This is a genomic window from Acidimicrobiales bacterium (assembly GCA_025455885.1).
Lineage (GTDB): Bacteria > Actinomycetota > Acidimicrobiia > Acidimicrobiales > Acidimicrobilacustridaceae > Rhabdothermincola_A.
Genome location: JALOLR010000008.1, coordinates 171,094 through 227,034, shown reverse-complemented (window position 1 = coordinate 227,034; position 55,941 = coordinate 171,094). Strand labels below are relative to the sequence as shown.

Here is a 55,941-nt window from a genome sequence, read left to right as displayed (position 1 = left end):
CGCCGTCGACGCCAGCCTGGCCCTCGGTCCGCTGGACTTCACCAAGCTCGAGCTGTTCGGCACCACGTTCAGCCGGGACCAGAGCCTGTTCTTCCTGTTGTGGGCCGTCGTGGCGATCACCGCGCTGATCGCCAAGAACATGGTCCGCACGCGGCCCGGGCGGGCCATGCAGGCCATCCGCGACCGCGACGTGGCCGCCGAGGTCGTGGGCGTCTCGCTGCTGCGCTACAAGGTCGGGGCCTTCGCGGTGTCGAGCGCCATGGCCGCCGTGGCCGGTGCGTTCTACGGGGCGGCCATCCAGCGGTTCGTGTCGCCCGTCGAGTTCGGCGGCACCCTCGGGCTGGTCCTGTCGATCACGTTCGTGGCGGTCATCATCGTCGGCGGGATGGGCACGGTGTTCGGGTCCATCCTCGGTGCGCTGGTGGTGGGTGCTCTCCCGCGGGTCATCCAGAACTTCTCGGGGGACATCCCGTTCCTGTCCACCTCGCCCACCGACGACGGCATCGTGTCGGTGGCGTCGTTCAACAACATGCTGTTCGGGGCGCTCATCGTGGTGTTCCTGCTCGTCGAGCCGAGGGGCCTGGCCGCGCTCTGGTTGCGGGCCAAGGCGTGGCTCAAGTTCTGGCCGTTCTCCTATTGATGTCCGACTGATTCCCACTGATCCCATCCGGTCGCTCCGGCGGCCATCAACCGCTCGACCCCTCGGGGTCGGGCCCGATCCACCGACAACGAAGGGAAGCAACATGCGATATCGCCGCACCGTTCGCCTCGCGGCGGTGGCCATGGCCCTGGGGCTCGTGGCTGCCGGCTGCCGAGGCTCCGATGACGAGTCCAGCGGGACCACCAGCGATCCGGGCTCCACCCAGGAGGTGACGCCCGGCGTCGGCTTCGACGGGACCAACATCACCCTCGGGGTGCTGACCCCCCAGACCGGCGCGGCGGCCGTCCTCGGCAACCCGCTCACCAAGGGCAACGAGGTGTTCTGGTCGTCCTACAACGAGGCCGGTGGCGTGGCCGGCAAGTACCAGGTGAAGCTGAACATCCTCGACACCAAGTACGAGCCGCAGACCGCGGTGCAGCAGTACCAGGCGTCGAAGGCGTCGGTGGCCGCCTACCAGCAGGTGCTGGGCACCCCGACCGTCGACGCGCTGCTCCCGCAGCTCACCTCCGACAACGTGCTGGCCGGGCCGGCGTCGCTCGACGCCTTCTGGGTGCGCGAGACGAACCTCATGCCGATCGGCGGGCCGTACCAGGTCCAGGTGATCAACGGCATGGACTACGCCATCCGCACGCTCGACGCCAAGAACAAGAAGGTGTGCGCCCTCACCAAGGACGACCCCTACGGCGAGACCGGCCTCGAGGGCCTCGAGTACTCCGCGGAGGAGGAGGGCTACGAGATCGTGGCCGAGGCCACCTTCAAGACCGGTGAGACGAACTACACCGCGCCGATCAGCCAGCTGAAGAGCGCCGGGTGCGAGCTCACGCTCCTCGTGGCGCTGCCCAACGAGACCAGCCCGATCCTGTCCGAGGCCGTCGCCCAGGCGTTCGCCCCGCAGTGGCTGGCGGTGTCGCCGACCTGGGTGAGCGTCTTCGCCCAGTCCGGTCTGGCGCCCTACCTGCAGACGAACTTCACGCTGATCGCCGAGGGCCCCGCGTGGGGCGACACCTCGGTGCCGGGCATGGCGAAGATGATGGACGACATCGCCAAGTACGCCCCCGACCAGCAGCCCGACATCTACTTCCAGTTCGGGTACGCGCAGGCCTGGGCCATGGCCCAGATCCTCGAGCAGGCCGTGACCGACGGCGACCTCTCGCCGGCCGGCATCGTGGCGGCCGCCCAGAAGATCCCCGAGCTGACGTTCGAGGACCTGAGCGGCAACTACACCTACGGTCCGACCGCCGACCGGAACCCGCCGCGGACGTCGTCGGTGTTCTCGATCGATCCCGCCACTCCCGGCGGGCTCTCGCCCATCGAGACCAACTTCACGTCGTCGGCCGCGGAGTCGTTCACCTTCGCGGAGTAGCCCTCGACTGCGGGGTGGTCGGTCCTCGCCGGGCCGGCCACCCCGTCGTCGCGCCCCGGGGGCTCAGGCGGTGAGGTCCTCGGCGGCCTGGCGCACCTGCCAGTCGCGGTCCGACGCCGCCCGCTGGAGGGCGTCGTCGACCTCGGGGCCGTCGAAGGGGGCGAGGGCGATGACGGCCCGGCGGCGCACGGTCGCCTTGTCGTGGGTGGCCGCCAGGATGGCGGGGAGGCCGGCGGGATCGCCGATGGCGCCGAGGGCAGCGACAGCCGCTTCGCGGCAGAGGGCGTCGTCGTGGCCGGTGGCGAGGGCGGCCAGCCGGTCGACGGCACCGGGCGGGGTGCGCTCACCGCACGCGAAGGCCGCCGTCTCGACGACGGTGGCGTCGGGGTCGTCGAGCAGGGCGAGGACGGCGGCGTCGACCTCGGGGTCGCCGACGTGGTGGGCGGCCGCCTCCTCGACGGCCCGCCGGCGGACGGTGCTCACCGGGTCGATCAGTGCGGCGACGAGCTCGTCGACGTGGAGGTCGCCGGTGCGCACGAGCGCGCCGAGCGCCGTGGCGCGCACCGCGGGGTCGGGGTCGTGGAGGTACGAGCGGGCCGTGGCGCTGTCGCCGCGGTGGCCGGCCAGCGCGGCCCCCCGTCGGCGCGCCAGGTGGTCGGCTAGCGTCCGTGCGACCGGGGCGGCCCCGGCCGGCCCCGCCTGGTCGTGGGTGTCGGACATCGTCGTAGTGGACCACGAATGACCGAGACCCGCCCACCCACCAAGCGTCAGCGTCAGGCGGCCGAGACCAGGGAGCGGATGCTGACGGCGGCGGCCGACGTGTTCGCCGAGCTGGGCTACCGGGGGGCGACGGTGGGGGCCATCACCGACGCCGCCGGCACCGCCCACGGCACCTTCTACCTGTACTTCCGCAACAAGGACGAGGCGTTCAGCCAGGTGATCGAGGCGGTCACCGCCCAGATCCTGACCCGCCCCGAGGTCGGACCGGACGCGTCACGGCGGGAGCGCACCGAGGCGATGGTGCGCAGCTACATCGGTGCGCTCGGGAGGTACCCCGGGTTGTACCGGGCCCTGCTCGAGGGGATGTTGCAGAGCCCGGCCATCGAGGAGCTGTGGCTGGTGCTGCGCGAGACGTTCGTGCGGCGCATCGTGGACGGCATCGACCGGGTGGTGGCTCGTGGCGAGATGCGGCCGCTGCCTGACAGCCAGCAGGCCGCTCGGGCGCTGGTGTCGATGTGCGAGTGGCACGCGTTCGTGGCGCTGGGCCTCGGCCACCGGGTACCGACCGGCGAGGAGATCGAGACGGCGATCGACACCGTGACCGACCTCTGGAGCCGCGCCACCTGGGGCCCCGACTGACGGACGAGCGGGACGGGTGGTCTCACTGCTCGGAGGTTCGTCCCAGGTGGCTCGGGGAAGCGCCAGCGACCGAGCCACATCGCGTTCCGACGAGGCGGAGCCGAGGAGGACGCAGTGGGCACGGCGAGGGGAAGCGCCAGCGACCGAGACACACCGCGGCGCAGAGCGCCGCCATGATCACAGGGCGTTGTTGAGGACGATGACGCCGCCGATGACGAGGACGGTGATGACGACGGCGGTCACGACGCCGAGGACGGACAACAGGATGACGAGGCCGACCGCGGAGCGGGCGCGGCGCGAGGCGGTGGGGCGGATGGCGTCGATCACCGGCTCGAAGGACTCGTCAGCGCTCACGTGGGCTCCTCGGGGTGCTGCGTGCGGTCGTTCTCCGGTCGGTCCGTGGCAGGCTTGAGCGCCCCTCGCCCCCGTCCGGAGCAGTTGACCGTCATGGACACCGCAGAACCGACTGTACTGCCGCCGTACCCGCCGTCCGGGGGCGACGAGGGGCCTCCCGGTGCCCCACCGGACGAATCGGTCGGTCCGCAGCGGTGGTGGACGCGGCGGCGCGCCGTCGCCGCGGTGATCTCGCTGTCGCTGCTCACCGCGGCGGCGCTGATCGTGTTCCTGTGGAAGCTCGACTACTACACGCTGTCGCCGGGTTCGGCTCGTGAGACCGCGCCGTTCATCCAGATCGAGGGCGCGCCCACCTTCCCCGACCAGGAGGGGATGGTCGACTACCTGACGGTGTCGGTGAAGCAGGCCACCCCGGCCGACGCGTTCCTCGCCTGGATCGACCCGGCGATCGACATCGTCGACGCCGAGCTGGTCCTCGGCTCGCAGACCCCGTCGGAGAACCGGGAGCTGAACCTGCAGCTGATGGCCAGCTCGAAGGACTCCGCCACCTACCAGGCGCTGCAGCGGTTGGGCTATGAGATCCCCATCTCGGGCACGGGGGCGGTGATCGCCTCGGTGGCCGCCGACGTGCCCGCCGCCGCGGTGCTCGAGCGGGGCGACACCGTGGTGAGCGTCGACGGCCGGCCGGTGGCGGTGAGCCAGGACCTCAGTGGCCAGGTGGCCGCGCTGCCGCCCGGGGCGGTGATCGAGCTCGGGGTGCAGCCCTTCGAGGGGGGCGACACCCGCGTCGTGAGCGTCGAGCTCGTGGTCCGCCCGGACGACCCGACCCGGTCGATGATCGGCGTGTCGACCTTCACCCGTGATCTCACCTTCGACTTCCCGGTGCAGGTGACCATCGATTCGGGTCAGGTGGGCGGGCCGTCGGCGGGCCTGGCCTTCACGCTCGGCATCCTCGACGCGCTCACCCCCGAGAGCATCACCGGGGGGGCGCGGGTGGCCACCACCGGCACCATGGAGCTCGACGGGACGGTGGGGCCGGTGGGGGGCGTGCACCAGAAGGTGGTGGCGGCGTCACGGGAGGGCGTCGACCTGATGCTGGTCCCGTCCGCGGAGCTCGAGGAGGCCCGCCGCTACGGCGGCGACCTGCGCATCGAGCCGGTCGACGATCTCGACGACGCTCTCGCGGTGCTCGCCACGATGGGCGGTGGCGACGCCGTGCTCCCCGCACCCACCGAGGCCGTCCCCGTCGGTTGACGTGACCGACGGTCCTTCGGCGGGGCCGGGAGCAGTCCCCGGGCGGCGGCGTCGACCTCGGTACCATCCGCCCGTGGCCAAGGATCCGGTTTCGCCCGTCGACCCCGACGACGTCATCAAGCGTTCGTTCTCCACGGTGCGTCGTGGGGCGGACCCGCTCGAGGTGCAGCGCTATCTGCTGGAGCTGGCCAACCAGCTGCGGGCCGGCCGGGAGCGCGAGGCCGACCTGGCCGCCCAGCTCCGCGACGCCGAGCAGCGCGCCACCCCGGTCGACCAGCTCGACCCGAGCCGGTTGACGGCGCTGCTCGGTGAGGAGACCGCCCGGGTGCTCGACGCGGCCCGTTCGGCGGCGGCCGAGATCCGGGCCAACGCCGAGGAGAGCGTGGCCCGCATGCTGCGCGAGGCCCGGGATGAGGCCCAGGAGATGCGCAACGAGGCCGAGTCGGTGCTGGTGCGGCGCAGCGAGGAGGCCGAGGCCGAGGTGGCCCGCATCCGGGCGTCGGCCGACGGGGTGCGCGAGCAGGCCGAGCTCGATGCCGAGGGCATCCGGGCCCAGGCCACCGCCCGTCGCGAGGAGGCCGAGGCCGACGCCGACGCCATCCGGGCCGTGGCCGCCGGCGTGCTCGAGCAGGCGGGGGTCGACGCCGCCGCCGAGGTGGAGAAGGGTCGCCAGGAGGGTCGGGAGATGGTGGCCGAGGCGCAGCGGGTGCGTCAGCGGATGCTCGACGACCTCGCCCGCCGCCGCAAGCTGTTGCGCCAGCAGATCGAGCAGCTCCAGGCCGGACGTGACCGTCTGGCCGCGGCCTACGACGTGGTGCGCGAGACCCTCGACCAGGCCACCGAGGAGCTCGAGGTGTCCCTGCCGGAGGCGAAGCTGGCCGCCGAGTCGGCGGCGCTGCGCGCCACCGAGGACGACGAGGCGGTGTTCGCCGCCGAGGTCGAGGCCGCCGCCGCGCTCGCCCACGACGACGCCGAGCCCGGCGATGCCCCTGATGTCCCCGGCGACGAGGCCGCCGAGGGCCCGGTGGGCGACACGGCGGTCGAGGACGGGACGGAGGGGATCGAAGGGGAGGAGGCCGTCGACCTCGTCGACGAGGTCGACGAGGTCGACGAGGCCGCGGTCGAGCCCGACACCGACGTCCCCCCGTCCGCGTCGGGTCCCACGCGGCGGGCGCCCGACCCCCCCGACGGGCGCATGTCGAGCTCGGTGAAGGTCGTGCGGACCCCGAGCGCCGAGCGCACCGCGGCCATCTTCGCCCGGTTGCGCGACGACGACGAGGACGCCGAGGCCGCCGGGCCGGCCGACACCTCCGAGACCACCGGGGCCGCCGGGGTCGCCGCCGAGGAGGCCGTCGCCGCCGACGGCGGGGACGCGTCGACGGAGGCTCACGACGAGGCCGACGACGAGGCGACGGCGGGCGACGAGGTCCTCGCCGAGCTCGAGAAATCGCTGACCCGTAGGTTCAAGCGTGACCTGTCCGACGAGCAGAACGAGCTGCTCGACGCCGTCCGCCGCCAGAAGGGCACCCCGATGGCGGCCGGCACGCTCCCGCCGCTGCGTGACCAGGTCGAGCGGTACCGGGCCCTGGCCCTGCCGGTGCTGGCCGACGCCGCCGAGGCGGGCGCCGAGCGGGCCGCCGGTGCGGCCGCCGGTGCGGTCGACGCCCCGGTCGACGACCTGGCCACGGGTCTGGCCGAGGAGCTCGTCCTGGCGTTGCGCGAGCAGCTCGAGCGGTGCTTCGACGAGGCGGTCGGCGACCGTGACGACCTGGCCGACCGGATCCGGGCCACCTACCGCGAGAGCAAGGCCCAACACGTCGACCTGCCCGTCGCCGCGGCGGTGCTGGCGGCGGCGTCACGGGGCGCGGGCACCGGTCGGGTCGGATAGCCGCCCGGGGCGCCGGCCGAGCGGGCCCCGGAGCCCCGCTGACCGCTCCCTGAACCGGTGGCGCCGGGCGGTCCGCCCGTGGCCCGTCGCCCGGGATCGGGGCCCCCGATCGTCCGTCGACCGCGACACCCCGTAGGCTGCCCTCCGATGCGCGTCCCCACCGACATGCCGAACCGCCGCCGCCGGAGCACCTCGGGGCGGGGTCGGATCATCTTCGTCGTCGTCGTCCTGGTGTTCTTCGCCCTCGCCCTGTCGCTGCGCGGCATCGCCGGGTTCTGGACCGACTACCTGTGGTTCGACTCCCTCGACCTGACGTCGGTCTTCACCGGCATCCTCGGGGCGAAGATCGCGCTGGCCGCCATCTTCACCGTGGCCTTCTTCGTGTTGTGCTTCGCCAGCCTCACCGTGGCCGACCGGTTGGCGCCGAAGTTCCGGCCCCAGGGGCCCGAGGACGAGATGTTGAACCGCTACCACGACACCGTGGGCCGGCGGGGAGGCCTGTTGCGCGCCGGCGTGTCGCTGGTGCTGGCCCTCGTGGCCGGCGTGGGGATGTCGGCGGAGTGGAACCAGTGGTTGTTGTTCCGCAACGGCGGCGACTTCGGCGTCACCGACGCCACCTTCGACACCGACGTCGGCTTCTATGTCTTCAAGCTGCCCTTCTACTCCACCGTCGTGGGGTGGCTGTTCGCGTCGGGCGTCGTCATCCTCGTGGTGACGGTGGTGGCGCACTACCTGAACGGCGGCATCCGCCTCCAGGCCCCGGTCCAGCGGGTCACCCCGCAGGTGAAGGCGCACATCTCGGTGCTGCTCGGCCTGTTGGCGCTGGTGCGGGCGGTCGACTACTGGCTCCAGCGCTACGAGCTCACGACCTCCACCAGGGGCACGGTCGACGGGGCCACCTACACCGACGTCAACGCGCAGCTCCCGGCGATCTACCTGTTGATGTTCATCGCCGTGCTCAGCTTCTTCCTGTTCATCTACAACATCTGGCGGCGGGGCTGGGTGCTGCCGGTGGTGGCGGTGGGCCTGTGGGCGCTGGTGTCGGTGGTGGCGGGGGTCGCCTACCCGGCGTTCATCCAGCGCTTCACCGTCGAGCCGGCCGAGTCGAGCGTCGAGTCGCCGTACATCCGCAACAACATCGACGCCACCCGCCAGGCGCTCGGCCTCGACCAGGTGACCACCGAGGCCTTCGACTACACCCAGGACCAGGCGGCGGCGACCGACGCCATCAACGAGAACCCGGGCACCATCCGCAACATCCGCCTGCTCGACCCCCAGATCGTGCTGCCGACCTACCAGCGCCTCCAGAGCCAGGTGGCGTCGTACCAGTTCAACGACCTCGACGTCGACCGGTACCAGGTCCAGTCGCCCGACGGGTCCTTCGCCGAGACCCAGGTGGTGCTCGGTGCCCGCGACCTCAGCGTCGCCGGCATCCCCCAGCAGTCGTGGGAGGGCCGCCACCTGGCCTTCACCCACGGCTACGGCGTGGCGCTGGCCCCGGCCAATGCCACCACCCCGGAGGGGCGGCCGAGCTTCCTCATCCAGAACGTGCCGACGGAGTTCACGCCGCCCGACGGGATCAACGTCACGCTCGACCGGCCGCAGATGTACTACGGCGAGGCGTTGCCGGGCTACGCGATCACCAACGCCGACCGTGAGGAGATCGACTTCTCGATCGACGGCGAGACCCAGTCGACGGTGTACGACGGCAGCGGCGGGGTGGTCATGAGCTCGTGGCTGCGCAAGGCGGCGTTCGCGGCCCGCTTCGGCGACTGGAACCTGTTGATCTCGAACTTCGTGACCCCCGAGTCGCGCATCGTGTTCCAGCGCGACGTGAACGAGCGGGTGCGTGAGGTGGCGCCGTTCCTCAGCTTCGACGCCGACCCGTACCCGGTGATCACCAACGGGCGCATCGTCTACATCTTCGACGCCTACACCACCTCGGCTCGCTACCCGAACGCCCAGCAGGCCGACACCGGGAACATCCCCCAGGTGGGCGGTCTGGCCGACCAGCGCTTCAACTACGTGCGCAACTCGATCAAGGGCGTCGTCGACACCTACGACGGCACCGTCGACCTGTACGTGATCGACGACGGCGACCCGGTGGCGGCCGCCTACCAGAAGGCGTTCCCCGACCTGTTGAAGGACGGGGACGACTTCCCCCAGGAGCTCCGGGCGCACTGGCGCTTCCCCGAGGACCTGTTCCGGGTGCAGACCAACGCCTGGAGCCGCTACCACATCGAGGAGCCGGCGGCGTTCTACGAGCGCAACACCGCCTGGCTGGTCGCCCAGGACCCCGGGTCGGCTCCCACCGGGGTGACGGGCGGGACCACCCAGATCATCCCCGGGCAGGGCGTGGTGCGCACCCGGGAGTCGCGCATCGACCCGTACTACATGTTGTTGAAGCTGCCCGGCGAGGACCGCGAGAAGTTCGTGTCGCTGCGGCCGTTCGTCCCGTTCTCCGAGGACGACTCGAGACGGGTGCTGACCGCGTTCATGGTGGCCAGCAGCGATCCCGAGGACTACGGCAAGATCACGGTCTTCCAGATGCCCGACGGCACCAACATCGACGGGCCGTCGATCGCCAACGCCGCCATCCTCGCCGACCAGCAGGTGTCGGCGCGCATCTCGCTGCTGAACACCCAGGGTTCGGAGGTGCGTCTCGGGAACATGCTGTTGGTGCCCATCAACAGCTCGATCCTGTACGTGCGCCCGTTCTACGTGGCCTCGTCGGGCAACGCCCAGGTGCCCGAGCTGCGCGAGGTGATCGTGGTGTTCGGCTCCCGGGTCGTGATGCGCCCGACCCTGAACGAGGCGCTGAAGGTGCTGTTCCCGGGGGCGAACCCCGAGACGTTCGAGGAGAACCAGTCGGGGACGCCGACCACGCCCGAGACGCCGATCGATCCGACCGACCCGCTGGCCCCGCCCACGACGCCGACGCCGCCCGAGGGCGAGACCGTCGAGAGCCTGGTGGCGCAGGCGTCGGCGTTGTTGTCGAACGCCGAAAGCGAGCTGCGGGCCACCGGTGACCTGGGGGCCTATCAGGAGGCGGTGACCCAGGCCGCCGAGCTGTTGAGCCGGGCCCAGGAGCTCAGCGGCGCCACGGCGCCCCAGACCACGCCGCCGTCGCCGGTGCCACCGGACCCGACGACCACCGTCCCGGAGGCGACCACCACCGCGTTCGGGGCGACGGTCGGGGGCGACCGCATCCCGGCCGGCTTCCTCGCCTCGGGCTGACGCGACGGCGGTGGCGCGGGTGCGGCGACGGGCGGGGACGTGGGCCGTCGCCGCGGTGACGGTGACCGCGATGGGGTCGGTGGCGGCGTGCGGATCCTCCACCGACGGATCGACGCCGGCGTCGTCCGACACGAGCGCCGACTCGGCGGCGGCCACGGCGGTGGTGACGGCTGTCCCTCCGACCACGCCCGTCCCGCCGTCGCCTCCGCCGCCCGCCCCGGTTTTCGTGTTCGCCGACCCGGCCTCGGTGGACGGGTGGCGGGTCACGAACGACACGGTGATGGGCGGGGTGTCCGTCGGCGGGGTGGCGTGGGCCGACGGGCGATGGTCTTCGCCGGCGAGCTGTCCCTCGCCAACGACGGGGGGTTCGCGTCGGTGGTGAGCCCGGTGATCGCCGGCCCCGTGTGGGCGTCGCCTGACGGGGTGACCCTCGACGTGACCGGCGACGGGCGCACGTACACGGTGCAGGTGCGGTCGACGACGTCGGGCTTCTGGATCCAGCCGTTCCCGACGACGGCCGGCGTGACGGCGCGCCTGGTGCTCCCGTGGGCGGGGTTCGAGCCGGTCAGCCGGTTCCTCGACCCGATCCCCGCGCCGGGTCCCCTCGACCCGGCCGACGTGGAGGCGGTGGCGATCTACCTGGTCGACGGGCAGGAGGGCCCGTTCCAGCTGAGTGTCGCGGCGCTGGGCTGACGGAGGTCAGTCGACCTGTTCCAGGCGGAGGGGGCCGTGGACCGAGAGGCGGAAGCGGCCTCGACCGGTCTTGTCGATGCGGAACGGGGCGGAGCGTTCGTCGAGGCGGCGTTTGAGCAGGATGAGCCGGCTCTCGAAGTTGTCGCGGAACTCGGGGAGCTCGAGGGTGGGGTCGAGGCGGAGCTCGCGGTTCGTGAACTCGGTGCGCCCCTCTCGTCGGTGATGGCCGAGCAGGGCCCACAGCAGGCGGCCGGCGACGCCCTTGATCGGATACTCGCCGTCGAGGAAGGTGCTGCCGTCGACAGCGAAGAAGCGCACCACCGTCGCCCCGTCGGCGTCGGCGTCGGTGTCGGTGTCGGTGTCGGTGTCGGTGTCGGTGTCGGTGTCGGTGTCGGTGTCGGTGTCGGTATCGGTGTTGATGTCGGTGTCGGTCGTCGTCGTCGTCGGGATGTCGGCCCCGACGGCCGGGGCCTCGTCGTGCTCGGCGGTGTCGGCGTCGACGGCGGCGGCCACCACGCCGGCGACGAGGGAGAGCAGGGCCTCGTCGGCTTCATCGAAGGCGATCGACTCGGTGGACTCCACGGCCAGCACCCCGGTGAGCCGGCCGAGGGCGATGGCGGGGACGGCCAGGCGGCTCTGGCCGTCGGGCAGCCCGGGCAACGCGACCTCCCGTCCCGGGCCCGGCTCGCCGTGGTCCTCGAAAGACCGGCGCACGGTGGAGCCGTACTTGCGGAGCTGGCGGTAGTTGCCGACCCGCATCGGGGTCATGCGGGCGGCGGCCATGCCGATGATGCCCTCGCCGACCTCGACCTCCGAGCCGACGCCCTGGTCGTCGTAGCCGTGGCTGGCGATCGTGTAGAGGCGATGGCTGGTCTCGTCGATCAGCAGCAGCATCGAGTGCTCGTAGCCGAGCAGGGTGGCGAGGCCGTCGACGGTGGCCTGCACCAGGGTGTCGAGGTCCCCGGCGCGACCGAGGCGCCCGGTGAGCTCGGCCACCGCTTGGAGCCGGTCGGCCGACGCGGTCACGGGGCGGGTGGTCAGTGGCCCCCGGGTGGGGTCGGCGCGTCGACCTGGGGCGGCGAGGTCCTCGATGTCGAGCACCCGGTAGATGTCGGCGCCGCGCAGGCGGAAGATGCCTTCCATGCCGGTGATGGCGGCGAGGTTGTCGATGTCGTCGCGGAGGTGCTCGAACACCGGGCCTCGGCGCTCCGAGCGCTCGTGGACGAGCGTGAGGCGGAACTCGTCGTAGGTGAGCGGATCGATGAGCAGCACGCTGGCGCGGGGTCGTTCGGTGAGGTTGCGGTGGGTCTTGGAGAAGAACTGGTTGGACAGGGCGACGTGGTCGTCGTCGACCATCCGGACCCGGGACAGGTAGGTGACGTTGGGCATGCCGTCGGCGTCGGCGGTGGCGATGACTGCGGGGACGGCGCCCTCGAAGCAGCTCATGAGGTCGGCGAGGGTGAGCTCGCGCTCCGGGCTCACGGCGTGACCCCGTCGTCGAGCACGGCGCCCGCGGACGGCCCCGGGGTCTGGTCGTAGAGCTCGGTGATGTCGAGGACGGCGGCGGCGTAGCCGGCGGGGGTCAGGCGCCGCGTGAGGCTGGGGGGCATGCCGTCGGTGTCCTCGATGGCCTGGGTGAAGTCGTCGAGGAAGAGCTCGACCGTGTGCTGGTCGTCGGCGTCGGCGGGTCCGAGCGTGCGCAGGCGTCCTTTGAGCTGCACGGACCGCAGGGTGCGCACGTCGGCTCCGGTCACGGCGATCGCCGCCCCTTCGCGCAGGTGTCCCTCGGCCACGTCGATGGCGTCGACGACGAGTCGGACCGTCAGGGCGCAGTCGTGGCCGTGGACGTGGTCGGCGAGCACCCGCAGCCCCCAGCCGCGTAGGGCCACGGGGGTGGAGTCGGAGCTGTCGTCGGGGGTGGTGGTGCCGATGACGAGAGCGCAGCCCGATTCGAGCAGGGCCAGGTTCTCGTCGCTCAACACCGCTCCGCTCCTCGTCTCGTGCCCGATGAGCGAGTTCTTAGCATTCGCGTACGAGTCTTTCAGGAGCGCCGCTCGGCGGTGTCGTTCATCGTGGGACCCGACCGCGCCGCCGACCCTCTCGGTGGCCGAACACGGGAGGAAACCCGATGACCATCACCCAGACCCAGCCGATCGCGACGCCCGACGCCCGCCTCCGCGAGCGGGGCCCGATCGCGGTCGACCTGTACCGCGACATCCACAAGGGGATCCGCGCCGAGCTGTTCGCGGTCGACGCGGCCGCCGGCTCGCTCGACCCGGCCGACCGGCCGGGGTGGGTCGCCCTCGGCGGGCGGATGAACGCCCTCCTCGACCTGTTGGTCGACCACGCCGAGCACGAGGACACCCACATCCACCCCGTGCTGACCGACGTGCGGCCCGACCTGGCGGCGCAGATGGCCGAGGACCACGAGGCCATCGAGGCCCGCTTCGACGCTCTGCGCGACCTGGCGCTGCTCGTCGCATCGGTGCCGGTCCCCGAGGTCCGGCTCGTCGCCGACCGGCTCTACCTGCAGTTCGCGGAGCTGACCGGCGTCTACCTGCTGCACCAGGACGCCGAGGAGTGGGTGGTCATGCCGGCGCTGGAGCAGGCCATCGGGGTGCCGGCGACGGTGGCCATCAACGAGGCGATCGTGGGGTCGATCCCGCCGGAGAAGATGGCGGCGTCGCTGGCGGTGATGCTGCCGGCCATGAACGTCGACGATCGCGCCGAGCTGCTCGGCGGCATGCAGGCCGGTGCACCGCCGGAGGTGTTCGCCGGTGTGTGGGCCCTCGCCGGTCAGGTGCTGGCGCCGGGTGATCTGGAGGCGCTCGGGGCCCGGCTCGGGGTCTGAGCCGTCGTCCGCGGTCGGCTCGGGCGTCACTCCTCGACGAAGGAGTGCTCGCCCGAGCCGGCCAGGACGTGCTTGAGGATCTTGCCGCTGGGGTTGCGGGGCAGGGCCTCGGTGCGGATGTCGATGGACACCGGCACCTTGTACGAGGCGAGCGTCTCGGCGCAGAACGACCGGAGCTCGTCGGCGGTGACGGTGGCGCCGTCGCGCACCACGACCACGGCGCCGACCTCCTGGCCGAGCACGTCGTGGTCGATGCCGATGACGGCCGCCTCGGTGACGTCGGGGTGCTCGTCGAGGCGGTTCTCGACCTCGTAGGGGTAGATGTTCTCGCCGCCGCGGATGATGAGGTCGCGGCGGCGGGTGGCCATGTACAGCAGCCCGCCCTCCATGCGCCCGAAGTCGCCGGTGATGTACCAGCGCCCGGGGAGGAAGGCGTCGGCGTCGGCCTCGGGGTTGCGCCAGTAGCCGTTCATCAGCAGGGGGCTGCGCACGCAGATGTTGCCCTCCTCGCCGTCGGGGAGCTCGTCGCCGAGGGGGTCGGTGATCTTGACCTGCACGGTGGGCAGCGGCGGGCCGACGCACTCGGGTGACGCGGTGAGCATCCAGTTGGGGGCGTAGGAGACGAGCGAGCCGGTCTCGGTGGAGCCGTAGCCGGTGCTCATGGTGCCGGCGAGGTGGGGGAGCTTGGTGTCGACGCGGCGGATGATCTCGGGGGTGGTGGCCGAGCCGCCCATGCCGACCTGGACGAGCTGGGCGGGGTCGATCCTGTCGATGTGGGGGTGCTCGAGGAGGCGGATGACGTGGGTGCCGGTGCCGCCCCAGGTGTTGATGCCCTCCTTGACGGTGAGCTCGATGACCGCCTCGGGTTCGAAGCGCCCGAGGGGCCACACCGTGGTGGAGCCGGTCATGATGCCCGACACGGTGCCGCCGAGACCGGAGACGTGGAACAGCGGGAACACGGCCAGGCGCACCGGGGGCGGGCCGCTCGGCATCGCCCGGCCGCTGAGCATCAGGGCCCGGGCACCGATGAACGACTGGAGCATGCCGTAGGCGATGACGCTGCGGTGGCTGAGCACCGCCGCCTTGGGGCGCCCGGTGGTGCCGGACGTGAAGATGAGAATGGCCGGGTCGTCCTCGTCGATGCCGACGGTGGGGATCGTGGCGTCGGGGGAGTGGGCCAGCATCGTGTCGAGGTCGGTGTCGAGGTCGACCTGGGTGAGCCCGGGGGTGGGGCCGAGGCGTTCGGCCCGTTTGGCGTCGAGGAGCAGCACCTTCGGTTCGGTGAGGTCGAGGGCGTGGTGCATCTCGGCCTCGGTCCACCAGCCGTTCATGGCCACGGTGACCGCTCCCATCGAGAGGCATGCCCAGAACGTGACCAGCCACCCGGCGCTGTTGGGCCCGCAGACGGCGACGCGGTCGCCGGGGCCCACCCCGTGGACGTCGCGCAGGTAGGCGGCCACCGACGCCACCTGGCGCTCGGTGTCGGCGAAGGTGACCCGGCGGCCGTCGCCGAACACCCAGTTGTCGCGCTCCCCGTGGACGAGGGAGGCGACGAGCACGTCGCGCAGCGACCGGGGGCGATGGGCGAAGACCTCCATGGTCTCGCCCCGCACGTCCTCGGTGACGACCTCGAACGGCGAGCCGGGCCCGGTGAGGCGCTCGCCGGCGGCCAGGAACTCGGCGACCTGGGGCAGGGCGTGGGCGGGCGTGGTGGTGTCGGGCAACGTCGCCTCCGTGGGTGTCGAGGCCCCCCGGCCTCGTCCGGTGAGCGTAGTTTCGCGACCCGACGGCCGTTCGTCGTCGAGGATGCACTGCGAGGCCTTCAGGCGACGAGGTCGCGCCGCGGGCGAGATCGAGATGTCGTGCCGACGCTCACCGTGCCTTGCGGGCTGGGCTGGCGTCGGCGACCGGGTGCTACGTTCGGCCCGTGAGCCGGGTCTGGCCGCTGCGGGGGCGTGATCGACAGCGACAGCGCATCCTCGAGGGGCTGGAGGCGGATCGGGTCCAGCTGGTCGTCGGCGACGCGGGCATCGGCAAGACGAGGCTGGTGAGCGAGGTGGTCGCGGCGCTGGATGGTTCCGGCGTTCGCACCGGCCGGGTGGCGGGTGCCGCCGCCGCGGTGTCGCTCCCCTTCGCGCCCTTTCTGGGATTCCGCTCCGGGAACGAGGCGGCCCCGTCGGTCACGTCGGTCGTGGCCGCGCTGGTCGGCGATGCGTCGAACCGGAGCGGGACCGTGGCTCCACCGGTGCTCCAGGTCGACGATGTCCACCTCCTCGACGACGGATCGTCCTCGCTGCTCTGCCAGTTGGCCCTCGATGGTCGGGTGCGTCTGGCGCTCACCGTTCGTGCCGGGGAGTCCCTGCCGCGTGCCGTTGCGTCCCTCGCCAGGGATGTCGAGATCGATCGGATCGTGCTCGAACCGCTTCCCGTGGAGGTCTCCATCGACCTGCTCCAGGCCGCGCTCGACGGGCCGGTCGACGGCGCCACCGCCCGACGACTCGCGGTGTCGGCCGGCGGGAACCCGTTGGTGCTGCGAGAGCTCACCGAGGGAGCGATCGACGCCGGGATCCTGGTCCAGCGGATCGGCCTCTGGCGGCTCGAACGCGAGCTCGTGGTGGACCCGGCGCTCCTCGATCTCGTCGCGGCGCGGCTGGCGGCTCTCGATCAGCGTGCCCGGGACACGCTCGAGTTGCTGGCCCTCGCCGGGCCTCTCGGCCTGGCCGAGCTCGTCGAGCTCGACGCGCTCGCGCCGGTCGAGGATCTCGAGCGCGTCGGGTTGGTGACCGTTCGGGGCGAAGCCGCCGACCTGATCGTGGAGTGCGCGCACCCGATCCATTCCGAGGTGCTGGGTTCGCAGATGCCGAGGGTGGCCAGGCTGCGCCATTCCCGTCGATTGGCGGAGCTCGTCGAGCGCGGGTCGGATCAGCGCCCCGAGACGAAGACCCGGGCCACGTTGTGGCGCTTCGAGAGCGGTGACGACCTTTCCGCGGACCGCCTCCTGGCTTCGGCCGACTTCCTCCGCACCGGCGGTGATCTCGTCCGCTCGGCGCAGCTGGCCTTGGCGTCATGTGCTCGCGTCGTCACGCCCGAGGCGGTGCTCCTCGCCTCGTGGAGCTCGACAGGGTCGGGCGACCAGGCCACGGCGCGGGCTGTGCTGCGTCGGTACGCCCACGTCGCGGCGTCCGACCGTGACGTGGCCGCGCTGGCTCATCGCGAAGCCGAGCAGATCTGGTGGGCGGACGGAGGGGTCGACGAGGCGCGTGCCGTCCTGTCGTCGACGCGTGATCGTCTGGCCGGCAGTCCGTGGGCTGATCTCATGGTGGCCCAGCGAGGGGTGTTCGACTACCTCGCGGGCGAGGTGGCCGGGGTGGAGGCCGCCGTCGCGCCGCTGCTGGACCACGAGGAACCGGCGGTCCGCACCACCGCTGCCCTGGCGGTCGAGATGGCCCGATGCGAGACCGGTCGACCGTCGAGTGGCGCCGAGCTGGCCGAGGCTGCGCTGCTCGACGCCCTCGAGTCCCCGGTGCGCTTCATCGGGGATGCCGGCATCCACCTGGTCGCTCACACTGCGTGCCGGATCGCCGCCGGCCAGCTCGCGTCCGCCGACGAGCTGGCGGAGCTGCTGTACCAGTTGGCCCTCGGCGCACCCGCGCCGCAACCCCGTGGTTGGGCCTCGCTCATCCGGGGTCAGGTCCGGGTGGAGCAGGGTCGTTTCGACGACGCGATGGCCGATCTGACCGAGGCGGAGCTGATCTGGTCCGACCTCGATCTGCCGGGGATGGCCCGTCGGGCCGGGGCCCGCGTCGTGTTGGCGGCGGCATTCCGGGGCGACGCCTTCTCGACGATCGCGGCCATCGACCGTCTCGCCGACTACCGGGCTGATGGTTTCGAAGGACAGAACATCATCGTCGCTCGGGCCCTGGCCTGGGCCGAATCCCTCGTGGGTGCCTCGGGGATCGGTGATCGTCTCGCCGACCACGCCTGTCTGCCCGACGCCCTCGTGCGGGCGGCGACGGACCACCGGTGGTGCGAGGTCAGCGCCGGGGCCGTCGACCTCGTACGCCTCGGCTCCTCGGCCGAGGCGGAGGCGGCGATGGCCGGGGTTCCCCGCGGACTCGACCCGGTCGTGGAGCGTCGCCGCCGCCTGATCGAGGTTGCCGTCGCCGGAGACGGCGAGGCCATCGAGGCGGCCGCCGGCGAGGCGTCGGCCGAGGGCTGGGCGCCCATCGCCGCGGACTGGTTCGCGTTGGCGTGGTCCGCCCGCGAGGGCGCCGGGGCCGGCGACGCGGCGCAGAGATCCCTCACCGCCCTGCGCGCCGAGCTGCGGCGCTGCCAGGGGCTGGTGACCCCGTTGGTGCGGCCGGTCCTCGAGCGGTCGGCGCTGACGTCACGGGAGCGGGAGATCGCAGAGCTCGCGGGTCAGGGCTGGTCCAACCGGAAGATCTCGACCCATCTCGTGCTGTCGGAACGCACGGTCGAGAACCATCTCTACCGGGCGTTCTCCAAACTGGCCATCTCGTCGCGGGACCAGCTCGACGGGGCGCTCTGATCCGTGACCCCCTCGGGAGATTGGGTAGTGCTCACGCAGAGTTGAGTACCCACGTCCATTGCGTCCGTGCGGTTCGGTCTTCAGGCTCGTCTGCGTGGCGAAGATCGACGACCTTCTCGAGCGACTGGCGGTCGACGACGACTTCCGCCGTGCGGTGGAGCAGGACCCGGCAGCGGCGTTGGAGGCCTACGACCTGGGGGACGCCGACCTGGTGCGGGTCGATGCGGCGCTGCGGACACCGTCGGACGCGATGGACACGTTCTTCTCGCCGGTCCGATCGGATCCGGAGCGAGGTCTCCCCGACGCCGCCGATCGCGGTCCCTCGCCCGAGGGGGCGTCGTGAGCCGCCGTCGGATCGTGATGACCGGTGTGGCCCTCGCCCTCGCCGCGAGCGTGGCCGCGTGCGGGGGCGAGAGCGCCGACCAGGCTGACCCCGGTGGAACCCAGCCCGTTGCCGTGGATGCGGACTCGGGTTCCGGGGCCCTCGGCTCGGGCACCAGCGTGCCCGTGGGGACGACGGGTGGGTCCTCGGCCGGAGCAACCGAGGTCGACGTGTGCCGGTTGGTCCCGGCGGCCGACGTGCGGGCCCTCCTCGCGGACGCCGGGCCGCTCACCGCGATCTCCCGGCCCGAGCTGATCAAGGTCCCGCACTGCGAGTACGTCGCCGACGGTGCCGGCCAGCAGACGGTGATCTATCTGACCTACGCGGGTGACGAGGCCTCCTACGACATCCAGCGGGAGAACGCCGTCAGGACCTGGCCCGACACCGCCGACCTCCCGGGATTCGCGAAGGCCTACGGGTACGAGGCCAACAGCACAGTCGAGCTGATGGTGGGCTCCGACAGCTGGCGACTGATCGCCATGAACGATGTCCCGGGCGACACGACGCGCCCCGTGACCTCGGACGAGATGGTGGCGCTGGCCGCCCTCGTCGAGCAACGCCTGACCTGAGTTCCGACCCGTCCGAGTTCACGACACCACCGACCACTGGAGAGACCATCATGAACCGACTCTGCGTTCGCCTTCTTGGGATGTCGCTGGCCACCGCTCTCGCCGTCGCCGTCACGGCGTGCGGTGGGGGGAGCAGCAACGACACGTCCGACTCGGCCGGCCAGGCCGTGGAGGCTCCTGCGTCCGGGGCCGGCTCCTCCGCCGCCGGTGCGTCGGAGAGCTCCGATGGGAGCGACGGCATCCCGGAGGTCGACGTGTGCAAGGAGATCCCCGCCGCCGACGTCCAGGCGGTCATCACCGGGGCCGACCCGATCACCGCGACCCCGAACGACGTCGTCCCGGTCCCCAACTGTGACTACACGATCACCATCGCCGGACCGACGATCACGATGGAGCCCGCGATCGTGTCCATCACCTATCTCGGCGACCGTGCACTCTTCGAGTCCACCGAGCCGGTCCGGCGGGGACAGTACGACGACGTGTCCGAGGTGCCCGAGCTGGGCCAGGCCATCATCTACGACCAGGACGGCGTGCTGGATCTCGTCGTCGGCGATCAGGCGTGGAGTGTGCTGCAAGGTGTCGAGATCGATGCTGCAACCTCCCGCCTCGTGACCGGCGCCGAGCTGGTGGCCGTCGGTCAGCTCGTCGAGGAGCGCCTCGGCTGAGACCGCCGGAGCCACGGCTCGTGGCTTCGGCGACCGCGTGGTCGTCGCCGAGGGGAGTCGTGGCTTTCCCCGGCGACGGCCAGGACTGGCCGGCTGGCGTCGGGCTGGTCGCCGGGATCGTGCGTACAGTTCCGGACGTGACCGACTACCCCGATGAGGTCGACGTGGTGGTCGTCGGTGCGGGGCTCGGCGGGTTGTGCACCGCCGCCCACCTGGCGATGGCCGGCGAGCGGGTGGTGGTCGTCGACCGCCACTCGGTGGCGGGCGGCAACGGGACGGTGTTCACCCACGACGGCTACGAGTTCGACGTGGGCCTGCACTACATCGGCGACTGCGGGCCGGGCGGTTCCATCCCCCGGGTGCTGGGGTCGCTCGGCATCGAGCTCACCTACCGGGAGATGGACCCCGACGGGTTCGACACGTTCGTGTTCGACGACGGCACCCGCTTCGCGGTGCCGAAGGATGTGGACGCGTTCCGGGCGCGGCTGCACGAGACGTTCCCCGACGAGGGGGCGGGCATCGACGGCTACCTCGACGTGGTGGTGGGCATCGACGCCGAGCTGACCGGCCGGGGCCCTGGGCCGGTGGTGGTCGCGCACCTGTCGACCACGCTCGGCGAGGTGTTCGACGAGCTGGCGCTGTCACCCCGGTTGCGCACCGTGCTGTCGGGCCAGCACGGCACGTACGCGCTGCCCCCGTCGAGGGTGTCGTTGCTGTTGCACGCCGTGTTGGTGATGCACTACCTGAAGGGCGCGTACTACCCCGAGGGCGGGGGGCAGGTGATCGCCGACCGCCTGGCCGAGGTGGTGACCGCCCACGGGGGCACGATCCTGTTGCAGACCCCGGTGGAGGAGATCCTCGTCGAGCCCGGGCCGGACGGTCCGGCGGTGGCCGGGGTGCGCCTGCACGTGCCGTCGTCGAAGCGGGCGGCGGGGGTGCCGGAGGTGATCCGGGCCCCGGCGGTGGTGTCCAACGCCGACCTGAAGGCCACACTCACCCGCCTGGTGCCGCCGGGGGTGCTGCCCGACGAGGTGGTGGCCGCCGCCGAGGGCTACGAGATGACCCTGCCGTTGTTCGTCGTCTACCTGATCCTGGATCGTGACCTGGCCGACGAGATGCCCAACACCAACCTGTGGATGTTGGGCGACGACGTGGAGGCCGAGTACGAGCGGCTCTTCGCCGGGGAGCTGTCGGACCGACCGATGACCTACATCACCTCGGCGTCGTTGAAGGACCCGACCAACACCCGGTTGTGCGCGCCGGGCCAGACCAACGTGCAGGTGATGACGCTGGTGCCCGCCGACCACGCCTGGTGGGGTCTGCACGGCGGCGGCCCGGCGGCGGGGGAGCGGTACCGCACCAACGAGGCCTACCGGGCCCGCAAGCAGGAGGTGCGTGACCTGCTGATCGCCCGGGCGGAGCGGGTGATCCCGGGACTCGAGGCGTCGATCGTCCACGAGGAGTGCGCCACGCCGGTCACCCACGAGCGCTTCGTGCGCTCGACGGGCGGCACGTCGTACGGGATCGCGGCGACGCCGGAGCAGTTCGGGTTGAACCGGCCCGGGTACACGACGGCGTTGCCGGGGCTGTTCCTGGTGGGGGCCAGCACGACGACGGGCCACGGGATCGGCGGGGCGCTGGCCGGCGGTCCCCGGTGCGCCAAGGCGGTGCTCGGCGCCCGGCGCTGAGCGTCGGTCAGAAGCGCACGACGGCGAGGACGGCGTCTTCAAACACGGTGGTGGCGTGGCCGGGCGCCGAGGTGTCCTCGACGAGCACCACGTCGCCGGCCTGCCACTGGCGGGTCTCGCCGCCGGCGGTGGTCTCCCCCCGGCCGGACATCACGAGCATCCACTGGCGGGCCGGGGCGGGGTGGGCGGCGTCGCTCCACCCGGCTTCCATGCGGATGAACATCAGGTTGGGCACCCCGGTGTCGGTGGCGATGCCCATCGGTGGGCCGGGCGGGGCGAAGTCGCCCTGGTCGAAGTCGAGTTCGCCGTCGGGGGCGAAGGCCGAGCCGTCGGCGGCGTCGACGAGGTGGAGGTAGCGCATGGACGAGTCCGGCGCTCAGGCCACGACGCCGGTGGCGCGGTGCTCGGCGGTGCGGTCGGCCGGGCCGAGCACCTTCACGCCCGCCGATGGTCCCGTCGCCTCGTGTGGCGCGTCGGCTGTGGTCATGGAGGGCCCCCGTTCGTCGTGTCTCGTCATCCATGGTGCCATCGGGTGGACCCTCGCCGTCCCTTCCCGGCCCGGCCAGCCGGCCGTCGTGCGCCGGTGGTGGGCGGTGGCGCCCTGTCCGGGGGTCTCAGTCGAGGGCGGCGGCGGCGGCGACGGGGTCGATCTCGATGGTCACCGTGTTCTCCGGGTGGCACTCGAACGTGCCCGGCGTGGTGGGTTGGACCCGGGTGAACTCCCCGTCGGTGAACTGCACCACGAGCCCGCAGTCGGAGATGCCGCCCAGCGGTTTGGGCGCCAGCCACCCGTTGGCGTCGAAGGTGCCGAAGGAGGCGAGGGTGTCGAGCATCCTGGCCCGGGTGATGCCGTTGGGGCCGTCGCGTTCCACGATCCGGTCGATGGTCTGCTGGAAGAGCACCGCGGCCTGCCAGGCCTGCGCACCCCAGGCGTCGGGGTCGCCGACGTTGTCGAGGAAGGCGGCCAGCTCCGCGTTCTCGTCGCGCTCCTCGAACGGCAGGAACGGCAGCGCCACGTAGGTCCCGTCCATGGCGGCGCCCTGGGAGCGGAAGGTCTCCGTGTAGCAGGCCTGGGTGCAGGCCCAGATCTCCACGCCGCGGGCGCCCTGGGCGTCGTACTCGCGGCGCATGTTGATCATGGCCACGTCGTTGGAGCTGTTGAACACGGCGTTGGCGCCGCTGGTGGTGGTCTCCTGCACCCGGGGGGTGAACGCGGCCTGTTCGTCGCGACCGGAGACCTTGGGGGTCTCGACGACGTCGATCCCGGCCATGCGCTGCCCTTCGATGAGCGGCATGGCCGCCTGCACGGTGGTGGGCAGGTCGCCGGGCACCATGAAGAGCTCGCGCTGATCGGGGTCGAGGCCCTCGAGGAACTTCCAGTAGTTGAGGTTGGACTGGATGGGCCGCACGCCGGGTTGGATGGGGCACTGCTCGGCCTTGGCCTGCACCGTGTACATGGTGGGGGCGCACAGCTCGTTGGGGTCGGCGGTGAACGCGGCGAGGTCGGGGAGGCCGGTGACGGCGCCGGTCTGGTCGGGGCAGTCGGTGAGCGGGGTGACGTCGGGGTTGAACAGGGCGTTGTTGCCGACCATGGCCAGGCTGCTCTCGCAGGCCACGATGAGCCCGTTCTTGGCCTCCTCGGGGGTGAGCTTGGAGTCCCAGGTCGCGACGACCAGTCGGCGACAGGCGATGCCGCCGTTGGCGTTGATGTTGCGGGCGAAGGCCTCGACGGCGTCGATGTTGCCCTGGAACAGCCCGGGCGCCAGCGGGGAGCCGGTGTCGGCCATCACCGTGATGGTGATGGTGTCGGCCGTGACCCCTACCTCGGTGGCCTCGAGCTGCTGGCCCTCGCAGCGTTCGTCGGCGGCGGGCGCGGCGGTGGTCGCCGTCGTGTCGGCGGCCTCGTCACCGGTGCGGCTGCACGACGCGGCCAGCACGGCCAGCACGCCCAGCGCGGCGATGGCCACCAGCACTCGATGTCGCGTCATCGCGTTCCCCCCCGGGTCAGCAGCGACTGCGAGCCGGACGCTACTGCGTCGGCGGGTGGCGCGACCTGAGTGCGTGCGGTCGCTCGGGTCGAGGGGGGCACGCACCTCGACCAGGCCCCGCTCCCGTCCCGACCGGTCAGGGTGCGCGTCGTCGTCGAACGGCGGCCGCCGAGGATCCCGGCGTCGGCCGGCCGGACGGCGGGCTCACCAGTGGACGGCGACGTCGTAGCTGGCGATGGCCGGGTCTCGGGTGACGATGGTGAGGTCGTCGGTGCGGGCCTGGGCGACGAGCATCCGGTCGAACGGGTCGCGGTGGTGGTCGGGCAGCGCGGCGATCCCGGCGGTGTGGCGGAGTGTGACCGGAAGCTCGGTCAGGCGCAGGGCGCGCAGCATCTCGCGGTTGACGTCGGGGAACCGGAGCCGGCCTCGGGCTCGCTTGATGGAGATCTCCCAGCCGCTCACTGCGCTCACGTAGACGTCGTGGGTCGGGTCGGTGATGGCCGTGGCCGCCGGTTCCGAGAGCTGCCCGGGGTCGGTGGCCATCCAGATCAGGGTGTGGGTGTCGAGGAGCAGCTTCACGACGGGTCGAAGTCATTCTCGACGTCGTCGAGGGGTTCGTCGAAGTCGGCGCTCATCCAGTAGTCGGGCACGGCGAGGGCGCCGAGGGGCCGAGGTTCGGCCTCCCGGTCGATGGCCACCAGCCGGACCTCGGCCCGGCCCCGCCGGCCGATGGCGATGCTCTCGCCGGCGAGGACCTGTTCCAGAAGCTGGCTGAGGCTGGCCTTGGCCTCGGACACGTTCACGGTGCGCATGGCTTCAGACTACCGACCAGACCAGACCAGACCAGACCACATTCGTGCTTCGGTGCTGGCTTCGCGGGGCTGAGCGTCGGTCACACCGTGGTGGCCCACACCGCCCAGAGGGGGTCGCCCGGGGCGCTCCGTGGGGTGCGCAGCTCGGCGGTGGGTTCGGCGAAGCCGCCGCTGAGCTCGAAGTAGCGGCGCACGATGTCCACGCAGCCGTCGAGGCCGGCCAGCGCCCATCCCCGGATGACCTTGGTGGGGAAGCACCGGTTGGAGAAGGTGACCACGAACCGGCCGCCGGGGCGCAGCACCCGGGCCACCTCGGCGAACACCTCGACGGGGCGCACGAGGTAGTCGACGGACACGCAGCAGGTGGCGTCGTCGAAGGCGGCGTCGTCGAACGGGAGGCGGGGGTCGGCGTTGAGGTCGTGCACGACGCGGGCCGCCGCCTGGGGGTTGGCGGCCAGCTCGCGGTCGTTCATGCCGAGGACCACCAGACGGCGGGGGGCGGCGGAGAAGTGCGACACCCACGACGACATGAGGTCGAGGACCTCGCCGTCGACCCCGAGCTGGTCGTAGAGCGCCCCGACGGCGGCGACGGCGCCGGGGTCGATGTGGGTCACCAGGCGGTCGGGGACGTAGAACCGGTCGTCGGGGGTGGGGTCGTGGCGATCGAAGAACCACGGGGGGAAGTCGCCGTCGGGTGCCATCCGCCCACCTTCGCAGACCGCCGGCCTCCGGTCCCGGGCCGGCGGGGCAGGATGGGGACATGACTGCTCCGATGGGTTCCGCCTCACCCGATCCCGGCGACGAGGGGGCGCGGCGATGAGGGTCGTGCGCTGCTCCGAAGCCGGGGATGCGTCGGTCCTGTCGGTGGAGGCGGCGGAGGACCCCACGCCCGGGGCGGGTGAGGTGGTGGTGGCGGTGGCCTACGCCGGGGTGAACTTCGCCGACATCGCCATGCGGGTGGGGCTGGCCGGGGTGGCGTTCCCGTTCGTGCCGGGCCTGGAGGGCTCGGGGCGGGTGGTGGCGGTCGGGGCCGGGGTCGACGACGTCGCCGTCGGCGACCGGGTGGCGTGGTGCCCCACCGCGGCGGCCACCACGCTGGGGGCCTACGCCGAGTCGGTCGCGCTGCCGGTGGGCCAGGTGCTGCCGTTGCCCGACGACGTGTCGCTGCTCGACGCCGCCGCGCTGGCGTTGCAGGGCCTGACCGCCCACTACCTGGTCACCGAGCGGGCGCCCATCGGGCCGGGCACCACGGTGTTGGTGCACGCCGGGGCCGGGGGCACCGGCCGGCTGGTCGTGCAGTGGGCGGCGCACCTGGGGGCGACGGTGTTCGCCACCGTGTCGAGCGACGCCAAGGCGGCCAGCGCCCGGGCGGCGGGGGCGCACGAAGTGATCCGCTACGACGAGGGCGACTTCGCCGACGAGGTGCTGCGCCTCACCGCCGGGGCGGGGGTGGACTACATCGTCGACGGGGTGGCCGGCGGCACGTTCCGGGGCGACCTGCGGGCGTTGGCCGACCGGGGCACGGTGTGCGTGTTCGGGGTGGCCGGCGGGCTGCCCGAGGCGTTCTCGCCGATGGAGCTGTTCCCCCGGTCGCTGACGGTGACCAGCGGGTCGCTCACCAACTTCGTGCGCACCCGGGCCGAGGTGGTGGCCAAGGCCGACGACCTGTGGGCGGCGCGGCGTGAGGGGTGGCTGGTGCCGGTCGTCGAGCACCGGCTCCCGTTGGCCGAGGCCGGCGCCGCGCAGGCGGCGCTGGAGTCGCGGGCCACGATCGGCAAGGTGGTGCTCGAGGTGGCCGGGGGCGACTGAGACGGGTGCCGGTGCTCTTTGCGGTGCTCCGGAGTGTTCAGGCGAGCATCGAGCGCAGCATCCAGGCCGTCTTCTCGTGGATCTGGATGCGCTGGGTGAGCAGGTCGGCGGTGGACTGGTCACCGGCGGCTTCGGCGGCGGCGAACACCGTCCGGGCGGTGCGGACCACCGCTTCGTGGCCGGCGACGAGGTCGGCGAGCATCTCTTCGGCGGTCGGGACCCCGTCGGCCTCGGTGATCGAGGTCAGGGCGGCGAACTGGGCGTAGCTGCCCGGGGCGAACGCGCCGAGGGAGCGGATGCGCTCGGCGAGCAGGTCGACGGCCACCCAGAGCTCGTTGTACTGCTCCTCGAACATGAGGTGCAGGGTGTTGAACATCGGACCGGTGACGTTCCAGTGGTAGTTGTGGGTCTTGAGGTAGAGCGTGTAGGTGTCGGCGAGGACGCGGCCCAGGTCGGTGGAGATGGTGACTCGGTCGGCCTCGGGGATGCCGATGTCGATCATCGGGGCGGGCTTGGATTGCATGGGCTGCTCCTTCACTGCTGTTCGTGCCTGGACGGGCACGAGGACTCACGACTGTCGTGAGGGTTCCGGCCCTTTCGCCAACACCGCTCGGACCGGATTGTTCCCCGCAGGGCCCCTGCTGCGGGCCGGTTCGCCTGGTCGGCTCTTCGGGTCAGGTGGTGGGGTGGGCGAGCACGAGCAAACGGCGCGAAGGGTTTCGTCCGCGCACCACGACCGGGTGGGCGGTGCTCGGTGCAGCGGGTTGGCGGCGGCGGGGTGGTGCCGGTACATTCGTCCCCACGCCGCGGGGTGGAGCAGTCTGGTAGCTCGTCGGGCTCATAACCCGAAGGTCGCAGGTTCAAATCCTGCCCCCGCCACCAACGAAAATGCAGGTCAGGGCCCATCCGAGAGGATGGGCCTTCGCCGTTCCCGGGCCGACTTCTAACGGATCTTCTAACGGGTCTCCGGCCGGAGACGCCTGTTCGGTCCAACTAGATCGGGCAGCCCGGTCAGGATTGCGGATGGCGGTAGAGCGCAACGTTGAGTCGAGCGTCGCGGTGTCCTCCGAGGAAGGACTGCACGCCGAACTCACGTCGCAGGTACTGCGCTAGCTGCGCCTTCGGTGAGTTCTGTCCCGCATGACCCACGGATTGCCGAAACTCGAACGTCGCCGCTGATGTCAACAGGTCGGCGAGCTGGAGCCCGTCCGCCGCGTTGGAGCGCAGTCGGAGCACCTTCGTGATCGCGAGACGATTGAGTCGGTCGTTGACCGCCATGCACACGTCTCGTTCGAAGTGCACCGTGTCGGGGCTCGAGTATTCATCGGCGAGGACGGTGATCAGTTCACCCGGCCGAACGCTGGCAATGAGGAGCTGCGTGGCCAGGCGCTCGTACGCGATCCATGGTCCTCCGAAGCGAGCTACGGGGTCGCCCTGGGTGCGGTCCACCACGAAGCAGGAGAAGGTGAAGTCGTTCGCCACGATCAGGTCGACGACCTCCTTGTAGAGGGCCAACGACCTCGGCTTCATCTCGGCGAAGTGGATCTCGTTGTACCACCGTCGCCGGTCCCGCAACTTCATCAACGCTCGGAGCAGGACGTCTGGGTCACTCAGCTTGAGGCAGCCGACTGTGAAATGGCGGTCCTGGGCGATCGCTCCGCTCTCGTCGACGAAGGCAACCGCAGTCGGAGTCGTCTTCGGGAGGGTGGGCATGCCGCTGGCCATCGGGCAGATCAGGTCGTGGGCGTGATCTTCACGAGCCCGAACCCGATGAGCTCCTGGAGCAACTCGGCAGTCTTGGCAGCGATGCCATTCTCCTCGAACTCGATGTAGCCGATGCTCGAAAAGTTCGTCGGCAGGTCGATGCCCTGCTCTTTGAAGATGACGACTCGATCCTCGTACGCGAACGAGCAGGCACCGAGCTCATGGGCAACGTTCTCGCTCGGTCGCCAAATCTCCGCACCCTCGTCGTTCGTGAATCGCTGGTCCTTCGTGAAGATCAGGATGGCCGAGCCGCACTCGAGCATGATGTCGCGCACCTTGGCGGGGATAGGGCGGCCTAAGTTGGGCTCGCTAACGGCGACTTTGTAAGGGATCTGGAATCCCGCGAGGATTTTCTCCAGCTTCTCGAGCGGACCAGTGTTCTTTCCATGCCCCACGAAGATCGGCTTCGGGCGTGCTCTGGTGACGTCGGTCGGAGGCTCGCTACCAGGGCCCTCGTTCTCGACGTTTCCGACGGGCTCGTCCGTCTGTAAACCGTCCTCCGCGCTCTCGGCGTCATCTGCGCCGTCCACGCTTCCGGCGACCTCCGAGTCGGGCACCGCATCCATCAGGACGTGGGTCGACCCACTGATCTGGCGTAGCACGCCGATGAACTCGCCGGTCTCGACCACGAGCCCGGCAGCCTCCTCAGCACGATCGGCAGGCACGCCGAAGTCGGCGACGAGGATCTTCCTGAGCATGTCGGGGGACGGCAGCTTGTTGCCGTTGAAGCGCTCAAAGAATTCTCGATACAGCGGGATGGTTAGCGCTGCCTGTCGGAGGGCCGCCATCCGCTCTGGTCCTGACGACCGAGTGACTCGCTTCCCAAGAGGGGTCAGGCTGACTTCGGTGGCCTTCTCGGTCCCCTCGGTCAGGCCGTACATTCGCGACGAACTCAGCAGGTACTTGAAGTTCGAGCTGGCTGGCTTGATGCCGAGAGCGTCAGCCACGAGAAGCCGGTTCATCGGCGCTCCCGCGTTCTCGTCTGCGATCTTCTGGGAGATCACCAACGATTGCTGGAGGGAGTCCTTGGGGTAGTTGCGCGGTGCCGAGGCCATTTGGGGCTTCTCCGGTGAGACGTCGAGGACCAGAAGATTACACCCGTGTGATTCTCCTAGCAACGTTGCCGAGAGGATAAGTCAGATAGGTTCGCGGGTCCTCCTGCGTCCGAGAGGGCGCGGACCTGGGATTTTGTTGGCCTAGGAGAGGCGCGACAGGAATGCGCGAAGGAATCCGAATGACTGGGTCAAGCGCGGGTGGCCTTTCCGGGCCTACGAGCTCTCGCGAAGTCGCTTGGCTCCCTCGTCACGTCTATCCTAAGTAGGCGGCGCGAGGACCCCATGGGGTCCTTAGCTCCGCATCGATGTCGAGATGGCCGGCCCATTGGGCCGGCCATCTTCGCGCCTACGCCCCGTATACGGTGTCGCCGAACAGCCGGGCGGCGTCGGCTTGCATGCCGGGGAGGACGTGTTGGTAAACGGTCATGGTGAAGGCGGGGCTGCTGTGGCCGAGGCGTTCGCTGACGACCTTCACGGGTACGCCGGCCTTGAGCAGGATCGTGGCATGAGTGTGACGGAGGTCGTGGAGTCGGATCCTCGGCAATGACGACTTGGCGAGGTGCCGCTCAAAGCACTGGCTGACGTAGTCGGGGTGGATCGGTTCCCCGTCGGGTCGGGCGAACACGAAGGCGTCCATGGTCCATCGACGGCCGGTCAGCCGGTGCTCGGCGCGCTGCGTCTCCCGCCACCCTCGTAGGACCTCGATTGTTCGAGCGTCGAGGTCGACCATGCGGCGGCCAGTCTCGGTCTTCACGTCGCCGAGGCGCTTCTCGTAGGCGACGTTGGTGACCGCCTGATGGACCGAGAGCCGGGCGGCGTCGAGGTCGACATCTCGCCACTGGAGACCAAGCACCTCACCCCGGCGCATGCCGGTGTGGGCCGCGAGGTGGAACGCCACGCCGAGCGGGTGGCCCTCGATCTCGGTGAGGAACTGTCGGAGCTGCGCGGCGTCCCACACCGTCATCGACGAGCGTCGGCGGACCCGGGGCGCGTCGGCGATGCCAGCCACGTTGCGATGAACGCTGCCCTTCCGGCAGGCATCGGCGAGCGCCTTGTGCAGCATCCCGTGGATGTTCCGCACGGTCTTGGGGGCGAGCCCGCCGCCACCGCCGTTGAGCCGGCCCTCGGTGAGCAGGTCGGCGTAGAAGCCTTCGAGGTCCTCGGGGGTGAGGCGCTGTAGCGGGATCATCCCGATGCGGGGGAGCACGTGGGAGTTGATCGTCTGGCGGTACGAGGCGTAGGTGCTGTGGCCGACCTGGGTCTTGCGGACGGGGAGCCACCGCTCGACGAGGTAGTCGCCGAGGGTGATCCGCTCGGGGGAGCGGTAGTCGCCGTCGTGCATCCGCTTCACGAGCTCGGTGAGCACCCGCTCGGCTTCCTTGCGGGTGACGCCGCCCTGGTACCAGCGGCGACGTTCTTTGCCGGTGGCCGGGTCGGTGCCTTCGTAGACGACGGCGTAGTAGCGGTTGCCCTTCTTGGCGATGTGACCTCTCACGGCTCCTCCTGGCCTGCTGCCGCAGCCAGTCCGCACATGGGCGGGCTCTGGCCGAGGCGCCGATCCGAGCCAGCGCATGTCTGGTCGTGATCGGTTCGGGTTGGAGGAGCACGTCGCACCGCCACCGGCCCGTGCTCGAGGCCGTCCACTCGGGCGGTCAGACGATTGTGTCTCACCATCCCGGAACGATCCAGCGCCAAAGACGTGGGAGCGGACCTTGGTAGCCAAGCGACGCGACGCGAACGGCCGTCGGCAGTGGGGTCAGGGAGTGAGGGTCGTCGAGTGTGTCGACGGCCGTTGTCACGGTCACCAGGAGGCCCCCCCATGGAGATGCGCCAGCCGCTGCCCGACTTCCTCACGGTCGAGGAGGCCGCCCGTGTGCTCCGGATCGGCCGGACCGCGGCCTACGGACTGACCCGGCAGTGGCGAGCGACGGCCGGCGCCGAGGGTCTCCCGGTGGTCCGCTTCGGTCGTCAGCTCCGCGTGCCCCGCGCCGCGCTGGAGGTCTACGCCTGCGGTCCACTGACGGCGCCTCCAACCGGGCGCGAGGCGAAGAAGGTCCATACCTCCAAACCCCACTCGGTCGAGGCCGTCGCGTCGCGATCGTGGTGCAGTCCGATAGCTCGAACCGATCAGTTGCTGCTCTTCGAAGCCCTCTGATCAGATCTGGGAGTACCCGCGTGATTTCAAAGCGGAACTAGTGGTCGAGCCATCGGATCGGTTCGTAGGTGCGCTGCGAGGCTGCTCGGCTGGACGCCGATTCGCGCCGCAACCCAGAGACGGAAGATGAGCAGATTCAGGCGTTGCGTATCGGCCAGTTCGATGAGGCTCGGCTGAGGCCGATTGGCGTGCTTCACGCCGTTGTAGGTGGCCACCGATCGTTGGACCCAGTTGGCGCAATCCTCAGGTAGGACATCGGGTATCTGGGTGAAGATCCGTTCGAGCCTGGCCTCGTGGCTCTCAGCCTTCGCTGACCCGCGACTCACTCCGCTCTCAAGTGCGATGGCGTACCCCAGGGCCTCGAATCCGATGCCCGCCTGGGCCACGACAGTCTCTATTGGCGTTCTTCGCTGTTCGAGCAGGTCGGTGAGCGGGAGTACGCCTCGCTCGAAGTCTGACCGCACGCGAAGCCATCTCTTGAAGCCCCGCACGCCGATTTCGCTAAACCCGAAGAGGAAATGGGGCCTGGTGGTGCTGGTGTCTGCCTTGCGCAGCTCGTACGAGCGGACTTCAGCCCACCTTGGGCATACGACACGCCCTGACATGGTGCGTTCCGGGTCGCTTGCCCGATTCGCCCATTGCTGCCCGTAGCCGAGTGTCCTTCCAGCTGAGAGACACAAGAGCTGGCGAACTGCCTCGTGGTTTGCAATGTGCTCGCCCCAGCTGCGCGCCTTCGTCACAAGGGTTTCGATCTCAATTGCCTCCTTCAAGACTCGGGTGTCTGGCTCTGACCCCAGGCCGTATCGGAAGTTCGGCCGAAGTCGAAGGTTCAGGCTTCGATCGAGTGCGATCGGACCCGGGGATTCGAGGTGGAGGTCAAGGGAGCGAAGCCGGCTCTGATCGTCTCTGGTCGGGGCCTCAGTAATGCTCCTTAGGCCGATCCAGTCGCCAAGGCCAGGCATCTCGGACCGCAGGCCATTGATCTTTTCGTAGTTTTCGCGACCGCCCAGCAGAGCGAACCTCACGTCGACGACGCCCTCGCCAGATCCGGGAGCTGTGGCTCTCGTGCTGACTGCCCGACATCCGACCAGGGAGACGGGCCCATCAACGTCATGAAAGAGGAGGCCTGACGGTACGCCGGAAGTGTCAGCCTCGTCGGCGCGCCTGCTCTGCCCGATAGAATCGAACCACTTGCGGTAGGGGCTGTCTCCCCACCCGTCCGGCCACGGAATCGTGAGCCTGATGTTCGCTCCATTGTCGTGGAGGAGGACTGCGACCTCGGGCGTAGTCGGGTCTCCATCAACTAGCCAGCCGAGCCTCGGCGCTCCCGGATCAAGCTTGTTATCAGCCATACCCGCCGATCCCGCGTCGAGGTTCCCCCGTGCTCAGCGCCCTCACTCTCGCGCACTGGACTGACATTGCGTTTGAGCTCATGGTCGTCTCGCCGGAAGCCTCGCTCGCCCAGCCGCCTTCTGAGCTACACACTCACTCACACAGATCATCACCGGCGGTGTGCACCTGACTTTCGTCGCGTCCGTTTAGGATCTGGCTGATGTCGGAGGAGAGTTCGGAAGCCGATGCACCGGCCCCCCGCGGGCGACCGCGGAAGTGGTCCTCCGAGGCCGAGCGGAAACGTGCCTACCGGGCACGGAAGGCCGACGAGCTGGCCGAGCCCGAGCGACTTCGCTCGGAGCTGCGGGACGCCCGCTCCGAGATCCGGCGGCTCGAGAAGCAGTGCGCTCGGCTCGAGGCCGTGGTCGGCCGAGCGGAGCGACAGGCAGCCAAGGAGATCTTGGCCCGGGAGGAACTCGAGACCGAGATCGAGTTTCGAGACGGCACCATCGCCTTCTGGCAGCAACGGGCCCGGATCGCCGAGCGTCAGCTCTGGGAGATCAACCACCCCGACGGCGCATCTCGATAAGCGCAGGTGAGAAGACTGTCGGGACCGAAACCGGGACCACTTCCGGGACCGAGATGGGACCCCTACATCCTGGGGTGTCACTCGCCGGATTGTCCCCCGTGAGCAGGAAGCCTTGGCGCCCTCGTTCGTCGGCCCCGTGCCCTCACCCCCGTACCTGTGGGCTCGACCATCGTCTGGCCGGCCGCTGTCGCTGCAAGTAGCTACGGTGACGGTGGTCCGGATCCGCGGCGGAGGTTGGGACGACTTCCGCGGACCGATCGACGGTCTGAGCTGCTTGGGGGTTGGGAGGCATGTTCGGCGAGATCAATTGGTTCCCACGCTTCGGGGACATTCCGGGCGTCGCTTACGAGCCGATCGTTCCTGTGGATCGCTCAAAGCTCAAGCGTGCCTCGGAGCGCCCTGAGGTCTCGTCGTTCACGACCGACGGCCGGGTGGTCACCTATCTGACGTGGGGCGATGACGAGGAGAGCTCCTCGGCCTCGCCTTCTGCCGATCACTTCGTCGACGAGGAGCTCGACGGGCTCAAGACCGGCACGGTGCTCCGCAAACTCGCTGAGGCCCTCGAGCTTCCGGGCGTTGCCTCCGACTATCACTTCGCCCTACAGGCGTTCGTCGGTGTCGCGTGGAAGCGTCGTCGAGAGGAGCCTGAGGCTCTGGGCTTGCTCGAGCGCGTCGCCTGGCTCGACATTTCCTTCCTCGAAGCGTTTCCGTCAGCCTTCACCTACACGCGGATGGACGAGACCAGCTACTACCGCGTTAGCTCGATGCAGAATCTGCTCACGATCTACGAGTACGAAGGCGCTCTGCTCGAAGCGATCCAGGTGGCACGGATCGGCCTGAAACACGAGCAGTTCGAACCCAAGAAGCTCGACGAGCTCCTCGAACGCCAAGCCGCCCTCGAAGCAGAGTTCCGGGGCTGAGCGTGGGATTCGAGACCCTGGTCGAATCCGCGTCGTTCCTCGAATGGGCGTTCTTGAAATGGGTGCTCAACCCCGCCGCAGCCACGTCGCTCGCTGGCAGCGTGGTGGCTCAACAGCCGGTCGTGGCAGGGGAGCGCACCTACCGACTCGACTACGAGATCGCCGGTGCTCAGCTCGCGGTCGCCGTCGAGCTCGACGGGTTCGCCTACCACTCGAGCCGTGACGCCTTCACTTATGACCGGCTCCGCCAGAACGATCTCGCCGCACTCGGCCGGACCGTCGTTCGTTTCACCTACGACTCGATCCGCACCGACACGGCCCGCTGCGTGGCCCAACTCCAAGCTGTGCTGGCCCGCGACCCGCAACTCGCAGCGCACCTCGTAGCGAACCCGGTTGTCGCTGTCCCCGACGACATGGAGCCCGATCCGCTCTTCGCGCTCACCCGATCGCCAGCGGCCCCACCCGTTCCACCGTCCCCGTCGGGCTTCTTCGAAACCGCCCGCCACGCCATCAACCGAGACGCGCTCCGCCTGTGCCAGCGCGAGGCGTTCACGGCGTTGAGCAACTACTACGGCAGCGGAGGGCGCAACGCCGCCACCGTCATGTCAGTCGGCGCAGGCAAGACGGTCCTCGGGGTGCTCAGCGCAGTTGCCTTCACCACCACGCGGGCGCTGATCGTCACCCCTGCCTCCGTCATTCGTGGGACGTTCGACAAGGCGCTCGATCCGCAGGCGGTGGGCAACAGCCTCTACGGGCTGCCGTGCGGACCGCTGCTGCCCGGGCATCGCGCCCCGGTGACCCTGACCCTCGACCGGGCTGACGGATCAATCCGGGCCGTGACCCGCGAGCAACTTCTCGCCGCCGACATCATCGTCACGAACTTCCATTCCCTGGGAACCGGCGACGACCCAGATGATCTGCTCGCCAAGCTGGGACCCGACGACATCGACATGATCGTCATCGACGAGGCCCACATCGCTGCCTCGGAGTCGTACCAGCGCCTGTTTCGCAGGTTTCCGGACGGCAAGACCCTGCTCATGTCCGCATGCTTCCAGCGCGTCGACGGCAAACCCATCGACGCCGACGTCGTCTACCGATACCGGCTGATTGACTCGATCGTCGACGGCAACGCCAAGAACCTCCGGGTCCATCGTTTCGCCCCCGACCCGGCGGCCACCACTTACCAGGCGGTGTGGCCCGACGGCGCACGAGAGCAGATCATCGGCCGGGACTCTCTGCTCGAGGTGATCGGTAACGAGCGCAAGCTGGCAAACATCACCGCCAAGTCCGACGAGCCGATCCGTCAGGTGATGCGCCTCGTGCGCCAGCTTCTGGATAGCCAGGCCGAACTGCTTCATCCGGTGAAGCCTCGAGTCCTGTTCTCGGCGCTCGGTGCGCGTCACGCCGAGCAACTCGCGACGATCGCCGAAGAGCAGGGGATCCCGTGCGCCTCGCTTCACCACACCCAGTCCGAAGCCCACATCCGGCAGGTCCGCCAACGGTTCGAGTCCGACAACGGAGACCTTCAAGGCATCGTGCAGCTCAAGATGCTCGGCCAGGGCTATGACTTCCCCGCAATCGGCGTGGTCGTCCCGATGCGGCCCTACGGGAGTTTCAGCGAGTTCTACCAGTTCATCGGGAGAGGCATCCGGGTCATCCAACACCCGTCTCTCGTCGGCCGTGTGGCACCCGCAGACCAGTTTCTGGACGTCGTCTACCACGCCGAAATGGATCTCGACGCGCACGTCGAGACCATCTACTTAGAGAACGACATGGACCCGGTCACCCTCGACGAGCTTCCTGACGCAGGCGACTCGATCATTGCTGGTAGCGACGCCGACGTCGGAGCCGAGGACGTAGGGGCCCAGATGTACCCGGACGCCTTCGTGCTCTTCGAGCAGGGGACGATCGAAGAGCGTGTTATCCACGACCAGGACCGCGTCGAAGCCGTACGTGACGAACGAGAGAGGGCCGCTTTGATGCAGCGTTACGCCGAGTACGCCGCGACTACAGCCAGTCCGCTCACTTTCGAGCAGTTCGTCGATGTGGTGAGGGAGTTCCGTGAGTAGTCCCGGGTTCACCGCTGCTTTGCTCAAGGGGTCGCCCGCAGAGCTCCTCGCTGCTGAGGCGTCCGAGGACCAGGCCGCCCGTTTCGTCGACCTCGACGTGCTCCTTGCCGAGCTACTTGCGCTCTGCCTCTCTGGCCACCCGTTCGTGACCCTCGGCCGGGCCAGGGCCAAGGACCCCGCGGACACGGTGACGATCACCGGGCTCTCGGAGCGCTCGCGGGCTCTTGTCGACGAACGGTTCGATCTGAACCGCCAGGAGTCGAAGGGCGCGTGGTTCCTTCCCGAGGAGGCGACGCTCAAGGTCGGGGCCTGCAACCTGCCGTCGGCGTTGGTCGCCGGGCAGGCCTTCGCTGTGGCTGCAGCCCGGGCCACGACCGGCCGCGTGCGATTCAGAGGGAGCGCTGACGCGATGGCTGTGTGGGCGTTGGTCTCGCCGCTCGCCGCCGCCCTGATCGCTCCCGTTGAGATCCGCACGGCTAGCACCAAACGACCCAAGCCAGACCAGGTGCGCACCCAGTTGAACTCTGCCCGGGAGACTCTCGACTCGCTCGGATTCGATGTCGAGGAAGCGTTCGCTCCGTTCGGCTTCGGTGCGGGATGGGCCCGTCTCACCCACCCCGAGAAGATGGCCGCGGAACAGAGGCTCGCTCAGTCCCTCGCGTCGCAGGCCTCGTCGGACACCGCTCGGCTGTGGCGTGCCGGGGCCGTCCAGACCCTCGCCCGGGCCCACGCCAGGAAGGCCAAGTCCGGCCCGCCACTCGCAGAACAGGTGATGACCAAAGCACTCCAGCCGATACTCGTATGGGTCTTCGGTGGCGACTGGCTCGCCTTTCTCGATCACATCGGTGCACCGCCCAACCCGGGGGAGAAGCTTGCCGGCTCACTTCCCGAACCGCGCATCTATGCGCCGACCGCCGATCGGGCAGCCGCAGTGGCCGAGGACAAGGGGCTTCCCCTCGAAGAGGTACAACGCATGCTCGCCGCCTTGCACGGCGGCAGTTCCGCGCAGTCCCCGATCGAGGAACGGGTGGCGGCGATGCGCAACTGGTGGACAGAGTTCGACGAGATCCACGCCCGCCAGACTCCCGGGAGTCCGTCGCTCTGGGGGCTGGTTGATGAAGGCTGGTTCAGTCCCAACAACCAGAACGCACCCGTTCCCTATCGCTACCGGGATCTGCTCTCACCGGAGTTGATCGCCCGCATCGACCGGCTTTGGGGCGGCTGCGCGTTGGGCCGTTGGCCCGACAAGATCGTCACCGAGTTCTGGCCCCATCGCCTGATGGCCGACGCCTTCGGACCCGCAGTGGAGTTCTGGAACAACACAGCCCTCGCTGCGTGGTTCATCTCGGAAGGCCCTTCAGCCAGAACCTCCTTCGCTCGTCTGGACAACCATGAGCGGGAGTCGATCACCGCCCTCACCGATGCTGGATTTCCGATCGACCGGGCCTTCTTCGCTGAACTCAAGCGCCTCGATGAGATAATCCCTCCGCCGCAGGAAGTGGAGATCGCCGGAGCGACGCGCGAGCTCAGCCACGGCATCAGCATCACCATCGGGCACTCATCGACGAAGCTGCCCCGCGGAGGATTCGTCCAGGTTCGCGACGTGGTCACCGCGTACCGACGCGCGTGGGCCGCGGATTACCTGGACTCGTACCTGCGGCAGCGTTGGGAAGGTGAGCTGCGGGCTGTGGCAACCGAATACAGCCGGCGGATGGCGGCCCGGACGAAGCCCCCGACCTTCAAGCAGTTCGCGTCTTTCGGACTGGGCGCTGCGAACCACTGGTTCGGAGGCGATCTCGCCGCTCTCTACGCCGCACTTGGCGAGGTCGCGCCGGCGACGCCAGTGCGGGTGCAGATGCTCAAGAGCGAGCCTCACACGCTTCTCCTTGGGGTCTGGCAGGGGATGGGCGGTCGGGTGCTTCCCGAGGACGCGAGCTGGAAGGACCGAGACGCTTCCGAGCAGCAATGGGCCATACAGCGACTCACCCGTCAGAGTGGCGAGTTCATCCAGCGTTGGGAAGCCACCGGTGAACGCCCCGACATGAAGGAAGTGGGTGCGGGGGTCGAGTGGACTCACCTCGGCGGCGAGGCAGCCGGCTTCGACCGCTTCTGTGCGGTCGTCGAAACTCAGCTCGCCACGCCGATGGCTCCCTCTCCGCCGCCGCCGCCACCTCCGCCGCCGCAGACGGCTCCCTCTCCGCCGCCGCCACCTCCGCCGCCTGCCGCCGCGCCGTTGCCCCCGCCTCCGGAGGAGTCCACAGGAGCAAGGCGTCCTAGGCGCGGCTGGTTTGGCACGAGGGATCGGTGAGTCCGACCCATGCCAGGGCGTGGATCTTCTAACGGATCTTCTAACGGACGGCCCGACATGAACCGGAACCGACGCAGTTGGGTTCTCGGCGAGGACCCACGAAACCCCAGCTCAGGAGCATGATCTGGCACCACTCGACACCAGGCGACACAGTCGTGAGCCAACTCATAACCCGAAGGTCGCAGGTTCAAATCCTGCCCCCGCCACCAACGAAAATGCAGGTCAGGGCCCATCCGAGAGGATGGGCCTTCGCCGTTCTCGGGACGTGGTCAGTCAGACGGTGACGAGGCGAACTGGCGCGTCGAGCGTCGCCAGCAGGTGTTGGAGGTCGGTGGGGTCGGAGGTGACGAGGGCGACCGGGCCGTTCTGTGATCGGGCGGCGGCGACGAGCGCGACGGACGCATCGACGATGTCGGCCGTGCCGGCACGGCCACACAACAGCCCGGTCGCACGGTCCACGCTCTTTCCCCGAGGCCGGCCCGGTGCGAGAGGTGTGTCCGGTTCGAGTTGAACACTGTTAAACTTTCCCCATGGCACGTGCGGTCGGACAACACCATGGAGATGTCCCCGGTGCCCTCATCGAGGCTGCGCTCGGTCTGATCGAGGAGGGTACGGAGCCGAGCCTGCGAGCCGTGGCACGACGAGCCGACGTATCGCCGGCCGCGGCCTACCACCACTTCGCGGGGAAGGACGATCTGCTCACCGAGGTCGCGCATCAGGGCTTCGTGGCCCTCGCCGCCACTCAGGCCGACGTCGCCGGCGCGGACGCGGACCGTCTCGAAGCGATCACGGCGGCCTACGTGCGCTTCGGTTGGGCCCACCCGACCCACTACCGGCTGATGTTCGCGATGCCGCCCCACCAGCGGACCGGCACGACCGCCGCCGCCCTGCAGGAAGTCGCGCTGGGAACCTTCGCCACCCTTGCGGCATCCATCGCGGAAGCGAACCCGACGCTGAACGCCGAGGAGGCCGCCCGACGAGCGTTGATGACCTGGTCGCTCGCTCACGGCGTCGTCCAGATGGGCCCGTGGGAAGGACTGCCCAGCGGCCCCGCCGACGCCGACGCGCTGGCCGCGGCTGCCGGACGAGCGGCACGCGCGATCGCCCTGGACCCGGTGTAGCTCCGAGAGCCGCACCCCACCGAGATCAACAACGACAACGACCACCGCCGCCGCCACCACCACCACCACCACCACCACCACCACCACCACCACCGTGTGGACCATCACCGCCGAGGAGAACGCCATGCGTCGAATGATCACGCTCTCACTGTCACTGAACATCGCAGTGCTCGTCCCGATCTGCCTCGGACTTGCGCTCGACACCGGATGGGTCGCTCGTGCCTACGGCGAGTCGACCCAGGCTCGCGGCATCCTGCTGTCCATCTACCTGGCCATCGCCGTGCTCTCGCTGGTGCTTCTGATCCGGCCTAATCGTCGGATGACCGCCGCACTCCTCCTCGTCCAGGTCCTGTACAAGGTGACGACCCCGTTCACGGTCGGCACGCTCCAGAACCCGGTCGTCATCAGCAACCTCGCCATCACGGTGGTCCACATCGCCACACTCGTGCTCATCTTCCGCGAGAGCAGAACCGCTCCATCCCCTACTCGACTGGCCGCCTGACCAGTCGGCCCTCGACCGTGCTGACGTGGGCGCGACCGGTGGTGGCGTCAGGTTCGATCGCCGGGCGGGGTCACGGTCTCGTTCAGTTCCTCGGCTCGGCGGCGGAGGAAGGAGCGTTCGGATTCGTTGGTGCTGCACTCGATGGCGCGGTCCAGCGCGGCGGTGGCGTCGTCGAGGCGGTCGAGTTTCCCTCGTACCCAGGGTCGACGTGAAAGCCTGAGACGTTTACAAGACCACGCTGCTTCCACTTGAATCGCGCAGAGATCAGGCCGAGTGCATCAGAAGGGATCCGAACCGTTTCCTCAGTTAGAAGATTCGCAAACTGACCTGGCGGAATTCTGACTTGGTCGCTCGGCTCAACGCGTCGCTTGGTCTTGGAGTCCTCCCCCGTGACGTATACCTCTGAGCCGAGCCGGAGCTCGTACGAGCAGTTCTGGACGAACCTTGCTTCGTACGGATCAACGAGGCCTTCGGCCGGCAGCCGGAGCTTTAGGGTTTCGGTCGACCAGAACCCTGCCATTAGCCTCGCGCCGGCGTCACAGACGCGATCGAGTGACTAACTTGCAGCTCATCCACGGGCGAGGATGGGAGTCTCTCGTTGCAAACGGTCGACAACTTCACGCCGAAGATAGCTATGTCTGGCAGCCTCTTACTCTGGAAATCACTCCACGTACCAGTGTCAATTGCGTCCACAAACAGGCCTGCCAGCTTCGTGACGTGGAAGGTGTAGTGGCGGAGCTGGTCGATCTTCGACAGTCCAAACACGTCTGGGTGGAACTGTCGGTCGTGCATCATCTGGGCAACCTGCACCTCGTCCCAGTTCTGGGCGTCAGCAAGTGCGTTGACCCCGGCGAGCACGGGTGATTGGCGCTCATCTGCGAACCGCAGAAGGCTTGATGTCTCGACTTGTCGGAGTCGCTCGGCGTAGGCCCTGCGCAGCGAGAGCCCGGATGCGGAGGCGAGGCTTGCGGCCATGGTCCGCATCTCATCGGCGGCCATTGTGACCCCGTAGGTGGTGCCGGGCTCGTTGTGTTCGACGTGCTCACAGAAGGAAGCACAAGCAGCGGCTGCGCGAACGAGCGTTCGTACTGACCGCTCGAGCAGCTCGGGTGCCGCAGCCGGCTGCTCTCTTGGCCGGGGATCGTTCATGGCCACCTCCGTCGGACAAATTACATCGGTGTGATCCTAGCTCACAGCCGCGGGTGTCGCTGGCCGATCGGGATCAGGCTCCCGATCGGCTGCCCTAGGTGACCGTCGCCATGGGGAGCGGATGACCGAACCGACGCAAGCGCGCCCAGGCTACCCGCGGCAGCGCGCGTGAACTGGTGGCACGGGCGGTGCGCCACTTGACGGGTGTGTCAATCACGGCAGCTGAGATCAGCGACAACAGCCTCGTTGATTCCCCACTTCGGAGGGAACCAAGCGGACATAGGCGCGGCGGCCGGCCTGTATCGCTGCTTGATTCGCGAGCCAGGAGCGAAGGCCGAGAGGTCCGGGCGTGCCTGCCGTGTGTACTTGTCCACCTCGCAGAAGAGATTCTGCGCGTCGATGAGCTGGAGAGGCCGACCCCAGAGGTCGTGCCAGGCGAGGTTCCGTTTATCGAACGCGTCAACCTGCTGCTCGACGACCCATCGGATTACCTCCGCAGGGGAGTAGTCGCCAGCGTCGGTGAAGCACTTGCGGATACCCCGGAGCGCCCCTGGGCCGGCGACGACATAGTCCGCTTCAGAGAATGACAGGTGAGGGGTGTAGTTGAGGTCGATGAGAAACTGGTACGCGAGGAATGGGCCGATCGACTCATACGACCGCAGTACGTCGAAGGCTGCTGCCATCGAAGGTGCTGATCCGACTTTGTGGGGAGCCCTGTCGCTGACCATGTGGCGGAGAAGACCGAGATGGCGGCGGAACTTTGCTCCGGTTCCACTCCTTGGCGGAGGCATGATGTACGCAGCGTTGTAGATGGGGCGATGCGTCGGCACTTCAGCCAGCGCCCGGTCGAGATCTTCATTCAGTAGCGCCGCCACGCCGACCTCGCCGGTGGTGGCTTGCAAGTATTCCCACGTATCGATCCGGTTGAACACTTTGAATACGAGGACTCGGACGAAGGTATCGGCCCAATCCCGCGGCTCATCGTAGATCACGTTGTTGATCAGGTACTGGCTCACCCGATCGCTGGCTCGGTAGACGTTCGTGAAGCGATGAGCGGTGAGTACAGGGTCAGTGGTCAAGGCCGACCCAGTGAGGCCGTCGAGACGGTGCCGATAGACCTGTTGGCGTTCGGCAGCGAACTGCCAATACACGTCGTACCCAGGACCGGGTCGAGGCGGTCGTCGATGCGTGATGAACTGCATCAGACCCCCTCGGCGCGCTGGTCGGTCAGTGCCGCAGCTAGGCCGCCAACACAGAGCGACGCGATCTCCCCAGGGCGATGTGAGGCGCTAAGCAACATCCGGCGCTCTGCGGTGAGACCATCAGCCTGCAGATTCCATTCGGCGTCAGACGCGACGGTGTGAAGCGTCTCGAGTGCCGCTTGGACCGATGCGTCATCCTCGCCCTCGGGGAGGCCTGGTGGAAGCCAGTCGAACGGGCCAGCGCCAAGGCGCCGGGCAATCGCGGTTGTGGCGCCGCCGAATCCACCAGCCATATAGATCGGCTGCCGTCTTTCGATTGCAAAAATCGCCTCCTCCACCACTCCAGGCATCGCGCCGAGGAAGCCGCGTAGTTTGCCACCTACTAGGACCCGGCTGTGGGTGTTCTCGGCCATCTGCCGGCGTAGCCCCGAATAGGACGCAGCTCGTTCGACGTCCGACAGCGACTCCTCCGACTGTGACATACGGCGCCAGTCAGTGGGTTCGCCATGTTCGTCCAGTGTTGTGAGCGTCCCCCAGATTCCGAGCTGACGGTCGATCTCGTCCAGCTCCTCGCGACTCATCGGTAGGTGTTCAGGAAGAGGGACGAAGAGCCGGAGAGACTGTCGTGTCGCACCGAATCGCCGAACTTCGTTCATGACCTGCTGCGTGAAGCCAGACGGTCGCAGCCGGCCCCCGTAGGCGATAACTCCCCCCGCCAAGAGGATCGCGCGGGCGATCTCACCAACCGCTAGGTCGGCGTGCCTCGAGTCCAGGCCGAGCCTCGCGAGGTCAGCGCTATCGGAGACCGAGAGCCCGACGGTGATGCCGTCGAGCGCCTCGCGTGGGATGAGATCGGGGTCGTCGCTGGTCATGGACGTACTTGCCCCCCTCGGTTCGCGAAGGTGCGAGGGGTCAAGATCTCCACGAGCCCGATGAGGTCAGCGACTGCGAGCAGGTCGTTGACCGACTCCATTTCCGCGTGGCCGAGCGGGGGGTCGGGGTGGAGGACGAAGAGGCGGTCGTCTGGTATCGGCTTCTTCGCGATTGTGTGGAGCCACGCCGCGAGCGTTATGGGTTCGGGTGCGTTGGCGGGAAGCCAGTCGAAGCCGTAGCTGGCCAGTCGCGAGCGTTGGTGTTTCCAGAGTGAGCGCTTGAGTGCCTCGTCGGCCAACTTGTTCAGTGCCTTCTCGATCGCGCTGCGCTGCTCGTCGACATCAGTTCGATCACAGGACACCGAAGGGACGTGGTCCATGAGGAATGACCCTCGTTCCTCGCCGTCGCGAAGTGCCTGAAGGGTGACGATGGGCATGTCGGCGCGCTTAGCCGCGAGGACCTCCCGCTGACACCAGTCCCGGCTCGCGAACAGGTCGGTCCGCACGATTAGCAGGGCGCTAGTCGCTGCTGCGCTCGTGAGTTCTTCCTCCCATGTGACTCCAGGCTGCAGATCCTGCGCGTCGAAGAACGGGCGCAGGTGAGTCTGACCGATCACCGCCCGGACCAGGGACACGAGTTCGAGCACCCGATCTGGCTCCTCCTCCGGTGAGTTCCGTTTCGTATGGCTGATGAAGACCCGTAGCGGCTCGCCTGCCGAACCGTCCACGAAGCCGGTGATCGAGTGCGCGAGATCTCGGCAGAGCACAGCTCCATCAGTCGCCCCCGCGCTCGTGAGGAGCTGCTTGTCGCCGAATATCTCGGCGAGCCGGGACCCAGATGCCATGGCGGCGTCGTCGACCCCGAGCCCGAACACGGCAACGTCTGGGTTTGCCTGGGCTGCCGAGGCGAGCGTCTGAAGGTAGGAGTGCCACGGGCCATCGCCCTGCGCGGCTCGGGCCATGTGCGTCCCGAGCACCAGAACCACGACCGTGACAGCGGCAGACGAGAGGCCATTCGGCAGCGGCTCAACGAACGGCAGAGGGCGCGGGGCGGAGATGGGGTCATCCCATCCAGCGCTACGCGTGTAGACCTCGACCGCTCCGCCCACGAGACCAGCAAACGCTGTGCCGTGAAAGTGCTTCAGGAGCGTGTCGGCGATCTGTTTCCCTGATTCATCGCCAGGGTGCCAGAGGACGAAAACCTCAAGAACGGGCGGGATCAGCACGAGGTCATCCGCTCCGCACCACCCCGACTGTCACGCCCCCTTCGTAGCATGGGGGGACCGGGTTCAGCAGGAGGTCCGAGGCGGAGTGTCAGACATCCATAACGTGTTCATCAGCCACCGCCACGAGGACGACGCCCTCGTGACGGATCTCAAATCGCTGCTCGCTGGACGAAACGTTGTAATCAGGGATTCTTCAATCACGACTGAGAACCCCAATAAGGCGTCGAGCGAGGACTACATCAAGTCCGGGGTTCTAGCGCCCACCATCAACTGCGCGGGCAAGGTCATCGTCATCATCACACCTGACACCAAGAATCACGAATGGGTCGACTGGGAGATCGAGTACGCCGAGAAGCAGGGGAAGGAGATCATCGGAGTGTGGGCACCCGGCTCTGAGGGCTGCGAGGTGCCGGTGCCCCTCGAGCAGCACGCCGACTCCATCGTCTCCTGGGATGCCGACAAGATCGTGGACGCACTCGACGGGAAGCAACAGTGGGACCAGCCAGACGGCTCCCCGCGAGCGCCGCAAACCGTCAACCGGATCGGATGCTGACCGCCGTGCGTCTCTACAGCTACAAGGTTCGGTACGACATCGGGTTCGCGCCCAATCCGTTCCACGGAGTGTGCACGCTTGCCACGTGCAAGCCGCGGGTCCGCAACAGCGCCTCGCCCGCCGACTGGGTCGTCGGGGTTGGCGCCCGGACACGCGGGACCCACGGGCGATTGGTTTTTGCTATGCAGGTCGACGAGAAGGTGACGTTCGACGACTACTGGAATGACCCCCGGTTCAAGCGGAAGAGGCCAGATCGGCGCGGAAGCCTCAAGTACCGCTACGGCGACAACGTGTATCACCGGTCAGCGGCCGGCAACTGGCTTCAGGAGGATTGCCGTCACAGCCTTGAGGACGGGTCGCCGAATCCCGACCATGTAGAGCGAGATACCAGTGCCAACAGTGTTCTCGTCGCTACCCGATTCACCTATTGGGGTGGGCAAGGGCCCCAACTTCCGCCAGAGATGCGGAACTGGGGTGGGGTCGACTTGGGAGAGCCGGGCCGGGATCACTCGTATAAGCCCTACACCCCCGACATGATCAAGGCCTTCGTCGTGTGGGTCGACCAGTTGCCAGCCGGCTACCAGTTTCCCCCCGTCGACTGGAAGTAGCTGCAGATGTAGATGCAGAAGATGACGGAGCCCGCGCCATGTCGGGGAAGGAATGCGACGGCGAGTTGGCCCAGTCGATCTCGTACCCGGCCGCCTCCCCGATGGGGCCTGCTGCACGGCTGGGTGATCGCACTGCCAACAGGTCACCCTGAGCCGGCCTTGGGTGACCTCGTGCGGCGCCTACTTCCTGATGCCATGGCGATGACGGCGCTGCGTGTCTTCTCAGCCCGCCGACTGGAACTGTTCGTAGCGCTCCTCGAGACGTTCCGTGTCGGGTTGGTCAGCGACTCTTGGCGGGAGCGAGATCACGTTGCCGTGGAGATCCTGAAGGCCATGGCGCAGCATCGGTCCGTCGACCTCGTCGAGGATGTCATGACGGATCTCGACGACATGGTCGGGGCGGATGCCCAGGATGTTCGAGTCGAACGCGGCGTGATGGATCTTGCAGAGCGCCAGCCCGTTCGGCACCACCGGCTCACCGCGAGGGTGGCGATCGCTGAGGATGTGGGCGGCGTCGAGGAGCTCGGTGTGGCGGAGGTGGCAGATCGTGCACTTCTTGGCGTAGGCGGTGAGCACCCGCTGCCGGAAGCCGGCCTGATGGACGCGGGTCAGGCCCATCCGAGTGACGTACTGCCGCCGAGCGTTGACCGAAGTGTCGGCTGCGATGCCGGGGGCGAGCGCATCGACGTCTTCGCAGGCCATGAGGAAGGTGAGATTGGTCGGGTCATCGGCGGCGATGACCATCGGCCAGAGCGGGGCGTACCAGCCCTTCTCGACTCCTCGGAAGTAGAGGAGGGGTCGGCCCTCCTGCATCAACTGTCGAAGTCCGGCGTTGTCTCGGTGGGTTGGGTCTGTCTGGAAGTACTTGTAGCGCAGGAAGCCGTCGTCGCCGGCCACGTCGCCGTAGGGATCGCTCGGGCTGGTGGTGATCGAGATGGGCAGCGATCGGCCTCGGGGCGTCCAGATGCCGCGTTGGCCTATCAGCGTGACGCGCTGGCCGATGAAGTCAAACCCTTCGGAGAGCACCCTCCATGGCAGGACATCGCCATAGCGAGCGCTCAGTTCCTCCACATAGGCGAAGGCAGCCCACCGCATCAGCCAGTCTTCGTCCGGTTCCGTCATGCCGCCCTCCTGTGAGCTCGACGCTAGGCGGGTAACCGGGCGGTTGGGGTGCCACACGAGCTCCGTGCTTGGGCATCCCGGCTAGCGCGATGGCTGGACGGCATCTCGCGCGATGGACGTGGTGCTCGTCACGCCGGGGGAAGGCGTTGGGCGAGGAGACGTGCGATCTGGTTGACCTGTGCGGCATCGAGGTCGCCCGGCTCGAGGATGCGCTTTGTGAGGGCCTTTGGCCAGATGACGGTCACGCCGTCGAAGTCGAAGGGTTTGTTGGATAGGCCCCGGGGCGAGTCGAGGAAGCACAGGGTCGGCCTGATGGGTGCCGACGGATACCGATCCCCCAGGGCAGCGCGCACGTCCTCCGCCTGCTTCTGCACTCCCTCGATCAGCTTGGTCTGGTCTTGTCGGCCCACGTACAGACGGAGGTCCTTGCGGAAGAGCCCTCCGACGTCTCGACGCTCCACCTTCTTGTCGGCGTAGAGCTTGGCGTCGATGACCCATACCCCGTTCGGGCACACGACGAGATGGTCGATGTTCGCCCGGGTCCGCGGACGACGCCGATCGTGCAAAACGACTGTGTCCTCGCCGGCGAGCCCATCGAGCCGCACTCCCAGCCTTCGCTCGCCAGTTGCCCCCGTCTTCCACGCCGTCGTCGTCTGTGGCTCCTCAGTGACGCGTAGGCGGAAACCGCCAGTCCTCGGATGCCGAGTCCGGATCGCCTCCTCGCGCGCCGCGACTCGCTTGTCGTACTCCGCCTGTGCCGAGCCGCCAGCCTTGCTACCGAGGGGGAGCGGCGGCGGGGGTTCCGGCGGCACGGTGACGGGTGGAGGTTCGGTCGTCAACGTGACGTCGGTATGGCATGCCTCGCAGGTCGCCGCCTTCCCGTCGCTGTCCCACCAGGCCTGAGTTCCCGGCAGGAGCGCAGCACCACAGGTGCGACAGGTCGCCCGGTATCGAAGTCGCAGTTGCCGTTCCGTCAACGGCTGCGCCTATCTCTCGTTGACCCGGGCCCACCCGGGCCCAACGTGCCTTTGCTGTGTCGGCCGACACCGAGATCGAGTCGGCCGCGTTGGGCGCTGTTCATCGTGGGCTGGCGGTCAGCTGCCGTCGTAGGGTCACCGTCAGTGGATCGGCACGAATGGCTCGAGCGTGTAGCGGCGATCAAGCAGTGGGCGCATGACGGGCGGCGCGCGCCGCACAAGCCGCTGCTCCTGCTCGCTGCCATCGGTGAACTCCAGCGGACCGGGTCGAGCGCGCTTCGGTTCGCTGACGCCGAGGAGCGCCTCAAGCGGCTGCTCACCGAGTTCGGACCGCCCGGCACGGGAGCGACGCCGCAGTACCCGTTCGTCCGCCTCCAGAACGACGGGCTCTGGCAGGTCGACACCGAAGACGGGTCGACGGCGACGGAGAACCTCGGTCAGCTCCGCTCGAGCGGCGCAACCGGCCGGCTCGCTCCGGACTTCGAGGCGGCCCTCGTCGCCGACTCTGCCCTCGGGTCGCTGGTGGCGCGGCTCCTGCTCGACCGGGAGTGGGAGGACTCGCTGCACGAGGACATCTGCGCCGCCGTCGGCCTCGACCTCGACGCACTGGAGATCGACGCCGTCCGCCAACGGGTCACCGAGCTCGACCCCGCCCGCCCGAGGCGTGACCCGGCGTTTCGCCAGTCGGTCCTCGTCGCCTACGAGTACCGCTGCGCCATGTGCGGCTACGACGGGCTGCTCGGCGGGGAGGCGGTGGCGCTGGAGGCGGCCCACGTGCGGTGGTGGTCCCACCAGGGGCCCGACACCGTCGACAACGGGCTGTGCCTGTGCAGCCTTCACCACAAGCTGCTCGACCGCGGGGTGATCGGCGTGTCCGACTCCTACGAGGTGACCGTGTCCCGCCAGTTCGTCGCCCGCTCCGAGGCCGGTAAGCGCTTCGTCCTCGACCTCGTCGGCCGACCGCTGGGCGAACCACAAGCGGGGGAGTCGCTCCCCGAACGGGCCCACGTCGCCTGGCACACCGACCAGGTCTTCAAAGGCCCGACTCGCCTCGCGGCTGGCTGAGGCCGAGCTCCCGCCTTCACAGGCGATGCCCAGCAGCGACGGCACGTCGGTCTCGGTTCCTTCGAAGTCGAGGTGGAGACCCCGGTGCACCTCGAGAGGCGTCGGGACCGGCGGGCGGGTCGTGGTGGTGGGCATGGGGTGCTCCTCGCTGGGTCGTGACCGCCGTCGATCGGCCGTCGCCCTTCCAGCAATGCGCCAGCTTGCCGGCACCTGTCAACCGCCCACCGGGGTTCCCCTACGGGGAAGAAAATCCTGGGAACACGCGGCCTGTCGGAGCATCGGAATTCCATCCGATGGCGACCGGGTGGGCGCTTCGTCGGCCCGTTGCTGGCCAGCTCGCCTGCCCGCGCAGGCTGGCACGCAAGGTCTAGGGACGTTCGAAGCTGAACGAGCGCACCGGAGGCGACGGGAATGCTTCGGGACAGAGCTCGACGCGGCGGAGCGATCGGGCTCACGCTGGCGGCGGTCATGGTCGCGTTGGGCACTGCGACGCCTTCGAGCGCCGCGGTGCTCGAGCCGCGGGTGTTCGTGCCCGTCGGCGCTGGCGTGTACCAGACCTACGTCGTACCCGACGGGGTCTACTTGCTGCAGGTGATCCTCCAGGGCGGCCAGGGCGGCCGCGGAGGCGGTGGCAGCTCTTGGGGAGTCGGCGGGGCGGGAGGTCGCGGTGCGCAGGTCGTCGTGGGGGTGGCGGTGGTCCCCGGTGAGACGCTGGCCGTTCTCGTGGGATCACAGGGCTCCCCCGCTTCGATTCTCGACATGCCAGCTGACGGTGGCGGCGGGGGCGCCATGAGCGTGATCTCCCGCGGCGGGACACCGTTGGCCATCGCCGGTGGCGGTGGGGGCGGCGGAGGCGGCGGGGCCACGGAACTCAGCAACACCGTCGGCGGCCGCGGCGGCAACAGTGGCCACGACGGCTACAAGTCCGAGCCGGGCGGGTCGGGGCACGGAGGCTTGACAGGGCCGCTCCAGTTGGGCGGCGCCGCCGGATCCTGCGAATACCCAGACGTCCCCGACCAGGACACCTGTGCCACGCCGGGAGGGCCGGGCGTCGGCACGTCCGGGGGCGCCGGCGGTGCGGGCGAGCGCGAATACCTCCCGCAACAGGACGACCCCTGTGACGGCTCCGCCGGTGGCGACGGTGGACAGGGCGCGCTCGGCGGTGGTGGTGGAGGCGGCGGCGGCTGCGGAGGCGCCTTTTCCCTGTTCGGCGTGGGTGGCGGGGGCGCGGGCGGGACGAGTTCCCTCTTCGGCAACGCCGGGCTGATCTTCGAGGGGGCCAACTCCGGCGACGGCCAAGTGATCGTCAGCCCACTCCCGGGGTCGGCCCCACCGGGGGACGGTCAGCCACCAGGCACTGAGCCGACCACGACCGCGCCGCCGGAATCCGTCGCACGCATCGAAGAAACCACCCCCGTGGCCGCTCCCGTCACCGTCGTGCCCCAGCTCACCGGCTGACTCGACCCCCGATCAGTGGAGGGAATGAGAGCGGGTGGCGCCGGCGCCTGGCCCCTCACGCCGAGCCGTCACGAACCGAACGTCATGCGGGCCGCGCGGGAATGCCGCGTGTTCGGGTCTGCCGCGACTCTGGGTGACGGTGCCAGCCGCCCCCGAAGCGCCCCATAGGCCGCGGGCCGAACCACGCATCGCGAACGTGCCGACCGCCCTTCTTGGGCTGGTGAGCTCGATGTGATCCGTCCCCGATCGGCCGACGAGCGAACGCCGTAGGCGGAGGCCGCCTTCCCGTCATGCAGGAGGGAGGCGCTCGGCAAGTCGACGTGCGATCTGGTTGACCTGTTCGGCCTCGAGGTCGCCGGGCTCGATGATCTGCTTGACGAGGGCCTTCGGCCAGATGACCGTCACGCCATACAAGTCGAAGGGTTTGTTGGATAGGCCCCGGGCCGAGTCCCTGTCGTCGGTCGCCCTCGTGGGTCAGCGGCCGACGGCCGCCTCGAGTTCGGCCTTGTTCATCTTGGAACGGCCCTTGATGTTCTTGTCCCGGGCTTCGTTGTAGAGCTGGTCTCGGGTCCGTCCGCCGGCTCCCCGATGCGAACGAAGACCACCCCGCCGGCCCGCAGAGATGTCATCGGTGGACGTGCGACTCGATTCCTTCGCTTCGCCCGCGCGCGCTCGTTCTTTGTTAACAGTCCGGGCGGCGATCTCCTCGGCCGTGTCCTCACCCTCGCCGCGCTCGAGCAGCCCCTCCTTGATGTGGTCGTACTGGCGCTCACGCTTCTCACTCCATGATCTGGGCATATCGAGCTCCTCGCTTCGTTCAGCTGTCGAGTAGTTGGCATGCTCAGCCGGTCAGGGTTCGCCGTCCGCGCCTGCACCTTCGCTGAGCGACGGATATCGGTCTGCGGCAAGCCTCGCCGCGAGGTGGGCGGCGTTCACGGCGGCAGTCCGGGTGGTCTGAGCGGTCTTGTCGGGGAACGGCTCCTTGTTCTTCAGGTCGACGCCCTGCATGGCCTCACCGACCCAGTACGTCATGCCGTTCGCGGGGATCGTGAACCCCACGTCGTTGAGCCCCTGGAAGAGCTCAGCGCCAACATGATGCGCGCCGTCCTCGTTGCCGACGACCGCGACGATCGCCACCTTGTCGACGGGTCGCATTTGCTCTCGGTCATCGACGTCGCTCAGCAGACCGTCGAGGCGTTCGAGAACCCGTTGCGCAGTGCTCGCGGGGTGACCCAGCCAGATCGGCGTCGCCAGCACGAATATCTCGGCATCGAGGATGCCCTCGAGTAGAGCGGGCCATTGGTCTCCCTCACCCTCGTCGGAGGTGACACCAGGCCGGACATGGTGGTCAACGACCCGTTCGCGAGCCAGATCGATCTCGAGCGTGGCGAACTCGACGGCGAGGCGATCGAGAAGGACATCTGTGCTCGACTCCGAAGGCGACGGCTTCAGGGTGCAGTTGAGCGCGAAGGCACGCATGAAGCCTCCCTACCCGTCCATCACGGCAACAGAAGCCGGATTCATGCGGCGGGGCGACCCCTGTCGCCACCATCCATCCGTCGGCTGTCCTGTGAGGCGACACCGCCAAGGGCCCAGCGCTCCGCGACGACCCATGACCGCCCTACGTCGCGCGATCACCCCTGCCGCTGGACCTCGGCATCGCCTTGGCTTCCCCGGGGTAGAGGTTCTTGGACGCACCGCCGAGCCCCGCGGAGGTGACCGTGCCCGACGACCAAGACCGAGCCGAGGCCCTCGACGACGAAGGGAGCCTTCCCCGCTCGAAAGACACACGCCGTCGACGTGCTCGACCAGACCGCCGAAAGCGACCCGGGTGACGCAGTGACAGGCCGCTCCGAAGTCGACGACGACGAGCCAGGCCTTGACCTCGACGGCATCGAGGCCACCTCGGACCCCTTCGATGACCCGTTCCACGTCGAAGAACCGGCCCCCGAGGTCGCCGCCATGCACCTTGAGGAGACCACCCTATGACCGCATTCGGCTACACGTTGTCCAGCGAAGAGCATCCGCCCCGCGACCTCATGGCCATGGCCCGGCGCGCCGAAGAGGCCGGGTTCGACTTTCTTTCGATCTCCGATCACTTCCACCCGTGGGTCACCGCCCAAGGCCACAGCCCGTTCGTGTGGAGCGTCCTCGGCGCCATCGCGGCATCCACCGAACGCATCGAAGTCGGCATCGGTGTGACGTGTCCGACCACGCGGATCCACCCCGCGATCATCGCCCAAGCCGCCGCGACCACATCGCTGCTGATGCCTGGCCGGTTCTTCCTCGGGGTCGGCACCGGCGAAGCGCTCAACGAGCACATCCTCGGGCACCGCTGGCCCCGACCCGAAGTGCGCCGAATGATGCTGCGCGAAGCCCTCGACGTGATCCGTGCCCTCTGGACCGGCGACACCGTCGACCACCACGGCGACTTCTACGACGTCGACAACGCAAGGTTGTTCGACCCTCCCGACAGCGCCCCGCCGGTCATCGTCTCCGGGTTCGGCGAAGCCGCCATCGAGCTCGCCGCCGAAATCGGCGACGGGTACTGGGGTCACAGCCCCGAACGCGACGCGGTCAACGCGTTCGAGTCCGCGGGCGGCACCGGCCCGCGCTACGCGCAGCTCAACGTCTGCTGGGCCGACGACGAGGCCGCCGCCCGCAAGACGGTCCACCAGTACCGCGACGCCGGCTACGACCACCTCTACTTCCACCAGATCGGACCCGACCAGCACGGCTTCCTCGACTTCTGGACCAACACCCTCCAACCCGCCCTCGCCGACCTCGACAACCCCTGACCCAAAGGAGCCAGCAATGCCCACCGCACGAGAAATCATGACCCCCGACCCCACGTTCTGCGCCGACGACGTCACCGCCGCCGACGCCGCCCGCCAGATGGCCGACGACGGCATCGGCGCCGTCCCGGTCTGCAGCACCGAAGGCCGCCTCGCCGGTGTCATCACCGACCGCGACCTCGCCGTCCAGGTCATCGCCGCCGGGCTCGACCCCCAGACCACCAGGATCAGCGACCTGCTCGACGGCTCCGAAGTCGTGACCATCGGCGCCGACGACAGTGCCGAGGAAGCCATCCGCACCATGAAGGACCACGCCGTGCGACGCCTCCCTGTCATCGACGGCACCCGCCTCGTGGGAATGGTCAGCCAAGCCGACATCGCCCGGGCCATGCCCGACGCCAGGATCGGCGACCTCGTCGACGCCATCTCCAGCGCCCCGGCCAACGGATGATGGCCGCCAACCAGACCGGGGCCATCCTCACCCGCACCAACCCCGACTGCGGCTGCCGGCTCCGCATCGAACAACCCTGCCCCCACGGCGACACCTACACCTGCGCCTGCGGACACCCCCTCGAACCCCTCGCCCAGAGCCCCCTCGCCGACGCGCCCGCCTGAACCCCATGAGCGCTAGCGGCCACCGCGGCAAAGTGCACGTCGGGTGCTCCGGCTGGTCGTACCCCGAATGGCGCGGGCTCGTCTACCCCGCCGAGCTCCCCGCCCCCCGATGGCTCGCCACCTACGCAACCAGGTTCGACACCGTCGAGATCAACTCCACCTTCTACCGATTGCCTGCCCAGACCACCGTCGACCGGTGGGCGGCCGACGCTCCACCCGGATTCACCTTCGCGGTCAAGGTCGGACAGTTCGGCAGCCACCGCAAGAAGCTCACCGACCCCGCGACGTGGCTCGCCAACCACCTCGACCGGGTCCGCCGCCTCGGCGCCCATCTCGGACCCAACCTGGTGCAGCTCCCGCCGCGCTGGAAGCGCAACGCGAACCGCCTCGGCGAGTTCCTTCACGCCTGCCCGCCCGACATCAGATGGGCGGTCGAGTTCCGGGACGCCAGCTGGCTCCACGACGACATCCTCAACCTCCTTGCCCGCCATCACGCCGCGCTCTGCGTCCACGACCTGCTCCCAGACCATCCCTGGGAGCTGACCACCACCTGGACCTACGTCCGCTTCCACGGGCCCGACGCCCTCAGCCACCCCTACCGCGGCAGCTACCCAACCAGCCAACTGCGACACGCCGCCGAGCGACTCGATCACTGGCGCAGCAGCGGGGTCGACATCCATGCGTACTTCAACAACGACCACGCGGCTCGCGCCGTGGTCGACGCAACCCGGCTCCGCGAGCTACTCGAGCCGCCGCGGGCGCGCCGTTCGAACCCGCCCAAACGACCACCAGCATCCCGTGACACGGGAGACCAGACGATCCCTCAACCTGGGTAGGGGAAGTGCGCCCGCCCGCGACTGGAGCCGACCGCCATGGATACTCAGACACCACATGCGAAGACGGACAACCAGGAGGAGAGGCAAGTCGATGCCGCTCGATCAGCGCACGCCATCAGATTGGCGCGGTTGAGCGACGAGCAGCGCTCGTACCTCCGGTTCGGGGCGATGATCGTCACCTCGATGGTGGTCATGTTCGTCATCATGTACCTCAACACCTACGAGTTCTCCCACGTGCAGTGGAGCGAGACCCGGTTCTTCATGACGTGGGTGATGGGCGCGGCGATGGCGATCGTGATGCTGACGTTCATGCTCGGCATGCACAACAACAAGCGGGCGAACACGGCGATCTACCTCGGCAGTGTCATCGTGTTCGCCGGGGCGTTGTGGCTCGTCCGCAGCCAGGCGACCGTGGATGACACCTCCTACATGCGCGCCATGACGCCCCACCACTCGATCGCCATCCTCACCAGCGAGCGGGCAAACCTCGAAGACGTCCGGGTCCAGGAGTTGGCTGATGAGATCGCGGAGGCACAGCGGCGGGAAATCGCAGAGATGGAGTGGTTGATCGCCGACATCGAGGAGAACGGTGTCGCGTCTACCGAGAAGGAGGCGGGCGAGCGGCCAGTACCGGAGCTCGGTGCCGAGCCCTGATCCCCGGAACGACGGACTCGTCGGCTCAGCCTGTCCACGTTGCGATGATCGTCGCAGCCACTCGACCTGAAAGGAAAGCTCCATGTCTGGCATCGCCATCATCACCGAAGCGTGTATCGACACCAAGGACCGAGCCTGTGTCGATGTCTGCCCCGTTCAGTGCATCTACGAGTTCAACGCCGTCGACGGCGTCCTCTTCTCCGAGGACGAGGCCGGCAGCGGAGAGATCGCGAACACTCACCTACCCGATCCCGACCACGTTTCCGTCTTCGCCGACGGTCTGCTCTACGTCAACACCGAGGAATGCACTTCGTGCACAGCCTGCTACCAGCCCGACGTCTGCCCGGTTGGGGCCATCTACTCCGAAGAGCGCGTGCCCGACGGCAGCCCGGATGCCAAGTACAACGCCGAGGATCCCAACAAGGGCCATGACCACCGGTACTTCATCCAGCTCAGCCGCGACGTGTTCGCCGACTGATCGCGCCACTGGCGCCTCGTGCCCCCTGGCTGGCCGCGCCGGCCCTTCCAGCAGCGAGCCCCTCGTCTGCGCTCTCGGCGCAGTGGCCGATTCTGTCCACAGGCTCGGGCGTCGGACGCTCCCCAGGTCCCGGCTGGATTGACGACCCCTTCTCAGGGGATGGCCGTGGTGGGGCTGGCCTACATGCTGGGGGCGTTGCCTGGGCCGACGCCAGTCAAACCGAGGCCAAACACACCGGGCCGAACCGTCCCGGATAGGCGTGGATTCGCTCGAGCTGGGTGATTCTCGAACAGCGCGCCAACCAGCGCATTCGCCCCGCCTTCGTCACCCACCCGGACGAACTCGTCGGGCGTGTCACTCCTCGGTGATCTCCGGCGAGTTGGCCCTCCCGCGC

General features: G+C 69.0%; 57 protein-coding genes and 1 tRNA gene (1 of these 58 only partly in view). 33 read left to right on the top strand and 25 right to left on the bottom strand.

The genetic code is table 11. From position 1 onward, the window contains the following. Positions 1 to 640 carry the 3' portion of a branched-chain amino acid ABC transporter permease gene (locus MUE36_08835; GenBank protein ID MCU0311035.1) on the top strand. 479 nt of this gene lie to the left of the window's left edge, so 640 of the gene's 1,119 nt are visible here — the last part of the coding sequence; the start codon falls outside the window, past its left edge; it ends in the stop codon at positions 638 to 640. A gap of 103 nt (positions 641 to 743) precedes the next feature. After that, the gene (locus tag MUE36_08830; GenBank protein MCU0311034.1) at positions 744 to 2,024 is read left to right on the top strand and encodes an ABC transporter substrate-binding protein; all 1,281 of its coding nucleotides are present in this window, start codon (positions 744 to 746) and stop codon (positions 2,022 to 2,024) included. A gap of 63 nt (positions 2,025 to 2,087) precedes the next feature. Here MUE36_08830 and MUE36_08825 read toward each other — a convergent pair whose 3' ends face one another. Next, positions 2,088 to 2,744 (bottom strand): HEAT repeat domain-containing protein, encoded by a 657-nt coding sequence (locus tag MUE36_08825; protein MCU0311033.1) that lies wholly within the window; start codon positions 2,742 to 2,744, stop codon positions 2,088 to 2,090. An 18-nt stretch (positions 2,745 to 2,762) separates the two neighbouring features. Here MUE36_08825 and MUE36_08820 point away from each other — a divergent pair, with 18 nt between their 5' ends. Then, a complete protein-coding gene (locus MUE36_08820) occupies positions 2,763 to 3,383 on the top strand; it encodes a TetR/AcrR family transcriptional regulator (GenBank protein MCU0311032.1) in 621 nt (206 codons plus the stop codon). A 177-nt stretch (positions 3,384 to 3,560) separates the two neighbouring features. Here the strand turns inward: MUE36_08820 and MUE36_08815 are convergent, their stop codons facing one another. Next, complete coding sequence (locus MUE36_08815; protein MCU0311031.1) at positions 3,561 to 3,737, bottom strand: hypothetical protein; 177 nt, start codon at positions 3,735 to 3,737, stop codon at positions 3,561 to 3,563. Between the two features lie 225 nt (positions 3,738 to 3,962). On the opposite strand from MUE36_08815, the gene MUE36_08810 reads away from it, so the two are divergent. The 4 genes from MUE36_08810 to MUE36_08795 all read left to right on the top strand — a co-directional run bounded on the left by MUE36_08810 (position 3,963) and on the right by MUE36_08795 (position 10,809). After that, the gene (locus MUE36_08810) at positions 3,963 to 4,991 is read left to right on the top strand and encodes a PDZ domain-containing protein (GenBank protein MCU0311030.1); all 1,029 of its coding nucleotides are present in this window, start codon (positions 3,963 to 3,965) and stop codon (positions 4,989 to 4,991) included. 73 nt (positions 4,992 to 5,064) lie between these two features. Next, positions 5,065 to 6,879 (top strand): DivIVA domain-containing protein, encoded by a 1,815-nt coding sequence (locus tag MUE36_08805; protein ID MCU0311029.1) that lies wholly within the window; start codon positions 5,065 to 5,067, stop codon positions 6,877 to 6,879. A 147-nt stretch (positions 6,880 to 7,026) separates the two neighbouring features. Beyond that, complete coding sequence (locus MUE36_08800; GenBank protein MCU0311028.1) at positions 7,027 to 10,116, top strand: UPF0182 family protein; 3,090 nt, start codon at positions 7,027 to 7,029, stop codon at positions 10,114 to 10,116. Positions 10,117 to 10,425: 309 nt separating this feature from the next. Continuing rightward, on the top strand, positions 10,426 to 10,809 hold the full coding sequence (locus MUE36_08795) for a CIA30 family protein (protein MCU0311027.1): 384 nt from the start codon (positions 10,426 to 10,428) through the stop codon (positions 10,807 to 10,809). 6 nt (positions 10,810 to 10,815) lie between these two features. Here MUE36_08795 and MUE36_08790 read toward each other — a convergent pair whose 3' ends face one another. Together MUE36_08790 and MUE36_08785 are read right to left on the bottom strand one after the other, a co-directional pair. After that, complete coding sequence (locus tag MUE36_08790) at positions 10,816 to 12,291, bottom strand: GAF domain-containing protein (GenBank protein MCU0311026.1); 1,476 nt, start codon at positions 12,289 to 12,291, stop codon at positions 10,816 to 10,818. Then, positions 12,288 to 12,791 (bottom strand): hypothetical protein, encoded by a 504-nt coding sequence (locus tag MUE36_08785; GenBank protein MCU0311025.1) that lies wholly within the window; start codon positions 12,789 to 12,791, stop codon positions 12,288 to 12,290. Before MUE36_08785 ends, MUE36_08790 begins: the two co-directional genes overlap by 4 nt. A 146-nt stretch (positions 12,792 to 12,937) precedes the next feature. Here MUE36_08785 and MUE36_08780 point away from each other — a divergent pair, with 146 nt between their 5' ends. Continuing rightward, positions 12,938 to 13,660: a hemerythrin domain-containing protein gene (locus tag MUE36_08780; protein MCU0311024.1), complete on the top strand. Its 723-nt coding sequence runs from the start codon at positions 12,938 to 12,940 to the stop codon at positions 13,658 to 13,660. 26 nt (positions 13,661 to 13,686) lie between these two features. Here the strand turns inward: MUE36_08780 and MUE36_08775 are convergent, their stop codons facing one another. Then, complete coding sequence (locus tag MUE36_08775; protein MCU0311023.1) at positions 13,687 to 15,384, bottom strand: acyl--CoA ligase; 1,698 nt, start codon at positions 15,382 to 15,384, stop codon at positions 13,687 to 13,689. A 203-nt stretch (positions 15,385 to 15,587) separates the two neighbouring features. On the opposite strand from MUE36_08775, the gene MUE36_08770 reads away from it, so the two are divergent. The 5 genes from MUE36_08770 to MUE36_08750 all read left to right on the top strand — a co-directional run bounded on the left by MUE36_08770 (position 15,588) and on the right by MUE36_08750 (position 21,513). Continuing rightward, a complete protein-coding gene (locus tag MUE36_08770) occupies positions 15,588 to 18,209 on the top strand; it encodes a LuxR C-terminal-related transcriptional regulator (protein MCU0311022.1) in 2,622 nt (873 codons plus the stop codon). A 94-nt stretch (positions 18,210 to 18,303) separates the two neighbouring features. Next, positions 18,304 to 18,552 (top strand): hypothetical protein, encoded by a 249-nt coding sequence (locus MUE36_08765; GenBank protein MCU0311021.1) that lies wholly within the window; start codon positions 18,304 to 18,306, stop codon positions 18,550 to 18,552. Continuing rightward, positions 18,549 to 19,160 carry a hypothetical protein gene (locus MUE36_08760; protein ID MCU0311020.1) on the top strand — a complete coding sequence of 204 codons (612 nt, stop codon included), beginning with the start codon at positions 18,549 to 18,551 and terminating at the stop codon, positions 19,158 to 19,160. Before MUE36_08765 ends, MUE36_08760 begins: the two co-directional genes overlap by 4 nt. Before the next feature lie 80 nt (positions 19,161 to 19,240). Then, positions 19,241 to 19,825 (top strand): hypothetical protein, encoded by a 585-nt coding sequence (locus MUE36_08755; GenBank protein ID MCU0311019.1) that lies wholly within the window; start codon positions 19,241 to 19,243, stop codon positions 19,823 to 19,825. 137 nt (positions 19,826 to 19,962) lie between these two features. Continuing rightward, positions 19,963 to 21,513 (top strand): NAD(P)/FAD-dependent oxidoreductase, encoded by a 1,551-nt coding sequence (locus MUE36_08750; GenBank protein MCU0311018.1) that lies wholly within the window; start codon positions 19,963 to 19,965, stop codon positions 21,511 to 21,513. A 7-nt stretch (positions 21,514 to 21,520) separates the two neighbouring features. Here MUE36_08750 and MUE36_08745 read toward each other — a convergent pair whose 3' ends face one another. The 5 genes from MUE36_08745 to MUE36_08725 all read right to left on the bottom strand — a co-directional run bounded on the left by MUE36_08745 (position 21,521) and on the right by MUE36_08725 (position 25,014). Then, entirely contained in the window at positions 21,521 to 21,874 is a 354-nt protein-coding gene (locus tag MUE36_08745) for a hypothetical protein (protein ID MCU0311017.1), read from the bottom strand. Between the two features lie 253 nt (positions 21,875 to 22,127). Then, a complete protein-coding gene (locus tag MUE36_08740) occupies positions 22,128 to 23,501 on the bottom strand; it encodes an ABC transporter substrate-binding protein (GenBank protein MCU0311016.1) in 1,374 nt (457 codons plus the stop codon). A 204-nt stretch (positions 23,502 to 23,705) separates the two neighbouring features. Then, entirely contained in the window at positions 23,706 to 24,080 is a 375-nt protein-coding gene (locus tag MUE36_08735) for a type II toxin-antitoxin system VapC family toxin (GenBank protein MCU0311015.1), read from the bottom strand. Then, positions 24,077 to 24,313: a type II toxin-antitoxin system Phd/YefM family antitoxin gene (locus MUE36_08730; GenBank protein ID MCU0311014.1), complete on the bottom strand. Its 237-nt coding sequence runs from the start codon at positions 24,311 to 24,313 to the stop codon at positions 24,077 to 24,079. Before MUE36_08730 ends, MUE36_08735 begins: the two co-directional genes overlap by 4 nt. An 80-nt stretch (positions 24,314 to 24,393) precedes the next feature. Continuing rightward, positions 24,394 to 25,014 (bottom strand): methyltransferase domain-containing protein, encoded by a 621-nt coding sequence (locus MUE36_08725; protein ID MCU0311013.1) that lies wholly within the window; start codon positions 25,012 to 25,014, stop codon positions 24,394 to 24,396. A 115-nt stretch (positions 25,015 to 25,129) separates the two neighbouring features. Between MUE36_08725 and MUE36_08720 the strand changes: the two genes are divergently transcribed. Beyond that, positions 25,130 to 26,122, top strand: coding sequence for a zinc-binding dehydrogenase (locus MUE36_08720; protein MCU0311012.1), 993 nt, complete (start codon positions 25,130 to 25,132; stop codon positions 26,120 to 26,122). A 37-nt stretch (positions 26,123 to 26,159) separates the two neighbouring features. On the opposite strand, the gene MUE36_08715 is transcribed toward MUE36_08720, so the two are convergent. Beyond that, the gene (locus MUE36_08715; GenBank protein MCU0311011.1) at positions 26,160 to 26,624 is read right to left on the bottom strand and encodes a DNA starvation/stationary phase protection protein; all 465 of its coding nucleotides are present in this window, start codon (positions 26,622 to 26,624) and stop codon (positions 26,160 to 26,162) included. 303 nt (positions 26,625 to 26,927) lie between these two features. Here MUE36_08715 and MUE36_08710 point away from each other — a divergent pair. Next, positions 26,928 to 27,004 (top strand) — tRNA-Met (locus tag MUE36_08710). A gap of 129 nt (positions 27,005 to 27,133) precedes the next feature. Here the strand turns inward: MUE36_08710 and MUE36_08705 are convergent. The 3 genes from MUE36_08705 to MUE36_08695 form a co-directional block, all read right to left on the bottom strand. Then, positions 27,134 to 27,703, bottom strand: coding sequence for a hypothetical protein (locus MUE36_08705; GenBank protein ID MCU0311010.1), 570 nt, complete (start codon positions 27,701 to 27,703; stop codon positions 27,134 to 27,136). 152 nt (positions 27,704 to 27,855) lie between these two features. Further along, positions 27,856 to 28,890 carry a nucleotide-binding protein gene (locus MUE36_08700; GenBank protein MCU0311009.1) on the bottom strand — a complete coding sequence of 345 codons (1,035 nt, stop codon included), beginning with the start codon at positions 28,888 to 28,890 and terminating at the stop codon, positions 27,856 to 27,858. 397 nt (positions 28,891 to 29,287) lie between these two features. Next, a complete protein-coding gene (locus MUE36_08695) occupies positions 29,288 to 30,436 on the bottom strand; it encodes a site-specific integrase (GenBank protein ID MCU0311008.1) in 1,149 nt (382 codons plus the stop codon). 324 nt (positions 30,437 to 30,760) lie between these two features. Here MUE36_08695 and MUE36_08690 point away from each other — a divergent pair, with 324 nt between their 5' ends. Continuing rightward, positions 30,761 to 31,096, top strand: a complete 336-nt coding sequence (locus MUE36_08690; protein ID MCU0311007.1) for a helix-turn-helix domain-containing protein — start codon at positions 30,761 to 30,763, stop codon at positions 31,094 to 31,096. Between the two features lie 26 nt (positions 31,097 to 31,122). Here MUE36_08690 and MUE36_08685 read toward each other — a convergent pair whose 3' ends face one another. Beyond that, a complete protein-coding gene (locus MUE36_08685) occupies positions 31,123 to 32,448 on the bottom strand; it encodes a hypothetical protein (GenBank protein MCU0311006.1) in 1,326 nt (441 codons plus the stop codon). Positions 32,449 to 32,648: 200 nt separating this feature from the next. On the opposite strand from MUE36_08685, the gene MUE36_08680 reads away from it, so the two are divergent. The 4 genes from MUE36_08680 to MUE36_08665 all read left to right on the top strand — a co-directional run bounded on the left by MUE36_08680 (position 32,649) and on the right by MUE36_08665 (position 38,314). Then, positions 32,649 to 33,017 carry a hypothetical protein gene (locus MUE36_08680; GenBank protein ID MCU0311005.1) on the top strand — a complete coding sequence of 123 codons (369 nt, stop codon included), beginning with the start codon at positions 32,649 to 32,651 and terminating at the stop codon, positions 33,015 to 33,017. A gap of 290 nt (positions 33,018 to 33,307) precedes the next feature. Continuing rightward, complete coding sequence (locus MUE36_08675) at positions 33,308 to 33,937, top strand: hypothetical protein (protein ID MCU0311004.1); 630 nt, start codon at positions 33,308 to 33,310, stop codon at positions 33,935 to 33,937. A gap of 2 nt (positions 33,938 to 33,939) precedes the next feature. After that, positions 33,940 to 36,006, top strand: a complete 2,067-nt coding sequence (locus MUE36_08670; protein MCU0311003.1) for a DEAD/DEAH box helicase family protein — start codon at positions 33,940 to 33,942, stop codon at positions 36,004 to 36,006. Further along, on the top strand, positions 35,999 to 38,314 hold the full coding sequence (locus MUE36_08665) for a hypothetical protein (protein MCU0311002.1): 2,316 nt from the start codon (positions 35,999 to 36,001) through the stop codon (positions 38,312 to 38,314). The genes MUE36_08670 and MUE36_08665 overlap by 8 nt, the downstream gene beginning before the upstream one ends. A 273-nt stretch (positions 38,315 to 38,587) precedes the next feature. Here MUE36_08665 and MUE36_08660 read toward each other — a convergent pair whose 3' ends face one another. Beyond that, a complete protein-coding gene (locus MUE36_08660) occupies positions 38,588 to 38,773 on the bottom strand; it encodes a hypothetical protein (GenBank protein ID MCU0311001.1) in 186 nt (61 codons plus the stop codon). Between the two features lie 71 nt (positions 38,774 to 38,844). Between MUE36_08660 and MUE36_08655 the strand changes: the two genes are divergently transcribed. Together MUE36_08655 and MUE36_08650 are read left to right on the top strand one after the other, a co-directional pair. Continuing rightward, positions 38,845 to 39,435, top strand: coding sequence for a TetR/AcrR family transcriptional regulator (locus MUE36_08655; protein MCU0311000.1), 591 nt, complete (start codon positions 38,845 to 38,847; stop codon positions 39,433 to 39,435). A gap of 94 nt (positions 39,436 to 39,529) precedes the next feature. Next, positions 39,530 to 39,937: a hypothetical protein gene (locus MUE36_08650; GenBank protein MCU0310999.1), complete on the top strand. Its 408-nt coding sequence runs from the start codon at positions 39,530 to 39,532 to the stop codon at positions 39,935 to 39,937. Positions 39,938 to 40,456: 519 nt separating this feature from the next. On the opposite strand, the gene MUE36_08645 is transcribed toward MUE36_08650, so the two are convergent. The 4 genes from MUE36_08645 to MUE36_08630 all read right to left on the bottom strand — a co-directional run bounded on the left by MUE36_08645 (position 40,457) and on the right by MUE36_08630 (position 44,386). Next, positions 40,457 to 40,936: a hypothetical protein gene (locus MUE36_08645; GenBank protein ID MCU0310998.1), complete on the bottom strand. Its 480-nt coding sequence runs from the start codon at positions 40,934 to 40,936 to the stop codon at positions 40,457 to 40,459. 359 nt (positions 40,937 to 41,295) lie between these two features. Next, positions 41,296 to 42,288, bottom strand: a complete 993-nt coding sequence (locus MUE36_08640; protein ID MCU0310997.1) for a putative DNA base hypermodification protein — start codon at positions 42,286 to 42,288, stop codon at positions 41,296 to 41,298. Continuing rightward, on the bottom strand, positions 42,288 to 43,160 hold the full coding sequence (locus tag MUE36_08635; protein ID MCU0310996.1) for a hypothetical protein: 873 nt from the start codon (positions 43,158 to 43,160) through the stop codon (positions 42,288 to 42,290). The genes MUE36_08640 and MUE36_08635 overlap by 1 nt, the downstream gene beginning before the upstream one ends. Continuing rightward, positions 43,157 to 44,386, bottom strand: a complete 1,230-nt coding sequence (locus MUE36_08630; GenBank protein MCU0310995.1) for a toll/interleukin-1 receptor domain-containing protein — start codon at positions 44,384 to 44,386, stop codon at positions 43,157 to 43,159. Before MUE36_08630 ends, MUE36_08635 begins: the two co-directional genes overlap by 4 nt. A gap of 103 nt (positions 44,387 to 44,489) precedes the next feature. Between MUE36_08630 and MUE36_08625 the strand changes: the two genes are divergently transcribed. Beyond that, positions 44,490 to 44,939, top strand: a complete 450-nt coding sequence (locus tag MUE36_08625; protein ID MCU0310994.1) for a TIR domain-containing protein — start codon at positions 44,490 to 44,492, stop codon at positions 44,937 to 44,939. Continuing rightward, a complete protein-coding gene (locus MUE36_08620) occupies positions 44,933 to 45,547 on the top strand; it encodes a hypothetical protein (protein MCU0310993.1) in 615 nt (204 codons plus the stop codon). The genes MUE36_08625 and MUE36_08620 overlap by 7 nt, the downstream gene beginning before the upstream one ends. Positions 45,548 to 45,769: 222 nt before the next feature. On the opposite strand, the gene MUE36_08615 is transcribed toward MUE36_08620, so the two are convergent. After that, complete coding sequence (locus tag MUE36_08615; GenBank protein MCU0310992.1) at positions 45,770 to 46,669, bottom strand: hypothetical protein; 900 nt, start codon at positions 46,667 to 46,669, stop codon at positions 45,770 to 45,772. A 128-nt stretch (positions 46,670 to 46,797) separates the two neighbouring features. Beyond that, a complete protein-coding gene (locus MUE36_08610) occupies positions 46,798 to 47,274 on the bottom strand; it encodes an NERD domain-containing protein (GenBank protein ID MCU0310991.1) in 477 nt (158 codons plus the stop codon). 516 nt (positions 47,275 to 47,790) lie between these two features. Here MUE36_08610 and MUE36_08605 point away from each other — a divergent pair. Both MUE36_08605 and MUE36_08600 read left to right on the top strand, forming a co-directional pair. Beyond that, on the top strand, positions 47,791 to 48,711 hold the full coding sequence (locus tag MUE36_08605) for an HNH endonuclease (GenBank protein MCU0310990.1): 921 nt from the start codon (positions 47,791 to 47,793) through the stop codon (positions 48,709 to 48,711). Positions 48,712 to 49,122: 411 nt separating this feature from the next. Next, positions 49,123 to 50,169 carry a hypothetical protein gene (locus tag MUE36_08600; protein ID MCU0310989.1) on the top strand — a complete coding sequence of 349 codons (1,047 nt, stop codon included), beginning with the start codon at positions 49,123 to 49,125 and terminating at the stop codon, positions 50,167 to 50,169. A gap of 288 nt (positions 50,170 to 50,457) precedes the next feature. On the opposite strand, the gene MUE36_08595 is transcribed toward MUE36_08600, so the two are convergent. From MUE36_08595 to MUE36_08585, 3 genes are all read right to left on the bottom strand, one after another. After that, entirely contained in the window at positions 50,458 to 50,574 is a 117-nt protein-coding gene (locus MUE36_08595; protein ID MCU0310988.1) for a relaxase/mobilization nuclease domain-containing protein, read from the bottom strand. 69 nt (positions 50,575 to 50,643) lie between these two features. After that, positions 50,644 to 50,967 (bottom strand): hypothetical protein, encoded by a 324-nt coding sequence (locus MUE36_08590; GenBank protein ID MCU0310987.1) that lies wholly within the window; start codon positions 50,965 to 50,967, stop codon positions 50,644 to 50,646. A gap of 51 nt (positions 50,968 to 51,018) precedes the next feature. Then, positions 51,019 to 51,648: an NAD(P)H-dependent oxidoreductase gene (locus MUE36_08585; protein MCU0310986.1), complete on the bottom strand. Its 630-nt coding sequence runs from the start codon at positions 51,646 to 51,648 to the stop codon at positions 51,019 to 51,021. A gap of 321 nt (positions 51,649 to 51,969) precedes the next feature. Here MUE36_08585 and MUE36_08580 point away from each other — a divergent pair, with 321 nt between their 5' ends. The 7 genes from MUE36_08580 to MUE36_08550 all read left to right on the top strand — a co-directional run bounded on the left by MUE36_08580 (position 51,970) and on the right by MUE36_08550 (position 55,547). Next, a complete protein-coding gene (locus MUE36_08580) occupies positions 51,970 to 52,158 on the top strand; it encodes a hypothetical protein (protein ID MCU0310985.1) in 189 nt (62 codons plus the stop codon). Beyond that, complete coding sequence (locus tag MUE36_08575; GenBank protein MCU0310984.1) at positions 52,155 to 52,967, top strand: TIGR03557 family F420-dependent LLM class oxidoreductase; 813 nt, start codon at positions 52,155 to 52,157, stop codon at positions 52,965 to 52,967. Before MUE36_08580 ends, MUE36_08575 begins: the two co-directional genes overlap by 4 nt. A 37-nt stretch (positions 52,968 to 53,004) precedes the next feature. Further along, a complete protein-coding gene (locus MUE36_08570) occupies positions 53,005 to 53,415 on the top strand; it encodes a CBS domain-containing protein (protein ID MCU0310983.1) in 411 nt (136 codons plus the stop codon). After that, complete coding sequence (locus MUE36_08565; GenBank protein ID MCU0310982.1) at positions 53,415 to 53,579, top strand: metallothionein; 165 nt, start codon at positions 53,415 to 53,417, stop codon at positions 53,577 to 53,579. Before MUE36_08570 ends, MUE36_08565 begins: the two co-directional genes overlap by 1 nt. Positions 53,580 to 53,584: 5 nt before the next feature. Next, entirely contained in the window at positions 53,585 to 54,415 is an 831-nt protein-coding gene (locus MUE36_08560) for a DUF72 domain-containing protein (protein ID MCU0310981.1), read from the top strand. Positions 54,416 to 54,544: 129 nt separating this feature from the next. Next, the gene (locus tag MUE36_08555; GenBank protein MCU0310980.1) at positions 54,545 to 55,069 is read left to right on the top strand and encodes a DUF305 domain-containing protein; all 525 of its coding nucleotides are present in this window, start codon (positions 54,545 to 54,547) and stop codon (positions 55,067 to 55,069) included. Between the two features lie 82 nt (positions 55,070 to 55,151). Next, the gene (locus tag MUE36_08550) at positions 55,152 to 55,547 is read left to right on the top strand and encodes a ferredoxin family protein (GenBank protein MCU0310979.1); all 396 of its coding nucleotides are present in this window, start codon (positions 55,152 to 55,154) and stop codon (positions 55,545 to 55,547) included. The last annotated feature ends 394 nt before the right edge of the window (positions 55,548 to 55,941 follow it).

What these genes read in the sequence shown, in the direction of transcription:
- MUE36_08560 (MCU0310981.1), top strand. Translation starts at nt 53,585, where the DNA reads ATGAGCGCTAGCGGCCACCGCGGCAAAGTGCACGTCGGGTGCTCCGGC.
- MUE36_08590 (MCU0310987.1), bottom strand. Translation starts at nt 50,967, where the DNA reads ATGCCCAGATCATGGAGTGAGAAGCGTGAGCGCCAGTACGACCACATC.
- MUE36_08755 (MCU0311019.1), top strand. Translation starts at nt 19,241, where the DNA reads ATGTCGCTGGCCACCGCTCTCGCCGTCGCCGTCACGGCGTGCGGTGGG.
- MUE36_08820 (MCU0311032.1), top strand. Translation starts at nt 2,763, where the DNA reads ATGACCGAGACCCGCCCACCCACCAAGCGTCAGCGTCAGGCGGCCGAG.
- MUE36_08730 (MCU0311014.1), bottom strand. Translation starts at nt 24,313, where the DNA reads ATGCGCACCGTGAACGTGTCCGAGGCCAAGGCCAGCCTCAGCCAGCTT.
- MUE36_08715 (MCU0311011.1), bottom strand. Translation starts at nt 26,624, where the DNA reads ATGATCGACATCGGCATCCCCGAGGCCGACCGAGTCACCATCTCCACC.
- MUE36_08800 (MCU0311028.1), top strand. Translation starts at nt 7,027, where the DNA reads ATGCGCGTCCCCACCGACATGCCGAACCGCCGCCGCCGGAGCACCTCG.
- MUE36_08570 (MCU0310983.1), top strand. Translation starts at nt 53,005, where the DNA reads ATGACCCCCGACCCCACGTTCTGCGCCGACGACGTCACCGCCGCCGAC.
- MUE36_08575 (MCU0310984.1), top strand. Translation starts at nt 52,155, where the DNA reads ATGACCGCATTCGGCTACACGTTGTCCAGCGAAGAGCATCCGCCCCGC.
- MUE36_08640 (MCU0310997.1), bottom strand. Translation starts at nt 42,288, where the DNA reads ATGCAGTTCATCACGCATCGACGACCGCCTCGACCCGGTCCTGGGTAC.
- MUE36_08720 (MCU0311012.1), top strand. Translation starts at nt 25,130, where the DNA reads ATGAGGGTCGTGCGCTGCTCCGAAGCCGGGGATGCGTCGGTCCTGTCG.
- MUE36_08705 (MCU0311010.1), bottom strand. Translation starts at nt 27,703, where the DNA reads ATGAAGTTGCGGGACCGGCGACGGTGGTACAACGAGATCCACTTCGCC.
- MUE36_08615 (MCU0310992.1), bottom strand. Translation starts at nt 46,669, where the DNA reads ATGACGGAACCGGACGAAGACTGGCTGATGCGGTGGGCTGCCTTCGCC.
- MUE36_08635 (MCU0310996.1), bottom strand. Translation starts at nt 43,160, where the DNA reads ATGACCAGCGACGACCCCGATCTCATCCCACGCGAGGCGCTCGACGGC.
- MUE36_08690 (MCU0311007.1), top strand. Translation starts at nt 30,761, where the DNA reads ATGGAGATGCGCCAGCCGCTGCCCGACTTCCTCACGGTCGAGGAGGCC.
- MUE36_08745 (MCU0311017.1), bottom strand. Translation starts at nt 21,874, where the DNA reads ATGCGCTACCTCCACCTCGTCGACGCCGCCGACGGCTCGGCCTTCGCC.
- MUE36_08655 (MCU0311000.1), top strand. Translation starts at nt 38,845, where the DNA reads ATGGCACGTGCGGTCGGACAACACCATGGAGATGTCCCCGGTGCCCTC.
- MUE36_08725 (MCU0311013.1), bottom strand. Translation starts at nt 25,014, where the DNA reads ATGGCACCCGACGGCGACTTCCCCCCGTGGTTCTTCGATCGCCACGAC.
- MUE36_08830 (MCU0311034.1), top strand. Translation starts at nt 744, where the DNA reads ATGCGATATCGCCGCACCGTTCGCCTCGCGGCGGTGGCCATGGCCCTG.
- MUE36_08585 (MCU0310986.1), bottom strand. Translation starts at nt 51,648, where the DNA reads ATGCGTGCCTTCGCGCTCAACTGCACCCTGAAGCCGTCGCCTTCGGAG.
- MUE36_08550 (MCU0310979.1), top strand. Translation starts at nt 55,152, where the DNA reads ATGTCTGGCATCGCCATCATCACCGAAGCGTGTATCGACACCAAGGAC.
- MUE36_08740 (MCU0311016.1), bottom strand. Translation starts at nt 23,501, where the DNA reads ATGACGCGACATCGAGTGCTGGTGGCCATCGCCGCGCTGGGCGTGCTG.
- MUE36_08565 (MCU0310982.1), top strand. Translation starts at nt 53,415, where the DNA reads ATGGCCGCCAACCAGACCGGGGCCATCCTCACCCGCACCAACCCCGAC.
- MUE36_08780 (MCU0311024.1), top strand. Translation starts at nt 12,938, where the DNA reads ATGACCATCACCCAGACCCAGCCGATCGCGACGCCCGACGCCCGCCTC.
- MUE36_08680 (MCU0311005.1), top strand. Translation starts at nt 32,649, where the DNA reads ATGTCGGAGGAGAGTTCGGAAGCCGATGCACCGGCCCCCCGCGGGCGA.
- MUE36_08645 (MCU0310998.1), bottom strand. Translation starts at nt 40,936, where the DNA reads ATGGCCGCCGATGAGATGCGGACCATGGCCGCAAGCCTCGCCTCCGCA.
- MUE36_08685 (MCU0311006.1), bottom strand. Translation starts at nt 32,448, where the DNA reads ATGGCTGATAACAAGCTTGATCCGGGAGCGCCGAGGCTCGGCTGGCTA.
- MUE36_08675 (MCU0311004.1), top strand. Translation starts at nt 33,308, where the DNA reads ATGTTCGGCGAGATCAATTGGTTCCCACGCTTCGGGGACATTCCGGGC.
- MUE36_08600 (MCU0310989.1), top strand. Translation starts at nt 49,123, where the DNA reads ATGCTTCGGGACAGAGCTCGACGCGGCGGAGCGATCGGGCTCACGCTG.
- MUE36_08620 (MCU0310993.1), top strand. Translation starts at nt 44,933, where the DNA reads ATGCTGACCGCCGTGCGTCTCTACAGCTACAAGGTTCGGTACGACATC.
- MUE36_08825 (MCU0311033.1), bottom strand. Translation starts at nt 2,744, where the DNA reads ATGTCCGACACCCACGACCAGGCGGGGCCGGCCGGGGCCGCCCCGGTC.